The following is a 57,671-nucleotide window of genomic DNA, read 5'->3' as shown; positions in this document are numbered from 1 at the left end:
GAAGATACCATGCGTGAAGAGTGCCGGGACATCTTGAACCGGAAGGCCAAAAAGCTCGGCCTTACCGTGCTCGGTTATAGAAAAGTGCCTACCCTCAATAATACATTGGGAGAAGGTTCCTTATCCGTTGAGCCTTTCGTAGAACAGGTTTTCATCAAACGGCCGGATGACGTTACAGATGATATGGCTTTTGAAAGAAAGCTGTTCATCCTCCGCCAGGTTTCTACCCGGCTCATTAAAGACACCGTAAAAGGTGGCGCGAAAAGCTTCTATTATTCTTCGCTATCGTGCCGTACCATTTCATATAAAGGCCAGCTTACCACTGCGCAGCTTAAATATTACTTCCCGGACCTGGAAAACGAATCGGTGGTTTCTGCATTGGCAGTTGTCCATTCCCGATTTTCGACCAATACATTTCCTTCGTGGGAACTTGCCCAGCCATTCCGCTACATTGCGCACAATGGTGAGATCAATACTGTAAAAGGGAATGTAAACTGGATCCGTGCCGGCGAAAAATCGTTTGAATCGAATTTTTTCTCCAAAGAAGAAATGGATATGCTCCTGCCGATCTGCGACAGGAACCAGTCCGACTCGGCCAACCTCGACAATGCAATTGAATTGCTGCATCTTTCGGGCCGCTCATTGCCACACGTGATGATGATGTTGATCCCCGAAGCCTGGGACGGTAACGAACAAATGGACCCTGATCGTAAGGCATTTTACGAATACCACGCGGCGATTATGGAGCCTTGGGACGGACCTGCTTCCATTTCCTTCACCGATGGTAAAATGGTAGGTGCTACGCTTGACCGCAACGGTCTGCGCCCGTCCCGTTACTGGGTACTCGACGACGATACCATCATTATGGCCTCTGAGGCAGGTGTGTTGGAAGTAGATCAGGCAAGAGTAGTGACCAAAGGCCGCCTGCAACCAGGACGTATGTTCGTGGTGGATATGGAACAGGGCCGCATTATTCCTGATGAAGAAATTAAATCCCAGATTTGCAAAGCTCAGCCTTATCAGAAGTGGCTGGAAGACAATAAACTACATGTAGATGCACTGGATCACCCGATCCGTACATACCGTGCCTATGACGAAAATGCATTACTGAAACGTCAGGTAGCATTCGGTTATACGTCCGAAGACTTGCGTATGATCCTCGCACCGATGGCGCAAACGGGTTTGGAGGCGATCGGATCAATGGGCACGGACAGCCCGCTGGCGGTACTTTCCGAGCAAAGTCAGCATTTGTCTACCTATTTCAAACAGCTTTTCGCGCAGGTTACCAACCCGCCGATCGACTCGATCCGCGAGCGTGCGATTATGTCGCTGATCTCGTTTGTAGGAAGCACAGAAAACATTCTCACAGAAACACCAAAGCATTGCCGCCAGATCGCATTGCCGCACCCGATACTTTCCGTGCAGGAATTCGACAAGCTGCGTTTTGTTGACAAAGACGGTTTTCAGGCCAAAACCATCAACACCTATTTCCGTGCAGACCAGGAAGGAAAAGCATTGGAAAGAGCATTGGACAGAATCTGCCGTTACGCGGTAGATGCCATCGAGGACGGATTTGAGATCCTTATCCTCTCCGACCGCGCCATCGACTCCGACCACGCACCGATTCCTTCCTTGCTGGCAACCGCAACTATTCACCACCACCTGATCCGCGAAGGACTGAGAGGCAAAGTAGGCTTGCTGGTAGAAGCGGGTGATGTTTGGGAAACCCATCATGTAGCGACATTGATCGGCTACGGAGCGGCGGGGATCTGCCCTTACATGGCATTCGAAACGCTTTCACACATGAACCGAAAAGGCATGATCGATGGCGAGTTTACCGATGAAAAACTGCATTACAACTATATCAAGGCCGTTAACAAGGAGCTTTTGAAGATTTTCTCTAAAATGGGAATCTCGACCCTGCAATCTTACCAGGGAGCGCAGATCTTCGAATGTGTGGGCTTGAACAAGGATGTAATCGACAAATATTTCACAGGTACCATCTCGCGTATCAGCGGTATGGGCATTCCTGAGATCGCACGCGAAATTCTGGTGCGTCACAAAGTGGCCTATCATGAAAATCCCGAGCAAAAGCCAAGACTGGAAGTAGGTGGTGTTTACCAGTGGAAACAGCGCGGTGAAGCACACATTTTCAACCCGCAATCGGTGCATTTGCTGCAACAGTCCACCCGCACTGCGAGCTACGAGCAGTTTAAGAAATACTCCAAACTGATCGACGACCAGAGCCACAAGGCACTGACGCTCCGTGGATTATTAAGATTCAAAAAAGGCAATGCAATTCCTCTGGAAGAAGTAGAGCCGGTTGAGAATATCTTCAAACGCTTTGCTACCGGAGCCATGTCATTCGGCTCCATTTCATGGGAAGCGCATACTACGCTGGCGATTGCGATGAACCGCATTGGCGGAAAATCCAACTCGGGTGAAGGTGGTGAAGATGAGCTGCGTTACAACCGGATGCCTAATGGCGACTGGATGAATTCGCAGATCAAACAAGTTGCGTCCGGACGTTTCGGGGTAACGAGCCATTACCTGAGCAACGCAGGTGAATTACAGATTAAAACCGCACAAGGTGCAAAACCGGGTGAAGGCGGGCAGCTTCCGGGCTTCAAAGTCGATGACTGGATCGGTCGTACGCGCCACTCCACACCAGGTGTAGGGTTGATTTCTCCCCCGCCCCACCACGATATTTATTCGATCGAGGATTTGGCGCAGCTGATTTTTGACCTTAAAAATGCAAACCGTGCCGCGAGGATCAGTGTGAAACTGGTTTCAGAGGCCGGAGTCGGTACCGTAGCCTCCGGAGTTGCCAAAGCACATGCCGATCACATTCTGATCTCAGGCTACGATGGCGGGACCGGCGCATCTCCATTGAGTTCGATCCGCCACGCGGGCTTACCCTGGGAGCTTGGATTGGCCGAAACGCATCAGACTTTGGTAAAAAATAAACTGCGAGGACGTGTGACCGTTCAGGCGGATGGACAATTGCGTACCGGTCGCGACTTAGCGATTGCTGCATTGCTCGGCGCGGAAGAATGGGGCGTGGCCACTGCCGCATTGGTTGCGGCTGGTTGTATCATGATGCGTAAATGCCATTTGAATACATGTCCGGTTGGTGTTGCGACCCAACGTAAAGAACTTCGCGCATTATTCTCTGGAAAGCCGGAGCATGTGGTAAACATGTTCACATTCATGGCCGAGGAGTTGCGTGAGATCATGGCACAGCTTGGTTTCCGAACCGTAAATGAAATGGTAGGACAAGCTCAGTACCTCGAATTAAGAAACGATATCAAGCATTGGAAATACAAAAATCTGAATTTCGATGCGATCTTATATAAAGAAGGCGACCTGTCGGTAGCTCAGTTCAAGCAGGAAGAGCAGGATCATGGCATCGGTTCCATTTTGGATATTGATCTGATCAGGACTGCGAAAGCCGCTTTGGAGAATCAGGAAGAGGTTTATGGTGAATTTGCTGTAAACAACCTGAACCGGTCATTGGGAACCATGCTTTCGAATGAGATATCAAAAAAACACGGGGGTGCAGGTTTGCCAAAAGGCAATATCCATTTCAAATTCCGTGGTACAGCCGGACAAAGTTTCGGCGCATTCAATACCAACGGTGTTCGTTTGGAACTTGAAGGTGATGCGAATGATTATTTCGGAAAAGGGCTTTGCGGCGCTGAACTGATCGTTTATCCGGACCGGGATTCGAAATTTAAACCAGAAGAAAACATCATCATTGGAAACGTAGCGTTTTACGGCGCGACTTCCGGCGACGCGTACATTCGCGGAACTGCAGGCGAACGTTTTTGTGTGCGTAACTCAGGTGCGAAGGTGGTAGTAGAAGGTGTGGGAGATCACGGTCTTGAATATATGACCGGTGGCTTGGCTGTCATCCTGGGTGAAACAGGTCGCAACTTTGCGGCTGGTATGTCTGGCGGTGTTGCCTATGTTTTGGATAAAACCGGAACATTCAGAGAAAAAGTGAATATGGAAATGGTTACGCTCGATGCCTTGAACGAAGAAGATCAGAGTATCCTCCGCGAATACCTGGACAAACATTTCCAGTATACAACCAGTAATATTGCTTTCCAGCTGATCCAGAACTGGGGAGAATCCGTGAAGCAATTTGTGAAAGTGATGCCGACAGACTTCAAAAAAGCATTGGAAGGCCGCGGTATCACGCTCGCACAGCAGATTGCCGATAAAAATGTGGTTTACAAAGACATCGTCGTAGATGTTGTTCACCAGTAATACCACAACCATATTTAAAGTTACTTTCATTAGAAAAACGATTTAATAAGAAGTTTAGAATGGGAAAACCAACCGGATTTTTAGAGTTTGAAAGAGAGTTACCGAAGAAAAGAAGTGTTGACGAACGCCGTCAGGACTATCGTGAAATTGAAACCGCTCCAACTGACTCCAATTCCAAACAGCAGGCAGCCCGTTGCATGGACTGCGGAATCCCTTTTTGTCACAATGGTTGTCCGCTGGGAAACATTATACCGGAGTTCAATGATGCGGTTTACGATGAGAACTGGGCACTGGCTTACGAGATCCTGGCATCTACCAACAACTTCCCGGAATTTACCGGAAGGATTTGCCCGGCTCCCTGCGAAGCATCCTGTGTTTTGGGGATCAACAAACCCCCGGTCGCCATCGAGTACATTGAAAAAGCGATCATTGAAAAAGCATTTGAACTGAACCTTGTGAAACCTAAACTACCGAAAGTCCGTACGGGCAAAAAAGTAGCGGTTGTAGGTTCGGGGCCAGCAGGGTTAGCGGCTGCCTACCAGCTCAACCAGGCCGGCCATACGGTTACACTTTTGGAAAGAGCCGACAAGATCGGTGGCCTGGTACGTTATGGAATTCCCGATTTCAAGCTTGACAAAGGCATTATCGACCGTCGTCTTGCCGTAATGCAGGAAGAAGGCATTGAATTCCGTACCAATGTAAACGTAGGAGTGAATGTCAAAGCCGACGAGCTTTTAAATGAGTTTGACGCTGTGGTACTGACCATGGGATCTACGGTTCCGAGGGATGTAAAAATCCAGGGACGACACTTGAAAGGCGTTCACTTTGCGATGGAATTCCTGAGCCAGCAAAACAAACGCGTGGCCGGCATCAACCCGGAATTTGACCACCGCGGTGCGGCCTACGTAAACGGACAAATTATCGCAAAAGACAAGCACGTGGTGGTGATCGGCGGTGGAGATACAGGCTCCGACTGTGTAGGTACATCCGGCCGTCACGGCGCGGCATCCATCACACAGATCGAATTAATGCCCATCCCTCCAACGGAACGTGATGCGAGCACGCCATGGCCGAACTGGCCGATGATGCTCCGGACATCAACGTCTCACGAAGAAGGCTGCGACAGACATTGGTCAATCAATACGAAAGAATTTGTCGGTGACGAAAACGGCAATTTGAAAGAGCTGAAAATCGTTGATTTGGATTGGCAAAAAGATCCTGAAACGGGGCGTATGCAAATGCGGGAAGTGGAAGGAAGCGAAAGAAACATTCCGTGTGAGCTCGCATTCCTGGCTGCCGGATTTCTGCATCCGCAACAAGAAGGTCTGTTAAACGATCTTGAATTGGAATTTGACGAAAGAGGTAATATCAAAACGCATGGTTACCAGTCTACTACCAATGAAAAAGTGTTTGCTGCGGGAGATTGCCGCAGAGGACAATCCCTGGTAGTATGGGCGATCAGCGAAGGACGTGAGGCCGCGCGGGCGGTTGACGAGTATCTGATGGGCCAGTCGTTCCTGGAAGCGAAGGCACTTTCGATGTTTAATCCGGCTTTTGCGCACGCGTAACATTTGAATCGCGTTTAAGGCTGACCTCTATAAATTGTTATTGATCGAGAAGCTGCTCAAACCGGGCAGCTTCTTACTTTATATCGCTTTATATTTGCCCATGTTTTTGCACCACTCCCCTTTCTGGCTCAAAGCTTTTTTCCCGGGCTTCACCTGGCGTATCCCCACGCAGGAGAAACAGATCTTTCTAACTTTCGACGACGGACCGATTCCCGAAATTACTGAATGGGTGCTGGATACATTGAAACAGTTTAATGCGAAGGCGACTTTCTTTTGCATTGGTGATAATGTGAGAAAACATCCGGATGTTTTCCAAAAAGTGCTTCTCGACGGGCACGCGATTGGCAATCATACATTTAACCACATGAATGGATGGAAAACGGAGGACGAAATATACCTCGAAAACATTGACAAGTGCACAAAACAGCTCAATGTCAATACCAACCTTTTCCGTCCGCCATATGGCAGGATCAAAAAGAGCCAGTCCAGAATGGTCTTGCATGAGCGTAAAATCATCATGTGGGATGTACTGAGCGGCGACTTTTCCAAGAATATCACTCCGCAACTGTGTTTGGAGAAAACAATCCGGTACACACGTCCCGGCTCGATTATTTTGTTTCACGACAGCCTGAAAGCGTCGGAGAACATGCAGTATGCATTACCGAAATTTCTTGAACACTTTACGCAGGAAGGATTTTCTTTCGCAGCCCTGCCCATGAATTAACCGCGTAGTACATGCCCGATCCCAATCATCCCATTCTAATTAGTATCCTGGTAGCTGCGCGAAATGAGGAGCATAATATCGAAAGATGCCTGAGGTCGCTCGACGATGTTGATTTCCCAAAAGAAAAGCTTGAAATCATCATTGGAGACGATGATTCGGATGATGGTACCGCCGAACAAGTCCGGAATTTCATACACGATAAGCCTCATTTTAAATACATAAAAATAACAACGCAACTCGCCGGACTGAAAGGAAAAGCAAACGTGCTGGCCCATTTGGCGCATCGCGCGCGGGGAAATTACCTTTTTTACTGTGACGCTGATATTGCCGTAAAACCGACCTGGCTTTCAGAAATGTTACCTCATTTTAAACCGAAAACAGGTGTGGTGGTTGGCCTTACGAGGATGAAACATAGTCATTTACTGGCCGATCTGCTCTCTATGGAGTGGCTTTTCGCATTGACGGTAACACGTTTTTTTTCCCTGTTCAAAATCCCTATAACAGGCATGGGCAACAACATGGCGGTAACGCGTGAAGCCTATTTCAGAATGGGAGGATTTGAGAAAATCGGCTTTTCGATTGTTGAGGATTATTCTCTTTTCATGGGAATTATAGCTGAGGGATACGAATTTCAAATGGCATACAAACCGGAGATTTTGAGTATTTCAGAACCGGTAAACACATTTCCGGAATTACTAAGGCAGCGAAAAAGATGGATGCATGGCGTCATGCAGTCGTACTGGGCGACCCGGTTAAGCCTCTTCGTTTCGTCATTGATCATCCCAATATTGCTGCTCATTTCCATTTGGTACCCCATCCATGTATTGTCCAGCTTGATCCAATATTACGTACTTATAACAGCAATCTCCCTGACAGCCATCACCATGCTCAAACAACCCGATCTTTGGAAAGCAGCACTACTTTTCTGGTTCTATATGGTTAGTATCGGCTTGATTATGCTGGTAAATTACTACCTGCCGAGCAAGACGGTTTGGAAAGGGAGAGAGTATTGAATAAGCTGTTAGCTGTTTAATTTCAAAACTTTTGCTTTACGTTCTACACTAACAAAAAAAGCTAATTGCTAATCGCTAACAGCCATAAGTTTTCAAAAATGATCGAAACCCACGCACATATTTACAGCGACGACTACGCGGAAGACAGGGACGAAATGCTCGACCGGGCCTGGAAGGCTGGTATTGAACAAATCTGGATGCCCAATTGCGATTCGGGGACCATTACAGGGATGATGGAGCTGGCGAAAAAGTATCCGGAGAAATGTCTGCCGATGATCGGGCTGCATCCGACGTATGTCAAAGATGATTTTGAAAATGAGCTGGCCATTATGGAAGAATGGCTGGACATGTACCCATTTATTGCGGTTGGCGAGATTGGGATGGACCTTTTCTGGGATGTCACTTTCAAAGAGCAACAGGAAAAAGCATTTCTATATCAATGCAAATTAGCCCGGAAACATAATCTCTGGATCGACATTCACAGCAGAAGCGCGTTTTCGGAAACAGTCAGGCTGATCGAAGAATTTGCCGATCCCCGGTTAACGGGTATTTTCCATTGCTTTACCGGAACGCTGGAAGAAGCTGAAAAAGCTATTGAATTAGGTTTTAAACTAGGGATCGGGGGCGTGGCGACATTCAAAAATGGCGGTCTGGACAAAGTAATCCCATTTATCGGGCTTGACAATTTGGTATTGGAAACCGACAGCCCCTACCTCACACCTGTACCTTTCCGCGGCAAGCGAAATGAAGTTTCCTACATTGACCTGGTTGCCCAGCGCGTCGCTGATTTGAAACAGATCACAAAAGCCGAAGTCATTTCCGCGACCACAGAAACAGCACAAAAACTCCTCCATATCAAAGCCTCATGACCTATTCCAAGATCCGTATCAACCCGATTTCGCCCGAACCGGCCAACGGTTCCGTTCTGGTCATTTATACCGGGGGAACACTCGGAATGATTTACGAGCGAAAGGAAAATCAACTGGTACCATTTGATTTTCAGCAAATTATCGAACGTGTGCCCGAAATAAGCAGGCTCGATTTTGAGATCACATTTCTATCCCTTCCCGAGCCCATCGACTCCTCCAACATGAACCCGGAAATCTGGATCGAACTGGCAGAAATCATCGAAACCAACTATCATGAATTCGACAGCTTTGTGATTTTGCACGGGACAGATACCATGGCCTATACGGCTTCGGCACTGAGCTACCTTTTTGAAAACCTGAATAAACCCGTTATTCTGACGGGAGCACAGCTGCCCATTGGAGTAGCCAGATCGGATGCACGCGAAAATGTGATCACCGCCCTGGAACTGGCCGCAGCAAAAAACGGGCTCGGACATCCCATGATTAGCGAGGTGTGCATTTATTTCAATTCACAGCTTTTGCGTGGAAACCGATCGAAGAAAAAAGAAAGCTCCGATTTCAATGCATTTCACTCTGAAAATTATCCGCCGCTGGCAACCGCGGGTGTACGCATTGAATATAATTTGCCATATGTAAAACCCTTTGACGCCGACTCCGAATTCATCGTCCACAAAACGCTGAACACCCAGGTCGCATTCCTGAAAATGTTCCCGGGTATCACGCCACGGGTCGTCGAGGCCGTTTTTGGAATTAACGATCTGAAAGGCGTCGTTTTAGAAACCTACGGCTCGGGAAATGCCACCACCGACATCTGGTTCCTGAGCGCCATCAGCAAAGCCATTGAGCGCGGACTGATCATTTTTAACGTGTCACAGTGCGACGGCGGCCGGGTAACGCAGGGACAATACCAAACCAGCAAGTTTCTGGAACAGGCGGGAGTGATCAGCGGCTCGGACATCACAGCCGAAGCCGCGATCACGAAGTTGATGTACGTTTTCGCAAAAGAGACTGACAAAACGAAATGCATCGAAATGCTCGGCACACCATTACGAGGGGAAATGAGTATTTGATTTGCATTGCTGCCCGTCTTTATTATCTTTGCACCCCGTAACCACAAACAGAGAGGTGTCCGAGTGGTTGAAGGAGCTACCCTGGAAAGGTAGTATGTGGGTAACTGCATCGAGAGTTCGAATCTCTTCCTCTCTGCAAAGCAATTCCAAAGCTGACCAAACGTAAAACGACCATCCATTCGGGTGGTCGTTTTTACGTTGTAATGCGCCTCGAAACTTCATTTTAATCTCATTTTAATCTCACGAAACACGGTTACGTCTCAGGTTACGGCTATAAAGTGGCGGTTACGTCATAATATATTCTATAACCCTAAATAACTAGTTGTGTTTGTCAAACTCTCAAAAATGAAAGTATTGTTCTGGTTCAGGAAGTCCGAGGCGAAAGGTGAAGTGGGTGCAAAAGATCCCACAGGATCGATTCAGCTAAGAATCAACATAAACGGCGTCGATATGGAAATCGGGTCGACTTCAATATGTTGTAAAAAATCTCATTGGAGTGCCGAACATCAAAAATTAATAGGCAGGGCAAAGAATAGAGATGTAGGCAACCAGTTACTTAGCCGCATATTGACCACCGTTAATAATACCTTCAATATTCTTTCTACTAAATATGAATTTATCTATCCGCAGTTAGTAAAGGATTATTACCTGGGCAATAAAAAATTTGTCTATTCGGTACTAGAAATAAAAAACCAATATTTTCAGCATAGGCAGGTCGAAGTAAATAGCGGGCTGATCACTTCGACCACGTGTTCAGTTAATGAGAATTACGCCCGTCATATTTTGGAATATTGCAACGTTGAACGCATCAAAAAACCAATGCAAATCCCGGCCACTTTCTTTTCCGATCTGTTCACGTTTTTAATTGACGGACGCATGGGCGATCGTATGGCCCGGAAAGTATGCCGATTTGCAAAACAAATGCTTCGCTGGGCGAAGAAAAAGGGAATGTCCCCGGCGCTCAGTTGCTTAGAAGAAACCATGCCTGGGTCGGCAGAAACGGAAGAAGATCTGGACACAACACATTTAACTGTTACCCAATTGCTTCACCTATACCAGTATGATTTCAAATACGACATGTTGACTAAGATCACAGCAAAATCGGCGGAAACCCTGGAAAAAGAGCGAGACGCGTTCGTTTTTAACTGTTTTACCGGTATGCACCATTGCGACTACATTAAAAAGGAATTTCGGGTCGAACCTTACGGCGATAGCCTGTTTTTGCACGGTGTGCGCCTTAAAACCAGGATTAAGTTTTCAATAAAGCTTTTAGAACCTGCCGTCGAAATTCTCAAAAAATATAACAACTCGCTGGCTGATCTACCTATAAAAAGCAATCAGAAAAGAAATCAGAGTTTGAAAATGATTGCGGCTTTTACTGGTATTCCGCTTAATCTGAGTACGAAAATAGCCCGAAAGACATTTTGCGACCTGGCGCTAAATGAAATGTTAATGCCGCCTGACGATGTGGCTGCATGCCTGGGCCTGACCAGTACTAAGCATTTGAAGAATTACGGACGGATTCGGGAAAAGCGCTTGATTTCTATGATGAAATCTTGGGATGAATTAAAAAACGCCTCCTAAATAGGTGTATTTTTGAATAAAAAGCCTTCTCATGGAAAATTCTGAAAATGCATTTCAACCACATTTGGAAACATTTTTTACGTCAATTAATTCATTGAAAACAAAGTCTTCCCATGTAGAAGGTCTTCTTTCGCGTTCAATGAATGACTATGAAAAAAATTATAAAGACTTTCCAGTTAAAACATTGTCATTCACCGCTCTGATAATATCTGATTGGAGTGGAGAACATCCAGGTAATTGGGTCGTTCGAAAACATACGGGCATAATAGACTCTATCACACTTGACAATTATCGTGATGAAACGAAAAAGATAATTTCCTTTCATTGTTGTTCGACCTTTGCTCAATGTTTTGAACGATTATCCTCCTTTTTAAAGGACATTGCTATTGAAAATGGGAGAATACATCCAGAAACATTGAATTACAGTGACAAATCGACAAAGGAAATAAAGATTTACAACAGACAAACAATTCCGGGGGGTGACGCTATTTTTGATATAATTAAAGCATCGTCGGATGGATTGCTTATGAAATATTCAAAAGAGAATGTTTTTAAAATCAAATTTACTGAGTTCTGGAAGGTTATCTCAGTGTTTAGACACTCGATAACTCACTCTAGCTCCATATTCCCCGTAAATAAGATCCCACAATCAATTTATTATAATACTCTTTTACAGTACTTATTTCCAAATACCGAAATTCACCAAAGCAACATACACATTATTTTGGAATTCGGAGATTTGTCCAAATTAGTCAGTACGTTAGCAGAGTTTGCCTTCCAAATTTTCAAAATATACTCGATCAAGGAAAAAATGGAATGGGATATATACAAATAGATATTTACTGCTTTCGTGGCGCCCCTTTGTTTCCCTTAAAAGTGTCATAGAGCACAAATGCGCTGCTATAGAATAGATCTTCCGGCCGGGCGCAACTGATCTGAATTTAGTCACGTGTGGCGCATCGACCGCAAAAGATCCGGGCAATGTCACATCAAAAATGTGCTTGTCCGGATCTTTTAAAAGCTCGAATGTCACGCCAGGATCTGGCGCTATTTATAATCTGTTTTGATCGTGATCCAAATCCCGTCCTCATGTTTCCAGGCGGTCAGGATCTTTTCGTAAAGCTGCTCGAAAGCTGATTTGCTGGATCCCACGCAATATTCCTTATCCTCTTTAAAGTTGGTAAGGCCAGGAAGCAGACAACCTTCCGTATTGCGAATGTAATTCCCTGGGTGGATTAGAATCCCAGAATAACCAGGCACATCGACCAGGCGCGGCAGTAGCCGTTTAAACCTGGTCGAATGGCTTACAATGACTTTATAACGTCCGGTCGGGATCGCTGTTTCGCGTTTAATTTTGATATCAGCGATTTGCTGCAAAGTCATTTTCGAATCCAGGCCCCGGTCGGCATCTTCCAAAATGAAATGATGCACTTTCCCGTCAACTGACAATGTGCTTAATGTACTGGCGTTCCCTTGCCAGCGTCGGGTCACTACTAATTCCATTGGTCTTACCAGTTATACTTAGTTAAAAATCTACCCAGGCGATCGTCTGGGCGGCATGCTCTGTAAATGATCAGCCGTTCGGTGATCACCGCAAACAGCAATAGGATAAAGTCGCCAGCTGACGGCCCGTAAAGCACGCCACTAACGCCAACCAGGATCAAAAGCCAGCGGTATACAATCCGGCCCGTGGTATCGGTTCCGATCGTGCTGAACTCTGTTTTTAGAATAGACTCGTTATTCTTTTTGATCTGGACGTGTGCCCGCAAAGTGAGCACGATAATAAAAAGGGATAAAGCCACAACTACGATTGTGCTGATTAGGTTAATTGCTTCCATCAGTTTTGTCGATTTTGGTCATTAATTTACTTTTTGCCTTCTCCATGATCGGTTCAAAGCAGTACACCGATAGGCCCGTGATAACGGCGGCTAGGAAAGGATTTTGAACTTTGGCCCAGTAGACGACCAGGCCAGGAACTAACAGCGCACTGGAAAGGCCCATTATCACGACGCGGATCGTCTTCCGCTTGCTCAATGGTTCGTCTGGCTCGTAAACCCTATAAAAAACAATTAACACGGCGGCGAAAATGGATACAATCCAGTTTTCGATCGGTACGCCCAGGCGCTTCAAAATTTCTTCCATTAGCTTTTATTTGATTATAGCCCCGATGATCAGACCGCCAACGAATCCGGCGACAAACCATCTTTTATTTTTTTTGGGCTGATCGGCCAGCTGTAATTCAAATTTCTGGATCTGGGCCTGGTGCTGAAAGGACAAAAACCGCTGTTCGTTTTGGCTGGCCAGCTTCTCTTTTGCTAATTGCTCGTAACTTTTTTGAAGGCTGAACAGGCGGGGTTTGATTAGTTCGTATTTAATCGCACTGTCCTGGACGGCTTCAAAAAAACGATGGTCAATTTGCGTTCTTACGCTCCCATTCTGCGCGATACTGGGCACGCCGGATATCCATAGCCACGCTATCCAGGTTAGCCAGGCTATCGCTTTTTTTTGTGAGAAATTCATATTCTTCCAGGTAGATTTTTGCCGAATCGGCGTGTAATTCTCGTTTTTTGGAATACTTGCGCAGGCTGTCAGCAATTGCCTTACGGTTCGCAACCGGCGTTTTGTGGCTGCATGCGCGGTAAAAGAAGGCGACGCCAGCAATCAGCACAGCGACCGCGAAAGAAAGCGCGATCACTGGCATGATTGATTTGAACTTTTGAAAAATCAGCTTCATTGCAACCTGATTTTTACCTGCTTTTCGGTTCCGCCACCGCGCTTTTCCCATTCGTGCCGAAAGCCCTGTAAACCGGAATACCTGGTAATGGGAAAATCAAAAGATCCGCCGTCCACAATGCCCGTCATTCCTTTATCGCTCTTAATAAAGTCTTTCTGGATTCGGTACAAGGTTTCAGTCATTGCCAACAAAATGTGTTCTGGGTAAGACATCGCCAAATGAGAAATATCAGCGCCCCGACGGAAAGCCGAACTGGTATGAATCCACATTGCATTCGGGTTAAAACCTTCTTCTGGCGTCTTCCTATTTTCTGACACGTCGTTCCAATCGAATTCAATGGCCACGGCAGCGCCAGGGAACGTCCCCAGGTTTAGATCCACAGACATATCTTTCGTGATCAGCGTTTCCGCGCCGCCTTCGCTTGAATAAATGACGTCCGGCTGGTCGGGGGTACCCGCGCTGAAAATGGTGTTTAACTTCGTGCTGAAATCGAACACGCCGGAAGGCGCCCCAATCCCTGCGTAAAACCCGCAGGCCCTTACGCCCCCTTTTCTGGCGCCCCTGGTCAATGCTGCCTGTGATTCACGTAGCGCGTTCGTCTGGAATTCAAACCACATACGCCCGTCCGGCGTATCCATCAGGTAGTTTAATTGTTCTTCGGAATGTACGCTGGTAGGGACTGGTTTCCCGTTCGACCATCTGGCCCATTTTGCGATATCTACGGGCGCAAACCCGGTAATTTTCATAGGGCTTTCGCGGCGAACCAGCTGGAATTCTTCCGTTTGGGCCGTTGCCATGCTGATATAGTCGGAATGGTCGGGATACCTGGCCATAACTGACGCAATCCGCTGGGCGACACGTTCTAATTTTTCATGGAAACGGGTGCTGTTCATCGACGGGATGTAGTTTTTAGGAGTAGTGGGCAGATCCGGTAAATCTGTCCAGATCTCCCCGTCGATGTGGCGTGCCTTTTCGTCGTCGGTGAACATTTCGTCGCCTTCTGCCCGCCAGGGCACTAAGCATACCGACAGCCTGATATCACGCCGAACGCACCACTGCAAAGCCTTTTCCAGGATATCGTCACGGAATATGCCGTCTTTCGGCTCAAAATAGGCCCACTTCATGTTTATACGGACTCCGTCAATCCCTTTAAACTTTTCGCCGTTGTGTTCCAGGTTTAGCAGGATGTCTGCCGAATGCCGGTGCTTTGCAACGATCCCGTGCGGGTCGTGAATATCAAACCCGTCGCCGGTAGTATTCATGTATTGGTGACGGCCGTACAGTGATCCCGGTTTCGACGTTCCTGGATTAGGCTTATCAGGAACAGGAACTACGATACCCCCCTGATCAGACTTGATCAAAAACGATTTTTCAGAGTCTGCCGATTTGCACGATTTTCCCCGGATCTTCAACTGATAGGATCCGTTTGGCTGGGCTGGGAAATTGACCAAAAGCGTAGAACTTTTCGGGGCGACCGATCCGCTGATCACAAAGCCGCCGCCGCTCGAATAGATATCATACGCCAGGGTATCGACCCCCAGGCCATTAAAGCCGAATTTCAGCCCAGAGTTTGATTCGTCGGAAATGCTGGTCAGAACCGGCCCGAACGTGCAGGCTTTCTTCTCAACGGTTACGGGCGGGATCACTACTGGAGGAATAACGGGCGGCTTCACAGCCTGATCCTTAATAGCCTGTTTGACAAAGTTTTCAAGGTATTTTTTACCCACAATACTATCGGGCAAAGTCACCTTTACATTTAGTTCGATCTGGGCCAGTGCGCCAGGCTGGAAACTGGCCAGCAAAAACAATAAGCTTAATATGCGTTTCATTTGACAAAAATTTGAGGTTGAAAAAATTATTTTGGCACGATCAGCGGCCATTCTTACCCGCTTGCGCCTTGCGTCGTAATTCGTCGTTCTTCAATTCGATAAATGCCAGCACGTCCGCCAATGGCCTGGCCATAACCTGGTCGTAACCGCCATAAACCTGGCTTTCAGCCACGCGAACGATCTGTCGTTCCCAGTCCTGGACAAAAATCCCCTGGCTGATCGGCGCAGCTTCGGGATCCCCGCCATTCATGCCATAAGCGGCCAGCATTTTATTTGCTGCGTTGTTAAACCATTGCGCGGCTATGATCATCGTAACTAGGTCGGCTTTTTTAAACAGATCCGCCCGTTTGTCGGCCCTGGCGGTGCTTAGTTCCTCCCTGGGATCCTGATCACCGTCTGCCCGTTTGATGCGTTCCATAATCCCAGGTTTCGGCCTGGCGATCGTGGCCATGAACCGGGCCAGGCTCTCGATTGCGATAGCGTCCTTTTTAGCAGAATGGAAGCCGATCAAATGCGCAGTTGCGACCACGAATTCCGCCGTTTTCACCTGGGCCAGATCATTATCAGGCAAATGCATTTCCTGGCCACGGATCCGAATGCTGGCAACCGGCCGAAAGTCCGGGCCTTTCAGGATCCAGTCCAGCTGCTGGATAAGCCTCCAAAATTCGTCCCGGTTTTCCGGCCGGATCAGAACGGCCCAAACGTCTGGCGGGCAAATGAACAGTTTCTGCAAAAGTTCGATCTTTGATTCAAAGCTGTTCGGGTTCATATATGCCCCGCGCACAATGCTGATCAGATCTTTTTTGCGCAGATCCTGGTAAGAGTCTACCAGCTGGCAGGTCGCGTTCAATTCCTGGATAAATACCTTTTTCACATCCGAAAGTGTTTACGTCCTTCATTGTTTGGCATTGTCCATTTTTTACTATCGGGCGTCCGGTACAAATCACTAGCGTAATACTCTGGGAACACGGTCGGGCTGGCCTTACCGTTCAAGAATATACGCAGGGCTGTTTTGGTTTGATCCAGGCGTTTTTCCATAATACCCATCAGCCAGGCGGTCTGGTCGTCATTTACCGGCGTTTCGTCTGCCAGGTTATTTAAGACTGACGCGACGCGGATCCCGGTCGGCGAAAATTGGACACGCATCCAGGGCATTGCAGCCAGCAACGTTTCGGCAGCCGCGTATTCCTGGGCCAGCTCTAAAAGCGTGCTGTAATTTTCATCAAGTGCCTGGCCGCCCCGAACCTTCGTTTTAAGCGCCTGAAACAGGGCCGGGCCAGTGACGGTTTTCACGGTTGTCCGCTCTGCCCGCTCCATGTACGCCCGTAGCGCCCAGTACATTCGGTAGCTTTTGGAAACCTCCGGCAAAGCCTTTTGTAGAGCGGTCGGGGTGCTGATCAGGTACGCGTAATTCTGGGTAAAAGCGGCAGATCCTTTATAGATCGGGAAGTCTGCCAGATTTGCTTCCAGGAACATCATCAGGGCTTCGATCGATTCGTCGGCCTTTTTGACGATATCCTTTTGCACGGCTTCTTCCTGATAGCGGAAAAGCGACGCCGTGTCTTTTAAATCCTGCTTCTTTACCCCGCTGCCCGTGAATTCATAAAGTGCCTGGGAAAAGGCTTCTTGATAGCCATTCCAGACAATGGCCGAACAAACCAGCTTTTTTAATCTGGCCTTTTTGCCTTCCAGGTTTTCGCCGACCAGATCCGCCAGCTGGTCGGCGCCGATCAAAGAAGTGATCAAACCTTCTTCGGTTTTGTCCAGGTACGGCCTTAAAATATCCAGCGTGTTTTCCTTTCGGACGGCGGCCCCGATCACTTCCCGGACTTGATTGATACTACTGATTAGAGTCATTTGCTAAACTTTGGATATTGGCCCGCTCTGCGGCGGCCTTCGTTTTTGCTTCTTGATACAATGCCACGTACATCGCGTGTTTTTGCTCGGCTTCCGGGTAGCGCTCCGACCCTACGCGGGCCTTCCAGGTTGATACGTTCTTGGAAAGGTTCCGCAGGGCCAGGCCCAGTTCTACGCCAGCCGTCGGGATGTGGTAATCCTTTCGAAACTCTTTTACCGGCTCGTCTGTCGGCAGCATTCTGAATTCCTGGATATACTTTCGCCTGGCCAGTTCCTTGCGGTAAAGATCATCCCAGCGCAACACGTCGGCGACTTCTTTGGCACATGCTATTTCTTCCGGGATCTCTTGAAGCTGGTCGGCCAGGTCGGCCGCCTTCCGGTTGTATTCATCGCACAGCTGGCAGGATTTTGCAAACTCGACTTTGAATTCCGTCGGGGATAGCGGCCGACCTAGTTCTACTGGGCCGCTTTTGGCTTCTCCGCCCGCGTCCTTTTTGGCGTTTGCGCCCTGGCCGTCTCTACCAAGTTTTGAACTAGTGCGGCTATGGCTTCCGGCGTTGCTTGCTGGGGATCCGGCTTTGGCGCTGGCGGATATCGGTCTGACAGCGCGTCTAGGAACTTTCCCAGCTCCTGGCCCTCCTGATCGTCGTCTGCTGGCTGTTCGTCTGGCTCCCGGCCAGTAATTTTTTTGAATTCTTCGCGGCCTTTTTCTTCCGAAATAATTCCACGGCTAACACGCTGGGCCAGCTGTTTAAGCGCAATTTTTTGTTTGATATTCATTGGATAAAAAGTGATCTGTACAAAAAAAGAAGTCTGTTTCAGGACTCCTTTGTGGTGATTGTTTTAGGTTTGGCGGCGCGTTTTTTGTTGTAAACCTGCTCGATCCATCCCGGAAACTGGGCGATAATTTTTTCAGCGTAATGCTGCTCAATGGCTGTAAGGCCGGACGGGGCAATGGTGATATTGACTTCACCGAATCGGAAATTGACTGGCTTATCAGATTGATAAGCCAGTCTAACTTTTACGCGTTTCATTCTTCTTCCAGCATTCCAGGCAGCGCCAGGGTATCAGGATAGAAAGGCGGTTCAATCACAAAATTGTCATTGTCGCCGCTAAGTGCATAGCCACGCTTGTCGCCTCCTTTTTTGCCTGAATCGCCTTTTGATTTTAGAACGATCGGCGAAAGCTTCGACCCGATCACACGGATATCGCCGTCGTTTGATTCAACAAAGAAAATGGCGCCGGTATTAAGGAATTTGCGAAGCTCGACTGACTGTGCTTTCGTTAAGCCAGCAATGTCGAAACTAAGTGCATGCTTATAGCTCTGATAGTAGCGGTCTCCCTGGTTTTCGAAGCTGTAAGCGGCCGAATTATCGGCTGGTATGATTACAGAAACCGTCTTACCCACAGACACAGGAAGCGCGGTTGTAACTAACATTGTCAGTTTGTCAACGTCAGGCGCCACGCCGACCGCTTTGGGCCAGTCGATCACGGCCGGATCCAAATCAGCCACGGCAATCACACCAATTCGGCGAATACCGGCAGGGTTAGCCATTTGTTCTTCGATATTGCGCAGACCGGCAAACGAAAGAATTACGGCCCCGATAAATTCAGGATCTGCAAGCCCGGATAGTGCCAGGATATCGGGGACTATGTGAGCGGCCACAATGGCCAATAAACCTACAAAAGCAAAATTCAAAAGCTTTTTCATACTTGGTTGGTTTGTGGCAGTGCCGCCAGGTAGGGACGGCACTGCTGAAAGTTTAATTACGGTTGAAAGAAAAATTTAACCTGGGCGGGATTATACGCCAGCTTCCACAGGACGCACGCGCAAATCGTTGGTCACGATCAGATCCGCACGGAAGTAGTTCGGGGCAAAATGCCAGTCGGCCATCATTGCCACAGAGCGGTCACGCTTGTTATAATCGCTGTCCAGCGATACTTTCTTCGCGTCGCGGTCAGTCAGGTACAACAAATTCCCGTCCGGCGTAATGGCCATGAAGTCAGTTCCAGCCAGGTCGATAACCGCTTCGATCTTGATGTTTTTTGCGAAATACAAAATCATCTGACTGAAAGAGTTATACGTATTAACCTGGCCGTTCAGCGCTTCCAGGGCGAATTCGTATTCGGACGCGCGTTCTGGCGCCATGAATAGCGTCGCAGGGCCGTAAGCATATGCAGGCAGCTGCGAACGGAAAAGTTTCACCAGTGCCTTTATTTCAGCAATGATATTATCTTCCTCGATGAAAAAATCGGGATCCGCATGCGCCAAAATAGCAGTTTCCGGGATATCGTCGCTAGCGATATCAGCATCGATCAGCGTCACAATACCGTCGCAGATATCGACCGCATTTGTTCCCGCTGGGTTCAAATCTCCGCGCCATACCGCCTTCAAAGTGTCTACGCCAGCCTGTTCAACGACATGCTCGTAAATGTGATCGGCAAACATGAAGTTTTCAGGATCCCGGCCGTTCGTTCCTTCCACTTCCGCGAAATAAGTAGCTTCCAATTGCAGGCGCTCAACTTCGGTGATTAAAAGATCAATCTTTGCCGGCCGAACTTTACCGATCCTTGCGGCCACTTTCAAAGCGTTCGCCTTTGGGTTGAATGCACCCTTTGCGCCAGGCTGGGCCAGGCTCGCAAACGTCATGCTGCCCAGTACGATCGAATCAATTACGCGAAGCTTTTTAAAGCCTTCGACCTTGCCCCAGCCGTCTGTCATTTTTTTGACCATCAGCCCTTCGCCCTTTTCTTTGCGGGTTTTCAGGGATGCGTCCAATGCGCTTAAATCAACACTTGCCATTTGAAATAAAATTAGAGTTAGAAAAAATTTTGTGTCAGCTTTTTAAATGCAGCCCTACTTCGCGGCCGATCGCTTTCAGGCTGCATACATCCCGTTTTTTAGTGGCCTACGCCTTGGGATTGTTTTTCTTGTATGCCTCGCGGGCCTGGATATCAGCCTGTGTTAAGCCGTTGTTTTCCGAACCTTTGTTTACCAGATCTTCGTCAGATAGCGGGTTCACAGCCTGGCGCAGCTTCTCTTTTTGCGCCTCGGACGCAGTTAGTTTTCCCTCGGTTTCGACAAGCTTGGCAGACGTGGATTCGTGGGCTTTTTTTTCGCCTTCCAGGGCTGTGTTTGCCGCAGTCAGCTGCGCTTCCAGATTGGTCACTTTGCCTTCCAGTGCTTTAATTGCCGTAGCGTCGGCGTCCTTATTTTCCAGCTGCTTTTCGGCTTCCGAATCTTCGGCCCCTTCGCCGGTCAGATCGTCAGCGGCTACCTTTTCGGCTTCACCGACAAACTGGGAATACTGTTCGGCTGATAGGCTTTCGCTGATCGCCTTGTGACTTATGCCAAACTTTTCACTTAGCCAGGCAGTGACCGATTTCGTTTTTTTGCTCATTGTCGTATAGAAAAATAGTTGTTAGTACTTGGTTATGCAGCCAGTTCCAGGACTCGTTTCACAGCCTGCGGCAGGTCGCCTTTTCGGTCAGCCAATCCTAGTTTTATCGCCAGGTCAGCCCCGTACATTTTGCCGGTGAAAACTTCTTCCGACGTGATCTTCCCAGCCCGGCCACGCTTCACAGCGCCTTCGAATTCCCGCTGGCATTCGTCTAGCATGGTTTGAAGTAGCGCCAGGGCTTCTTCCGGCGTTGGCTCGATCCAGTTTACCAGGGCTTTATCCTTGCTTTTGGTAGCCCGCATGATCTCGATTTCAATCCCGGCCATTTTGAGGTATTCCGCGTAGTTTTCGCGGATCAACAGGGTACCGATCGAACCGACAGAGCTGGCGGCCTGGTTTTCGATGTGGATTTCATTCGCCTGGGAAGCGACGTAAATCCCGGCGCTGGCGCAGTAGGCCGTCTGCACGATAATGGGTTTTGACTTGCGGAAGTCTGCGACAGCCTGGGCGAATGCTGGCGTACTGTCAGCGGTGCCGCCTGGCGTATTCATTTGAAGTACGGCGCCTTTGAAATCGGCGTCGCTGGCTGCGGATTTGAGCGCCCGGATATAAAAGTCGTTTCCGAAATTATCCCAACTGTAACGGCTCATTTCGCCAGATAAAGGAAGAACCAAAACCGAACGGTCTGTGGAAAAGCGATCTGTTAACCACATATTCCAGGATTTAGCCACGCCATTGGCTTGGATTTTGGCCTCGTAAGCGGCCGGTAGCTTTGCCTGAAAAGGCGCCAGGCTTTTGTCTTTTAGCCTGGCCTGGATCTGGGGAACATACGACCCGTCAATGTGCCAGATAAAATTTGTCAGTCGTGAATCCATGCAACCAGTTTCTAATCGTTCGATTATTTTGTCGTTACAAGGTTATTGCCCTTTAATGCGAAGGGAAAGGACACAAAAAAGGCGTCCGAGACCTGGATCGCGGACGCCTTTTTTGTGTGTAGTGACTACGGGGCCAGGACTGGGTCGTTAATAATATTTATAGTCCCTGGACTGGTCGTTTTGTGTTTCAACGAATCGGTATGACTTGATAAGCAGTTGTATGCGTTAATCACGGCCCCCGCCGCCGTCGCCCGGAAGTTCATGACCGTAGATTGCCTGGCTACACAATTCCGCAATTCCATGATAGCCCCCGATTCAGAATTATTCTGAAAGCCTGCCACATTGTTTACAGCGGTACAGTTCACCGCTAAAAGGGTTGTATGGTTCCGGCCGGTTCCGGCTGAACTGTTCGCCATACTAAACCCGATTGAGTTGTTGCGGGCTAATGCATCATAGACCGTATAGGATCCGCCATTGGCTGGCGTAAAGCCGCCCCCGCCAGGATTGTATTCAGCAAGCCCGCCATATACCGTCACCTCACTGCGAATGTGACCTGACATTCCATCGTCTCCATTGTCATGCGCCCAGGGGTTGTAATAAATGGAAATGCCGACACTTCTACGCAGGTCGTTTCCTGGCTGGCTCCCGTTGTACAGATCGTAATGCTGGTTAAACCCATCGTTCGAGCATCCCCCCGCTTCATCCCGGTAACTGATCACATGCGCCCCATCGTCGCGAAAGCCGCCGTTTGTAGAAACAACGCCCAGGGCCACGCAATTGATCCGCGTAACGGTAGCGAAACCCGACGAAATCAGCCCGGAAGTTGAGAACATGAACCGCAGGTTTTCGTAAGCGACCCGCCCCAATGCTGCCGTGTTCGAAAACGACGGCACAGTATTAGTTACCCGGACTGGAATATGGTAATCAAATCCGTTCGAGGTTGGATTTGTGCTTCCAGAGGCATTTAAATAAAGTTTCCCGGCTGATAGGTAATATTTGCCAGGCGACGCATCCAAAGAAGTCAGCGTGGCTGCCAGGTCAGCGCCAGCCGCAATTTGGGCTATTTCCGTGTAAGGCAACCGATATACTAATCCGCGCTGTAATGGATGCACTTCCGCGTCAGTAATTAATTTAGAAGGGTTTTTATCTTCAAAAATGCGCGGCAACCCGTCGGTAGTGTGCGCCCAGGCTGGTATCGTCCCGGCGAAGTCCGCTTCGTAAATGTTTGTCCTTCCCGTGGTCTTAATCCAGCCAGTCAGTTTTTGGCTGCCTAGTACGCGAACGACGGCATTATTTTTACTCGTAAGCCGAATACTTTCTGATAGGATCATGGTCATATCCAGGGCTTCGTAATAATCCCCGCCTGAAATGATTATAGTGGCCCCTGTCCTACCTGCACAGGAAAGGATCGCTTTATTGATTGTCTTGAATGCGGCAGCGTCTGATAGCCCATTGTTTAGGTCTGAACCTAATGCATCAGAGACATAGAAGGTCGCCTGCTTTATGGTGGAAATGTCCGTGGCGTTCTGAACGACTAGATCTTTTACTGAACTGGTCGTGGCCAGATCGGCGCGATATTGAAGATCGTAAAGCGAGGTAGTTGACGCCACAGAGGTCACATCCCCGATTATACTGCGGCTTAGGCTAGTAGACCCCACCACGTCGGAAAACTGCATGGTGCCAGTTCCTTCGAAGGCAATAAACCAGCCTGACGATAAGTTCCAGGAAGCGAATAAAGTCCCTGGCAGGGTGTTTTCTCCGACTACAAACGTATGCGACAATGAATATTGTTCAGCATAAAATGAGCCATTGGGTGAAAGTATCTTCACTTTCCCAACGCCCGCAACGGCTACCCTGACTTTTAGTTCACTGATTTTGATTGTACCACTTAAAACCGGGATAGCCTGCAAACTAAACCGCGTCCTTGTCGTGCCGCTGGCTACCCCATCAACTGGCGTAACCTTGCCCATCATTGCCGTAGCCGAAATAATTACTTTTGAATCAAGGCTGGTTAAATGATCATTGACGCTAGTAAGTTGTGTGTCAGTATAGGATTTAGCAGTAGAAAGCGCCGCCGGGATTCCTGAATTCTGGTCTGTACTGAGCGAATAAACCAGGCTCATACTGCCGCGCGCTCCGATAATTATATCGCCAGTTGGTAGCGACGATGAATTTATAGTAGCAACCTGGCTTCCTTCAATAATCAGATTAATAGTCGTTGCCGACACGCCCGGAATCAGGTCTATGCGCACATGCTGGCCAGTTGTATAGTCGCGCGACAAGTCCGCCGCCATAATGGTAGTAATGGTGCTGGTTCCGGCTTTTACAAATGAAAGCTGCCCTGTATTCCTCCAAACGAAAATAACCCTGTCCGCGCCGGACACAAAACCCACCCCGAAACTCGGATCCGCAGTTACAAAAGAAGTAGGCGTATAGTCGAGTGAAATTTTTGTCAAACCAGCGGAAGGGACGCCCGTTTGCATATCTGTAATCATCGACGTGTTAACGACATCGCTAAACCCAGTCACAGCCACGCTACGATCCAAGTTTTCAACCTGGCCCATGTTTCCGGGGGTAGTGGCAACGCCAGTTAAAAGGCTCCTTGTGAATGTTAGCGGAACCGGTAGGTTCCTGACTAATCGCCCAGTGGTGCTTTTATACAGGTCGTCAATGTTTGCGTCAAGCGCAATAGTTCTTTGAAAAGCGGCGTCTGACGGCGGTATATATGACCAAACCGTACCACGGACAATAATTTTGGCGCCTGGCACCATATTGATCGCCGTTCCCGTGATCGACCTGGTGCCCCCCTTTACAACATCGAAGTATTTCCCGTCAGCAAATACCGGGATCGTGTCGGGCGTACTCGTGCTGCCAGTTGCCTTAACTGTGGCTATTCCGGTACTCGCGTCATATTCGCCAATGCCTGACCCCAGGGAAAAGGTGTTAAAAATGGCTGATACAGTACTTGATACGGAATCGATCGCTTTCGCTGACGAAAGAAAAACGGCCCGCAGCTTTTCAGCGCTTATTTGCCTGGCGTTGTTTGTGGCCAGATCATTAATGATTTGATTGCGCAAATCCCTGGTAGGGGAAGTTTGTCCGATCGCGGGCTGAATCCCTGCAAGTGCAATGAGGAAGGAAAACAGGGCGACTTTTAGCCGTGATTTGAGTAACATGCTACTACTGGTTTGGTTATGTAAAAGAGAAATCGAAACTGAAATCAAATTCTGAGTCGGGGAACAGCGCTTCGTTCTCATACTCCGGCAGGGTTACGAATGGGAAGATTTGTTCGGCCGAAAATGAAAATACCATCGGGTTTTGGGCGCCTGGCCCCGCCCCTGTCGTGCTTTGGAACTCCATTATTAATCCGGTCGGATCTCCGCCAATGACCCGGACGTGACCGTTATAATCTTCGGCAATCAGTAGCCATTCCGTAGTCGGATTGTTGGCAACCCAGCTAATGATCTGGTTATTGATATGAGGAAGTGTAAATGAAACCGACGCAACCCAGTAGGCCGCCCCGGATCCGCTAAATCGCCGCTGGAAACTAGCAATGCAAGCCAGGTCATTTGGGAAAATAAATTCATAAAATACCAGATCGGCCACTGGGATCAGCTCGATATCCGGGCGCAGGATTGAAACACGATCCGAATTGACGATTTTCAGCCGACGGATTCCGGACTGATTTAAGGGAATGGGCTCCCAGGGAAGGAAAGATGTTATAGCTGCCATATTCGCCAAAATTATTGCAGCTGTAACCCTTCGAAAAGGACGAAAAAACACGGCGATTTATAACGCAAAAACGCCACTTCTGTATCAGAAATGGCGTTTTTGGCTCCTACAAAAAGGTTTAAAGCCCGACAATAACAACCTAAACCCTACAAACTAGTTCAGACACCGACAAAAGTGGCTTCGAAAGTTTGCGATTTCTTGAATTTTTTTTCCCGATACGCTCCAAATGATCCCGGTAAATCTTGCGGGCTGTTTCAATGTCGATATCCTTATCCAGGGCGTCACTGGTTACGATCCCCCGCCTGTCTAAAAAAGATTTGACCATCCATCCGTATTCCGGTTCAGGATGCACGGAATGTATGGCCGCAATCTCACGAATAAAAGCCGCCCTGAACTGTTCAGTAAGCAGTGTGACCAGATCGCCATAACGCTCCACGGGCACGTCAAAAGCTTTCTTTTTGCACTTGTATTGAATCGTCAGGATCTCGGTGTTTTTCCCTGCTACCACAGGCTGATAAATCTGGGTGTGCGGGATATGGCGCGACACCACAAAAATCAGGTGCCCCAGCTCTGAAATCCTGGGGACTTTAATTGTGTCACGGGTCAATAATTCATAGTCCGGCTCTGATAAAAGAAACTTTTTAACATACTTAGGCACGCACAAAGTGATTTCTTTATCCATTTTTTGACAACTGTTTTAGATGGGTTACGAAGTAGAAATATTATAATTACGCTTGTAGTGTTATTTTGCTATTTTCTATAACAAATATACTAAAAACGCAATATTTTACTACTACTTCAAATTACTAATTCTATCTAAAATACCATAAAGCACCCCGTTTGCATTGGCGTTATTTACTGCGCTTTCTACGCCCCTGGTAGCTCCTACATTTTCGTTCACTGCATTTTTAACGCTGTCGATCCGGCTACCCAAAGCGTTCACCTCATTACCCATTTCTTTCAGTGCCCCTGCCGTACTGTCAGCGCTGGCCCCGATCGCCTTTTCTACCCCCGCCAGGGCGTCCGCCGTTCCTTCCGCCGTGGCTTCCAGGGTATCAATTATTTCCTGTAATAATTTCAGCTGCGTTTCCCCTTGTTTTTGGCTGGCCTCAAATGCAGCCTGGCTTTCGGCCGTCGATGGGTTTGGCTCTGTCCCGTCGATGCCGTCAAAGGCGCCGGTGTCGGCGGAAGGCATTTCTGACGTGTAAGCGTCGGCCTCTTTTTGAGCATTGGCCGCCTCGATCTCCGCGGCGGTCGCTGCCTCTTTCGCTTTGCGCTTTTTAGACCCAAACAAATACATTTCCTTTTTCCAGTACGGCGATTCAAACAGCGTCCCGCCATCGCGGAAGCTGCTTTGCAGGCCCCGTTCGCTGGAAACGGCTTTGTTGCGCATGCCTGGCGTACGGGCGTTTTTGAACATTTCGGTAATCAGCGGCATATTCGCAGCCGTCTGATCCGCGCTGATAATGGCTTCATCCCCTTCCATTTCGCCCACTTCCCGGCCAGATCCGCGATCGATTAAAGCAATCCCACCGGTGCCGTAGCTATTGCCATGCTTGCCGCCCTGGGCCACAAAGCCGCCGTGCGCAAATGTGGGTTCTGGCTGGTTTTTGATCTTTGCGATCTGGACGCCAGTCACTACGGCCGCAGTCGCCGCCAGGATAATATTCAGCGGGAAAAAGTTCGCCAGGGCTTTGAGCACTGCCAGGGCGCCGGTGATAAGGGCCGTAGCGATATCGGCCTTTTTCTGGGCGCGGAATGCCTTTTGCTTTTCGGCCATTTCAGTGGCGCGGGCTTTACGGTTTTCGGCCGCGATCGTTTCTTCCAGATCTGCTTTAAAATCCGCTTTCTGTTCGGCTTCGTCGCTGGCTAACTGGATCTGTTTTTCGCTGGAAGTTGCCGCATCAGTTAGCAGTGTTTCGCTGCTTTCGATCGTGAATTCCTGCAAGGCGTCGATCATTTCCGCTTTGGCTTCCGCTTCCTCTGTGGCCAGGCGGATTTTTTCTTCACTCTCCTTTTCAGCCAGGCGGATTTTCTCTTCGATCGCCCGCTTTTCATCTTCCGTTTTGGCCAGGTTCGCCAGGCGCTGCAACTCCTTTATTTTTTCTTCTTCCGCAGCTTTCATTTGCTGCAACTGCTCACTGTAGTATTTTTTCAGCGCCGCCCGCTTGTCTTCTTCGCTAGTAGTTTCGCTGGTCAGTATACGTTCGAGTTCTGCCAGCCGCTGGGTTTCCGCAGATTTAAGCGCTGTGATGAAATTGGAACTGGCCGTGATCATTGATTCGGTCACTTGTAATTCGGCGGTCAGGATCCCGATTTTAGCGTCGCGCTCCCGGTTGGCTTCGGCGATCGCCTTTTCAGCCTTACGCTGGGCCAAATCATTCAGGAAACTGACGGCAGCCTGGGCCGCCTGGGCGCCTGACTCATAATTTGACATATCCGCAGAAATACGTTCCTGCCACGCCGCCTTATGGGTATTGACCATCTGCGACATTCCGGCCGCGAAAGTTGAAATGTCGCCGCGCAATAAGGCCGAAAACATATCTGAATAATTTTTCAGATTCGCCTGTTTTTTATCCCTCAGATCATCGTCAATGGCTTTTTTCGCGGCCGCTGTCTGCGCTTCGGCCGTGATCGCTTCCTGGTGGTAGCGCTTTTCCACGGCCAGGATCGCCGCTTCCGCCTGGTCAGTGTCAGCAATGTCGGCGGCAATCCGCGCCTTTTCTGCGGCTTCTTCTTGCGCCAGCTGCTCTTTCAAATACCGCAGTTCCAGGTCGGCACGTTCTTTGGCGATCGCCGCCAGCTGGGTAGCATTGCCTTTGGCCTGGGTAACTTTAAAATCTAACAGGGACTGTTCCGCCTCTTTTTGCTGGGCCGTGATGAATAGCGCATTTTCAGCCCGTTTTACGGCATGTTCTTTTTCGACTTCCAGGGCTTTTTTCCTGTATTCCGTGGCGGTTTTCTCGATTTCAGCTTCGGCGTTCCTGTTAATGGAAGCCCTGGCGGTTTCTTTTGTGGCTTCGTCGGCCAGCGAATCGTTAATTTCCTTTAACCGCTTCCGGCTCTTTTCCTCGATCTTAGCCGTGTCGGAAGCCAGCGAGTTTTTCGCCACAGTCGCGTCGTGCTCAGATTCCAGCTGCGCGATCAGCTCCAAAGCTTTCGCGCGGTCGTTCTTTACCTTTTCATCGTATTTAGCTTCTGCGTCGGCAAAAGCTTTCATTTCCTTTTCCTTCTCTTTGGCTCGTTTTTCAGCCTCCTTTACCTGGGCGGCGGTCAGCTCCTTTTGATGGGCTTCGCCTTGTTTTTTTCCGGCCAGTTTGGCTTCCACTTCCCCTTCTGGGTTTTTCCAGATCCCCACAATTTCCTTGCTGGTTTTCTTCCCAGATTCTCCCAGGGAAAACAGGGCTTTTTTCCCGTAGTCGCTGGCTTCATTAATCGCCGTTTTTGCGCCGGACAAATTACCCTTTGCAGCTTCCAGCGCCGCTTCTCCCAGTTTAAAAATGACCATACCGGCGTTATTGACCGTATCCACAATGCCGACTACGACCGCTTTAACGACCAGGGCGGCAGACGCGAACGCTTTTCCAAAAAGGCTTAATGCCGGGATGCAGGCCAGGATCAGATCCATGATCGCGATAAAAACAGGCTTTAAGCCCGTTCCGACCTCGTTGGTTAGCTCGTCGAAACTATCGCCCAGGTTGGACGCCTTTCCGCCCAGGGTTTCCATCATTTTGGCATTGGATCCGGCCACGCCTTCCATATCGCCAAACGCGATAATCGCCGCGTTGATAGCTTCCGGCGTATTGGCGACGGTCTGCTGCATTCCCTTAAATGAGAATGTGACCTGGTCGCCCGATTTCTTGGCACTGATCCCGAATTCCTTCAAACGTTCGTTTTCGCCGGTTGCCGCATCCAGGGCGGCTTCTACCAGCTGATCGAACGTTTTGCCCTGGGACGCTGCCAGGTCGGCCATTGCGATCATTTCCTTTTGGGATGGTCGCAGCCCGCGATTGACCATTTTTACGTACCCTTCCGTGAGTTCGGCGACGCTATAAGAAGTATTGGCGGCCATGACTTTGATCGCTTCCAGCGACTGGCGGGCTTCTTTCTGGCTCCCCAACGCAGTGGTCAGGACTTTATCGTACTTCTCGAACTGCGCCGTAGTATCGAAAATCTTTTTTCCCAGCTCGAAAATGTACTGCACGACGGCCAGGGCCAGGAACGCATTAAAAGCACCTTTTACAGTGTTAACCCCTGAAACCATTTTGCCCCAAAGGCCCTGTTTGTTAGGTTGATCCAGCCCATCGCTGAGTCCGCGCATTTCTTTACCGACCTGTTTAAACCGGTCTTCGACTTCTTTCAGCTGCTTTGATTTTGCGATAAAATCAGCCGTGCCAGGCGTCATTTTTTTTAGCTCACCGGTCAGGTTCCTGACCTCCGTTTGTAGCTGCTTGTAGGTCATTGCGCTGACCCCGACTTCCGCACGTAACTTTTGCTGCTGAACCAGGTTAGCATTCAGTTCCTTGTTCAGGGTTTGCCATTCTGCCGAACCTTCGGGCACCTCTTTAAGCGCCTTTTCAAGGCTGCGGGATTCCTTTTCTAGCAGGGCCAATTTGTTACGCGCTTCGTCCCCTTCGATTTTCAGGGTAATACTTACCGTTTCATTAGGCTGGAAAGACATTTTTTGACTTATTACGATTTGTAGGATCCGGCCCGGATCCAATCCAATCGCAATAAAAAAAGCCTCAATACAGGCCAAAAGGACACAAAAAAAGCGCCGCTAGGGCGCTTCTCTCAACAAAAGTTATTGCCGGTTCTGAAAATTTTCAAACCTAAAAAGGGACGTTATAAAGACCATGCACCCAACTTAATCATGCGATATGATTTGTACATTTGGTAGTAATATTTATCCAAAATTGTTATCAATGGATCATTTAAAGGAGGTCGTAAGGAAGTTAAAATCCCAATCAGATTTACTATATGAAGCTGTGTTCAATGACGAAAAATCAGCAATTAAGATTCTGGTTAACTCATATGAGACGGAACTGAGCACTACCATTCCTTATTCATTCGACGGTTTTGAACGATTAATTTCCGATTCGAATATGTGGGCAACAGTCGCGAAAAACTTTGAAGACAAAGTTTGCGAACTAACCTACAAATTAATAAGGATTGAGCTAATAATGATCCTAAAAGCAAGCAAGTTGTATAGAGAAAAGTACTATATAAACTTTGCCCCTCCCGATCTCTCGAAAAAATGTGACGATTATGATTTGGAAAGGCAATGCGTTCAACTTTTTATTACCAGATTCGGATTCAATTGTCTTGCGGTAAAAGAGTTAATGAACGAAGGTTTGGCAAAGTTCGAAGCTTTTGAACTGTCAATCGGCATTCTTCTACGATCCTGTCTACTCGACGTTTCTCTAATTGCTTGCTGGAATAACAAACCAGAATTTCTTTATCACATGGCTTCCGAATCACTTCTTCCTCGAAATTTGCCAGGACATATTAACCAGAAAGATTTAAATGGGTTTGAACGGCTCCACAACTTTTACAATCCTGAAAAAGTCCGATTTGAGCCAAAGGAAGTAAAAAAGATGCTGGCAGCTCTTGCACCCCAGTTAAAAAAGGAATTTGACGAATTGTATTTATACTATTCCAAGTATGATCATTTTAGCCTTATACCTATACTTTCCCGTCATAGTGTCAGAAATCAATTGCGACTTACACAACGCTCTATTGACCTCGTTAGACAATTTTTCTTTATGCTGATTTCTCGAAACTCCATCTTACCAAAAGAAGAATTTTCAGATATTTTAGGTATGAGAGAAGAAGTGAATGACGAAACCGGGCACTACAAACTAATAACCGTACCAGCATTAGATTTACTATCAGGAACTTACAAAGTGATTTAATTAATACTTATAGTTTAATTTTCGCGCTAAATTTTTACTAAAAGACAAACAAATGGCGCAGTTATAGGAAGTTCGCCAGCTATATGGGCGACTAAATAATTTAGCCCGTTGTAATGGATCGGTTCGCTAAAATCCAGCTGGGCCAAATCCAGTTCGTTGAGCGAAAATTTCTTTTTCAAATAGAACATTTCACGCCGCATCTGCTCAGTTCTGGCCCAACTGGTCGCCGCTATACCATGCGGGCCATTCATGTATAAGCTTATCCCGTCTAAGTTCGGAAAGGCAGCCGGTACCCCATCAATAAGGCCATGCCAAAAAAGCAGGCGGGGCATTGTATTGACATTCAACTGATTAAATTCCATGGTAACGCCAGTTTGCCTGGCGATCGGCAGCCCGGTTTCGTCGTCGATCAGGAACGTGGAAAGTTTCATGGGCACTTTAACCAGCCCGACCGCATCGCCGCCCAGGCTGCCGGTTACTGGCGTAAAATAGTCGGCCAGATCTTCCGGTTTGTCCTTCACTAGGCTATCCCCGCCGTCCAGATCAAAAGCAAGCTGCAACCGCCGATTAAATTCTGGGATTTTCTCGTGCCCTGGCGTGGCTCTTAGTGTCCAATCCTTGCGCGGCACCTGGTCGATCAGGGGTTCCCAGAAATCGATCGTAAGCGATTTATTGATCGTGTCAAACCGCAGCCGTAAGTTCGGGATCTTGCGCAGCTCAATCAATAGTGTGGCAATAGTCCAGGCCGGAACATGCCGGTTTACAGTGATAACCGGATCCAGATCCAGCGACCGCCAGTTGGTAATAACTAATTTGCTCCATGTTGGATGCGTCAGAAAATCGCCCGAAACCGTGACGCCGGTAAGCTCGGCTATGCGACCTAAAAGAAACCCGACAAACAACTGCGGGACCTTCGGGCCGGTCGTCGTGTAAACTTCTTCGTCGCATTCGTTCACAAAACCCGTGTAGCTGATCAGTGCGCCATTGGTCCCGTAATAATCAGGGTTTACAATCGTAGGAAAACAAACTGCCAATGCTTCCCCTACCTCAATGGTTGGGGTGAGCACTTCCGGGATTTCAACCGTGCCCAGGTTTAGTTCTGTTAAAGGAATTCCGCCGTAAAGCCCGAAAAACCGGCCCAGATCGTCACCGGCTGAAAGCTGATAGCCAGATATCGGATTTGAAACTTTCACGTAGGCTTTACCCCGATAAATTAGGGCGCCATTGTAAAACATTTCGCAGTCGTAGCTATACAAATCGTTTCCCGCCTGCGGCATCTCGCAATATTCAAAGATCCGCTGATTTTTTGCAGAAAATGGGATACTGGGAACATTCGCCACTGAATTAGGAATCGTTTCGTAGCTCAAATGAGGGTTTATAAGATCCAGCGGCACTTTCAAAACCGGCCCCAGATCCAGGCTTTCACCATCTATTCTAATATCAGTATACATAATTAAAGCGGATTGATTTCGATGGTCAGCGGCTCATCGCTGCTATTTACCTGGATGTTTTCGGCAACGTAAAAACCCGGCCCCGTCACGGTAATTTCCCGATTTTTGCCAACTATTTTAAGCTTGCAGGGACTGAACGGGTTCTGGACAAAAGAAACCTGGAAAAGCAAGTTTTTTATCCCCGTGGCTGTGGTCGCATCCGACGTTCGAATAGCTGGGATAGGCTGCCCGATCGTGTTAGATATCAATATTGACCCGTTTACCCGCAAATCAACGACTGGGCCGTATTTGGTTGACCCGACTACTTTCAGGGTTCCGCCATCCATCGGGATTTTATGGAACAAGGCGAAATGCACCGGGACATTGTTCACCTCGCAGGCCCCGTTTTCGTTCGCGTAAGCCTGATTATTGAATGTCTCGAATTTACTTTCCGCCAAACTATCGCCGTCCCCCGGAAGCTCACCGCCGTACGTTCCGGCTGCTATTACAACCGTCGGCGCTGTTCCTAAAAGATTTGCCCCGCAATTGTTTTTCTTATAATCGATCGGGCGGGATATTAAAACGCTTGGGTAAGGGGTACTGCCTGGCACGATCGAAGCTTCGTTCATTGCCGGAATGTAGTCAGGGTCGCCCGGAATATTGGGTTTAACAGCATAAGGGATTACTTTACTATCATCATCCTGGTAAACTTTTTGAAGCCGTTCCCAGGCAAGCTTTCCAGTCCTTTTTCCGAATGCATTCAGCACCGCTTTTGCAGAAACGCCTACCCATTTCACCGGACGCGCCGGGATCGGATCGGCTGCATCCATACGACTGTAATTTTTATCAGAATATGTTCTTTCCAGCTCAAAAGTGCGTTCAATTAAACCAGGGCGATCTTTTGCGTATTCAAGGTTTGTAGTCACCAAATTGAGCGACTCGAAGCCGTGTTCTGTGTCCATCAGGATCACTTCCGCCAGCATTAATTCACGCAAATAATCGCTGTAAGTGACCGCGTCCCGCTCGAAAAATCCCGTCGAAACTTGTATCCCCGAATTTTCTGATACTCCTATCACTTCCAGTTCTGAAAAGTCCAGACCTTTACCTGCCGGGCGCTCTTTCCTGGAAATTGTTTTCACAACGTCCGTTTCGTGGGACGCCTGCCCCAGCAAACGCAACGTGTCGAAGCCGCCCAGCGAATTGGAAAAAACCAAAAAGCGTTCAAAAACACGCGCCTGGCGGTCAATTACAAATGTCCTGACCTCCGAAAAGCGTTCATTTGCACCATCTGAAAGCCATATTTCGTACCGGCTAACGTATGCGCCCAAATCCAATGCAGATACGCCCACCGGGCAACATATTACCTGAAACGGGCGAAAGCCTTCTGTTTCTGAGATTGTCAAAACCTGCTGACTGCCGTCATATTTCGTTACGCGCATCCTTAACCGGATCCGGTCGGGGAATGGTGACATATTCAGCAAAAAGTAAAGGAATTCTTTCTGTGCCGTGCTAACCTGCTTATTATTTGGCTGCCAGGTTAAGAATTGTTTTTTCTCAGCCTGGTACCTGGAAAAGAAAGCATGTTGATAGCCCGCAAAATCACGAAAAGCGATTCCCGCCCGCATTGCGTACCGGATCGGCTGGGACTTATCCCACAAACCAGGTTCTATTTTTTCCCGGATCACATACGGCGTGGTTAGGCTGGCGACGGCGGTCATTTTGTCCAGATCCTTCGCTGGTAGTGTGATACTAAGCTGGCCAGCCAGGATTTCTTCCAGGCGGAAAGCACAGCCTTCGTATACCTGGGTTCCGGCGCTGATCAATGGCGGCTTTTCCCTTCCTTCCAGGGTGATCATTGTTTCAAAAACCGCAGAAAGTGGGAATTCTGGCAGGCTCAGATCCAGGTAATAGCGCATGCCAGCCCGATCAGGATAAAGTTCAGGATCCAGGGCCGGGACAATGTGCTGCAATTCGTTCCTAACCAGATCCACGTCTGACCAGGCTAGCCCCTCTTTAATTAAGTCAATGTCCATAATTTGAAATATAATTTTGATTTAACAGCTGCTGCCGGGCTCGAAAACCGAATATTATTTGTTAGCGATTTTTTAGCGCTTTTGTGACCGTATTCATTACCGCTTGTGCTGCGGCCGCCTGGATATTCACTTCGATTTCGCCGTAGATCTCGCGCATGTAGTTTTTAATATACCAGCCCCGGCCCTTACGCGTGACGATCGGCTGGTATAACCTGGATCTGGCAATGGCCCAGGCAAGCTGGCGGGTTGCCTGCTCTTTATCGACGGGAAAGCTGCCGTTTTTGCGGCCAGAAATAAAATTAAAAGGCGTTTTCCCCCTTTTACCTTCCATGACGTCTTCCACCCATTGCAGCAAGCCTTCCCGGACTGGCATTTGCTGGGAATAAGTCATTTCCTTAATGTCCTTGAATCGGCCATACGCTTCAAATTGCATAGCCAGTTCAGTCATCCAGGATTGATTATTTTGGCGAACTTCCCGGAAAAGCGAACTTTTTAGGGCGCCCGTCATTACCAGCCCTTCTTCTTCCAGCTTATCTTCCAGCTGCTGAATGCCACGGCCCGAAATTTGGTTTGTGATCTGTTGAACCACAAACCAAATCGTGTCATAATCAATATCGGGCGACCAGGTTACTACCTCGCTCATACTCCTATCAGCGCGTTTGTATTGGTGATCAGGGTCAGCACCACGTAAACGCCCACCGAATTATCTGAACCGTATTCAAACGGGGCCATTTTGTAAGACATTTTATCGAAGCGAAAGCGGCCAGCTTTTGCATCCCGGCGCAGGTACCGGATAAAACGCCAGGCGGCCAGCTGGGCCAGCTTGTATTTCGGAAGCTTGTCGGCGTGGCTGTTATCTGTCGGGTACAAAATCGAAAAAGCGACTTCCTGCTTTGCTTCGAAATCGTGCATACCATTATCGTCGCCGGTGATAATCGGCATCAGCATTGCCATAGCCGGATAACTGAATCCGTCGGCTTTACTTTCAGAGTCGAACCGCTCCATTTCAAATGGATTGTTTGAAGTCTCCAAAACGATCGAATTAATTTCAGGATCCTGCGCGACCAGGTCGGCGAAGTAGCTTTCAAGGCTCATTATGTCAGAACTTAATAAGATAATTGCCATGATCAGTTCCAGTAATCGTTAAAATACCATCTTAAAAGCTGCCAGCCGCCCGCCAGGGATCTGGTTAAAATGGCCCGCCTGACGGACATAATGAGGCAATACGGGCTTAAAATCAGAAATACTAGCAGTTTTACCAGGGTCATAAAATAGAGGATCGCAAAATCGATAAAGCTGATAAGGATCCTGAAAAGTTGTTTTTTCATTGGATGTTTGAGGTTGCGGCCTGCTGGCCAGTGGGATTTTGGTCAAGTGTAGTCATTTCTATATCGGTGAAATGGTACTCCATTTCGTCTAGGTCGTAGCCCATAACTTCCAGGGCATCGTCCAGCACTCCTTTTAAAAGCCTGCGATACGATGGCGTTAAAAACCGCACGTGGTACATGACCGAATGCATTAATTCAGACCCAGAACCGCCCAGCTTGTTACCTTCCGATATTCCGGCCAGGCTGGGCAAAATGCCATGTCCCTGGGCTTGTTTGACGCCTGCCTGCTCAATCAGGGCCATATAGGCGTCGTCAGTCATTTTATTTTCGATCGGCGTAATTCGGATCAGCTTTTTGTCTCCTTTTCCAGCATCGCCCATGATATCACCAATCAAAACCAAAGCCTTATCCGTATTTTTGACGCCAGACAAATAATCGTCCATTCGGCCCATAAATTCTTCTTTCCTGGCCTCGATCTTCTCCATCGTTGGTTCGTCGTTGGTATCTTCTCCTTCCTGGACAAAATAGCTTTCGTCGATCTCAATCAAGAGCTTAACATTATAGCCGTTTGTAAGCCCTGAAAGGTGATATTCTGGGGTCATATTATCGACCATTGTCCAGGTTTTAGTCCCCCACCAAAGGCCCTGCGTGTAGAAATCTGCGCCGATCTGGGCTTTTCTGAGCACCACCACGGATTCCGGCCAGCGCTCCGGGTTCTTTTTGTCGAAAATGGGAACAGACACGGTGTCTTCTTTTCGGATCGGCTTACCAGTTCCAAAATATGGGTTTATTACCACGCGTTCGTTTTTCCCGTTAGTGGATTTTGCAAACCTGACCTTATTGGGCTGGATCGTTTCCAGGGAAACCAGGCCATTATCCTGGATAGAAAAACGCACAAAAGCGATTTCAGCGAATGTTAGACTGAGCGCTGCCAGCTCCAAATATCTGGAGTATATTTCTTCCCGGCGAAACCATTGGCGCAGGCCCGGATCCTTTACCAGCTTTCGGACTTCTTTCCCTTCCGGGTCGATATCCACCGACATTAATTTCGCCCCGGCGCCCAGGATAAATTCCTTTGCCGTGTCCATCAGTCTGGGTTTAGATGGCGATTCCCAGCACATGCGCAACATTTCAACCGCTTGATTGTCTGTCTTGCCCCATTTCACCCACTCTACACCGCCCGTACTGCCTTCGTTGGACTGATTAACGCCGGTTGTCACAACGTCGATTGTTGGCGTAAATGTCGCGACAGCGTTGTGTCTTGCCAGGTGATATAAATTCTTATCAATTTTCTTTATCATCTTAGTAGTTTTTGTGTACGATTTTATACCATGTTTCAGTCCGTGGCAGCCTGACGGCCATTAATAGGCGATTTCTTAGCGCAAACGGTCGGCCCAGTCCGTCGATATCTTCCAGTAGCACCACTCCTTTTTCAATCACATCATAGCGCAGCTTCCCTTTTGTGCCCTTTCCCTCGAAGCGCTTCCCAGATTTGCCCAGGTTTCGTTTCATCCCGAATGTGCCGTCGGAAGCTTTGCGATATTTGATATCAAAGCCCCGGTTCGATGGGTCGTGCAATAGCTTCCAAAAAGTGTCAATACTGATCTGTTCCATAGTTCAAAAGTATCGGGCTGAAATGCTGGGCAAAAAGACAGAAAAACGCTTCCAATTTTCCAAAATCGCTTTAATCTGAACGTCAGGCACATAATCCAAAAATCAGCCTGATTAAGGCTTATTTTTTCCACTTCTCTCCCAGGGTAGGCGCCACCCTTTCCATTTGCGGTAATTACCGCTACCAAAAAAATGGGATATCTGAAAGGTCGCGGCATGGTCGGCCGGACTCCGACGGCTTCCGGCCTATCGGCTTCCCAGAAATCGCATCTTGGTTCCTGTTGACTTGCCTTTCGAGGTCGAACTCGAATACTTGTAATACAAAATGTAGTCGAAGCAATCACTGAGGTGAGTTGCATACTCTTGCTGTATCGATGTTCCTTCACTTGACTTGTCTTTCTTCATGTCAGACGTTACTGGAGAATTCTGGATCGATATCATCAACGCTTTGCAGGTGTTCTGATTGATCCTTACGCGCGGCAGCTGCGTGCTACCTTCGGCCAGTATCCTATCGATCAGGGCGAAGCGGTCGCGGTGTTCCGGGTTGGTCTTCAATACACGCAGTGTAACTTTCCACCCCCGCGTCCGCAGCTCTGCCACTACCTGCGAAAAGAATGTGGTCTTAGATCCCGCGCTTTTACTACTCGCTGACGCGTCACCATATACGATCATATCCTTTTTAATCTGCTCTGAATAGGCTTCATCCAGGGCAATGGCCAGCGACTCGGCTAGGGTTTTCTTTTCGCGGGACTGCTTCACATAAACCGTGTTGATCACCTTCAATTTGCCGGGCACTTCCTGACACACGATAGAGCTGCATATATAATTATTAAAGTCCATGCTAACTTCCAGCGGCCGGTTCGGGTCATAGTCCACAAAGATGGGCAACCAAATGCCGTCGGCGTTTTGGTCATAGGTGAACGTATTGCTGGTACAATGTTTCTCCGCCTCAAATGATGGGTAGTAACTATTTGGAAGTTTGGCAAGGCGTTTGTTCAGAACCTCAATCTGGAAAACCAGCGGCTCTGTCGTGTCCTCCATGTTCTTAATAAAGTCCGGGTGTAACGTCGGGTTATCGTGCGCCGTGCCTTCCATGAACAGATACTTTGCAGGATCCTGCCGCATTAATTCTTCGGTATTGAATACCCACTGCCCCGCCTGCGTCCAGGGGTTTGATGTGAAATCATAAAAGGAATTATGCAGGTGCGAATCTTTAAAGCGCCAGGTATTGGCCCGGTAAAGCATCGCCATTAATATTTTGGTAACCCATTCCGATTTAAACAGGGCCGATTCATCTACGAACCCCCCGTCATAATTGCCCCCCCTATTAGAATCGGGCTTCTCAAAACTGAGTAGCTGCAAACAAAATCCCGAATCAAAACAGATACAGCGCTCCCAGGATTTCGGGGATTTATAAGCTTTCGGCCAGTCTGCTGGCGGCTCTTTAAATAGGACGTAATTCCCGAACGGGTTCACTTTCTCATGGTATTCATACCAGCCCATCGACGCCCAGGTATCAGCCGAATCGGTCAGTACAATGTCCAGCAACTGTTTGAAAGTACGCCCCGCCAGGTAAAATTTCGCCCTGGGTAGCATCTTTGCAATGTAGCCGATACAGGTCAGCATCAGGAAGGTTTTCCCAAAGGCTCGACCCGCTAACATGGTTTTGCGCTTTGCCGTGCTTTGCAGGAAAAGGCGCTGTTTTGTAGCCAGGAAAACTATATTAGCTTTCTGCGCCAGCTGCCGCATCCGGGCTTTGTCCAGCCTCTGTTTCGTTTCCTGTAACATCTTCGTAGTTTGAATCTTCGATTTCTCTGTACATTTCCAGCGCCCCGATATCGTCGGTAAAAATGATATTTGGCGACACTTTGAATTTGTTGGGGTTTTCGACCTTGTCCTTTTCTAACAGGCCCTGCAACTTGGCAGCCTTCATTCGGACGTTTGCCGATTTTTCCAGCATTGTCGCGACTTGTTCCTGTATATCTGGATCGATATTATAGCCAGCGGGTTCGCCGTCTTCATAGAAAACCGGCGCTTTGTGGCGCTTAATGATATCATTGGCCATTGTCTCCATTGTGTGGGCCATTTCTTCCAGTCGGACGGCGTAGATATGCCGCTGGGCGACTTTCTTGGCATTGCCGAAATCCAGCGCCCCAAAAATCTGCTGGCAGCCGTTCACAATATTGTAAGCATGCGACTGGCTTAGATTGCCGATCGGCGCGGGCGAAAACATCAGGGTTTCGACTACCTTACGTTCAGATAGGCCGTCCAGTAGTAGGGAAAAAGCAAAAAAGTACCGTTCGAACAGCTCTTTATCTTTGCCGGTCAGTTCAGCGCCGGTTTGAATGTGATCGCGGTATTTTTGCAGCTTGTCGTCTTTTACGATTAATTGCATTGGTTTGCAGCTTATTTTCTTGCAAGCTGCGCCGGGATCTGGAAACAGGGAAGGACATAAAAATCAATAACTTTGCGGAACAATAAACCATTGTGAATCTCCTTCTTGGAGCAACAAGTCTTATTGTAAGATTAATTGCATTAATCTGGTTTACAGCTTTTTAATTAAGATTCATCAGAAGTTGGAGACATGGGATGACCTCAAAGACACCTTAAAAACTACCGGATAGTAAAGTATGAGATCACTGGGACTTTTTGAAAGAACAATTTGTAACAAACTTTTGACATCTGATAATAAAAATCTGATAGTGGGAGAACTTCTTGACTTCTCTGATATACCACTTGGAATGGAATGTGACTTCCACACGAATTCGGCATTGTTGTTTAATTTGGATAACAACAATACATCCTTTGAGAATTTCGGGTATGGGCATGACCAGGTAACAATGTATGTCCGAAAAGTCATAACAGTAATCAGTTTAATAAGCCTTCTTGAAAAGGAGGGATACATAATCACCTTTTCCTTTGGACATTTCAGCCCAAAGAAAATTTGCACAAGACTCTATCAAAAAGTTAGTGAAAAACCAAAGTTCAAATATGCTTTCCCCGATCCAACTATTGAAAAGCTTATTTTACAGAACTTCCAAAAGCAGATAATTATAACGCAGGAGTTTAGAGACTTCATCACATCCAGTTTCGTGACCAGGGACGAGAACAGATTCAGGGAGACTCGCCAAATATCTATTTGGGCGTTAATAATCGCAATATTAACCGCGGTTATTAGTATCTTTTCTAAGTAGGAGTATACAGTCGCGCCGAAATCCTGATTTCTAGTCCAATAAATAGCATTGCCGTAGCTTCGACCGACATCCGAAAACAGGGAAGAACATAAAAAAACCGGCGGCTGGCCGGTTTTTTTATGCCTTATTTAAATGAGTTAAAATTGTATGCTGAATCCGAATCCATTTGGGGGAAGTGCATCTGGAAATGCAGTTCTCTCCCAAATCGCCCACCCTCCGGTACATTCGTAAACTTTCCCGTCTTCATACCTAGCACTGACATTTCCTCTCCTAACTGCAAATAGCGCATCTCCTTCAACCTTAAAGCCGGTCTTATGTCGGTCAATAAATAACGCCTTATTTACTTTTAACCTTTGATTGTTTAGATTCAGGTCAGTAACGACCTGAGAATCATTGGATTTTATAACCAGATTGTCTCCTATATAAGTATAATCAAAAATCTTTGTAGCAACCTTGATCTCTCCTTTCTCGACTGAAAGCAACGTATTGCCATTTATGTCAGTGATCGCCATTGACAGAGAAAGCCAACCATTTTCTGAAACAATTTTTAAATAGGAATAGCCATTTACATAAACTGCGCAGAACTCCCCATCAGCCCTCAAAGGGCTAATCGCGTGGTTTGTGCCCAAAATAATTTCAATCGATCTATTATCAACCAATTTATGTCCAGCTGTTGCTAAACGATCCTTATTATATGGATTTTCTCTAGCCTCCTTCACACGCTCCGAACTTAATTTTTTCGTCGATTTATCATTGTGATGAGAAGCGCATAGCAAAGCTAGATTTTCAACTTTGTGCTCTTTTACCACTGCATATTCTTCAATATGATCGTAATGAAACACTGGTGAGCCACAAAGCACACACCCAAAATAGCATTCTTGGCGAACTTGCCTAGCGACATCAGTAGGGATGGGGGGCCTATTGGGTTTAACTTTCACAGCTTTCTTTTTAGCAGATCTATTTCTCGGTTTCCTCTTTGCCACGTTGTATTAAGGTTTTGAGACAAAGCTATTTACAGAAACGATATACCCAAATTAGGATAACATAAGAGCCTTTGATGTTTGAAGGGTAAGTTCCGGGCCGGATCGTGTCGCAACATTTGGTAGATTCAGGCATGCACCCTGGCCATTCATTGACCGACCAACCCACCGCCTTCAAGTCTCACATGAACAGGTTTGCAGGAAAGGTCATATGTTAGATCAAACCGTCACTGAATGTGCAAACCCGCTTGGTGGAACTCCTTCGGGATACTTCGCTTTTTCACATATTGATATCGCTCCAATTGTTGATCCAAACGTCGAGCCTTCAACCTGAGCCACCACATTCCCAAAAGCAACATAGTGCAAAATTTCATTATCAATAACAAACCCACTCCCATCATGGATAAACTGCCCTTTGTTTAGTTTTAACATGGTATTACTGAAGTTCAGATCGACGATTGGAGCGCCATCTATTTCACTAATGATAAGCCGATCTCCAACATAAGTGTAGTCAAAAATATTTAGAGCTACTTGTATGTTTCCCCTATCCACTGCAAGTAAAATTTTACCGTCATCATTTGTCACGGCCATTGATAGAGAAAGCCATCCATTCTCTAACGTAATCGATATATAGGCTATTCCATTTACGCACATCACATAAAATTCTCTATCTTCCGTAAGATTCGCGAGAATCTTTATATTGCCCAAAGTGACATCAATGTTTCGGCTTTCAAAAATTGGATGCCCCGCAGTTAGGGCCTTATTCTTATTAAACGGATTTAGACGTGCCTCTTTAATCGTGGCCGCATCGATTTTTTTAGTCGTTTTGTCATTATGGTGAGACGCACATAATAAAGCGAGATTATCAGCTTTGTGTTCCTTAACTACTGAATATTCCTCAATATGGTCATAGTGAAATACAGGTGATCCACATAGCACGCATCCAAAATAACATTCCTGCCTTACTTGCCTGGCGACGGAAAGTGGGATTGCAGTCCTTTTTTTACGATCAACTGCTAGCTTTTTTTTCTTGCGCGGTTTCTTTTTCCCCATTAGATTAAGGAGTGAAATTTCGGAATGTATGAAGGTAGTGCAATTTTATATTAAAAATTATTCAACATCTTCCGACCTGTTAAGGATTAGAAGTTTGCTCTACTGGCACAATTGACATTATCACAGACCTTTGATCGATCCCAAAATGGGTTCCCGACAAAATATATGTAACCCTGCACATCATACTGTTTCCAGAATATTCCTCAGTTCCTGGATCCCATTCCCGCAGGTGTAAAATGTCCCCATCCTGAAAATCCCTATCATTCACCCTGATTTCAAACGTTTTCAATCCTGAATAAACTGCCTCGAATGGTCGGGGCCATGTTTTTAAGTCGTGAATAAGATCCGAAGATCTGGCGACCGGCTCCCCTTCCGCTCGTATTCTTCCACGGGGTGGGGGTGGCGGGGGCGGGGTATTAAGCGCCCCTACCCTTTTTAATTCTGATTCCCGGAAATCTTCCCAGGCCCGCCAGGCTTCATAAGATCCATGCAGCTTTATTTCGTCGGCAATTTTTGATACAATTGATCCCATTTTTAAAGAGGTATTGCCCAGCTGGGCGGTGATCGTGGAACAGGCATTTATACCCGTTCCACGGAATAATTTTAGTGGATCCTGTGGCTACCGCCCGGCGTCCAGATCCTTGTCCAGGACAATGGCCACCATTTTATCCACGTTCGATTCGGCAGCCTTTGAGGCGCGTAAAACCGCCTGCTTTTCTTCTTTGTTTTCGCGCGGGATCCTGAAATACTTGTTTTGATTGTTGCGCATGATCCGCACCTGGGCGGCCAGCGTTTCGACTGTTACAGAATTTTCCAAAATGATTTGATCGATTAAGTTATAACTACTTTCAAGGGAATTTTTAAGTACTAATGCCTGGATTGACATTTCAAAGGCGAACGCCGAATCAGTCCGACTATTACGCTTTTCCAGCCTGGTTTCTACCCTTGCCATAAAAGCGGATAGATTGGCCACAATTTCAGTTTTATTGTAAGTTGCAGTTGCAGGTGTCATTAGCTGATTCGTTTAATAAGATCCTTTGAATGATTTGTATTGTCGTCCCAAAATCGGCCGTTCAGCTGCCAGAATTCTATCCCTGATTTCACTGGCGTACTGCCGTTATCTTCCAGGATTTCGTCAATGGTGACATTTTGTAAATTGCGTTGCTGCCAGACCTGGCCAGCGGCGATTTGTTCAGTGGCTTCCATATCCCGGCCGGTTAAAATGGTAGATCGTCGCTTTCATCGCCAGGTATAGGCCCGCTGGCTGCTGGCTGGCCCTGGGCCGTTGATTGGTCGCGGTTCTGTGCAGATAAAAGCTCGATCGTAAGTGAATTAATCGACAGATCCGCTTCGTGCTGCTGGCTTTGTTCATTGCGGCGAATGGCCAGATTTAGTTTTCCCAGTACAAAAACCTTTGTTCCCTTTTTCAGATACGGCACTAATGATTTTTGGGAAGTGAATACAGAAAACCAGTCTGTTTTTTCCTTTGTTTCGCCATTGGTTTTGTACTTCTCAGTAACTGCGACCGCAAAGCGTACGGTTTCATTTCCATTCTGGGAATAAATTTTGGCATCACTGCCGATGTGCCCGGTAATTTGGATAAGCTTCATTTGAAAATGGTTTGATAAAAGTTGATTAATAATGACTTATGCGGCTTTTTGGGCCATTTCTTCCAGTGGTTTTTCGGGTTGGACTTTCTTCCAGGGTTGGATCTTGCCATTGATCACGAAATAGATAAACCTGTGAATGTCCATGTATTCCACCCGTTCTTCTTCCACGATCAACAGATCCAGCCCGACACGCTGGGGATAGGCAGAATAAGGCTGCCTGGGATCCGTTCCGTGATAAAAACCGGCCACTACCATCAGCCGCCCTTTGTTGTCTGTCCAGCGGCTTAATTTGTGGATATCGAACCGATCGGCGTTAAATACCGGAATGCTTTCTGTTGTACTTTCCTGTGATTCTTCCATGATCGAAAAAAAAAGTTTTTAGCAGTTTTCGGGGGGTGTGTTTTTACTACACTACGCTATTTGGCTAACTATCTGAATATCAATTACGTATATTCTACGAAACTGTAGTAGCGTCCGTACTACACCTACTACAAATACTACAATACTACACTTATACTACACTTTTACTACGCATTTACTACACCTTATATATTGATTATCAATTAGTTATCTTCCTTTGTAGTGTTGTAGTGCGAAAGCCTTCCTGTTTTTCACAAAAACACATCTTTTTTTTATTAAATATTTGATTGTCTGTTAACCAAGTCAATGCCAAAATTCTGTTGTAACTGCTTATAATTCAGTTCACACGATCCCGTTTGTGGCATGGTCGAAGACTTCGAATTTGCGTCTGATTCTGTCATAAACCGGACGGTCTTCGAAATGGCGTCCCATTCGGTTTCGCCGGAAAGTGTAGTAAGTTCTGACTGTATTGTGTCCCGATCAGGCGGGGACTTATAAAATATCTGTCGATACTTCTGTGCAAACAAATTGTACAATTTCCGGAAATTGATCATCATCTTATCGCCATTGAAGCGAAAGTGAAATCCTTCGTGTATTTGGTTGCTTTCAAACAGTCCCTGGATGATTTCGAAGAATTCAGCGATTGCCTTACTGTCGTTCTGGATCCTGAACTGGCGCATAATGAAGTTTTCGGCGACTTCCACAAAATCGGCCAGAATTTCTTCCTCGCTGTCGCGCTGCTGTGGTAACATATTGATTTTACCCAGGCAGTGAAGCGCGTACGGGGCGGCCAGGATCTGGGACATATTAGCGAAAAGCCTTTCTGGGATGTTTTGCCCCTTAAACCTGGTTTTCAGCGAGTTATAAAGGCGATTGTAACTAACTGCATAGTTGTCGTTCGCTTCCAACAATTGGCGATACTTCAAAAGCTCGATTGTCATACAGCCCAGACCGCCTTCCTGGATGTTTTCCAGCTGGTCGTATGCCTTTCGCTGGGCGTCGCTTTTTTGCTGGGCCGTGATCGGGATAAACACACACCTGGAAAAGAAAATCGGGTTTTCAGGAATGTAATTACTGGTCAGGGCCAAAGCGCTGTGGATCTCGACGGCGGCCGTATCAATACTATTAAAATCGGTCGTTGACTTGTGATAACCATCGTTATCGTATGCCGCCTGCAAAAGCCCTTCATTCGTTAATTCATTGTGAAATTCATCAAACCAGATTATCTGGTTACTGCTCTGGCTCATAAGCTTAACCAGTGATGCGTCTGTATTTTTTGATTTTAAATTGACGCCTTCCTGCTTGCGGCCAAAACCTGCGGTTAGGATCCTTACCATCGATGATTTTCCCGTGCCTGCGCCGCCCTTCAAAAACAGGATGGGCGAAAAGTTTTTGTATTGCAGTCCCATATCCCGGAACAGGGAAAAAATGTAAAAACAAACAGGAACAAAGCCATTTTCTGGAAGGTGCGCTATTGCGTATAAATCCCAAAAGTCACCAAAGGTTACATTCTGATTTGTTAGCGTGTGCCGTAGTTGCCGGGCCTTCGGCGGCTGCGGCGCGGAAAGGTGTTTTTTGTTGGCTTCCACGATCCCGAATTCATCCGGTGATAGTAGTTCATTTGTGACCAGGTTCAGGGCCTTATTCGCAAAGAAATACACTTTACTGTCAGTGTGATATCCGTATCGATTCACTTTTACCGCACTGGAAAAATCGGTCTGAGTAAACAAATAACTGTGAAGTTCGTCCAGGTGATTATCCTTTATCTTAAAGCCCAGGCGCCTGGTTGCCAGCATACTTTTCAATTTGCGGGCACTGCAAAAATCATCGTGCAACACTTCGATAAATTCAGATTTCCCATCTGCTTTTCTAATTTCCAGTACCCAGGTGACGTTTTCCTGCTCGTCTTCCGTCCGGTATTTGATGTATATCTGAAAGTTTTGGGCTACATGGTCAAAATACCGGCCGCCTTTAATTTTCATTCCCCCGCCCCTTGTGTACCAAACGGTGAATGGCAGATCGTCTTCGTTTTCGTCGTCTTCGTAGTCTGACTGCTTTTTCTTCTTCTTTTTGGCCGGTTGGCCGAAAGGTTCTTCGCTCGTTTTTACCGTTTTGTTCTCAGGATCCGGTTTTGGGAAATCCCCTTCAGACAGATATTTGTCCAATATTTCAGGATCTGTAAACGCAATTAATCGCGGTTCGTTTTCAATGGACGGGCGGACAATTCCGATACTTTCCAGCTGCTTCATAATTCGGCCAGCCCGGTTATATCCTAGTTTTAGTGTCCGTTGAATGATTGACGTGCTGGCATTTTGCGTATTCACCACTAGCCTGGCGGCATCAAACAATAGATCATCCATTTCACTGGCTGATTCCTCCTTCTTTGCTGGATCCTTCGGGGCCTTTTCAGCCTTCGGGCGGCTAACGTCCAGGCCGTAGTCCTTACAAATGCTGAAAAACTTGGCGGCAGTGGTAAACCGGGACGTTTTTACGGCATTATCGAACTTCTCGTCGGCGTCCTTTTCGCTGTACTTGGCATTCTGGCCGCTGATCCTGTGGAAGTACTGGCGGCCATTTTCGCCCAGTGTCGCCATGCTAAAAGCGATCAGTAGCCATTCCGTGCCGTAGTCGTTGCATATGTCCATTGTGTGCGTTTCGATGCGCTCCACAACGGCGGCCACATGCTTTTCCACGTCGGTCGCATCCTGCAAAATTTGGGTTTCCGATTTCGGCTTCGGCGGGATCAGGTTCTGGATCGCGTACGGCTTCGAATCGGGATTATAATACACATCAGGATCGTGCGAAATAAAACAGGCCCTGGTCGTATCACTGCCTGATAAATCTACTTTTTCCTTGTCCGTAAGTCTATATACGTTATTGAAATAGTAGGCAACATCAGCATGCGTTTCCTTGTGCCTGGCGGAATCTTTAACTTTAATTACCGCCTTTACTCCTTTGCCCGACGGCGACAAAAACACGGCTGTAACATAAGGATCCGTTTGCAGCTGTAATTTCAACATAACCGGATCCGGGTTATTATCGAAATCAATGGCCATAAGCCCGGAATGTGAAACCAGGCTGGCTTCTAACCTGGACGGCGAAAATATCCCGCTAAACGTGACGAAATCCAACTGCTTTTTATAAAACTCCGCTTCCTTTTTGCTTCCGGCTTTGCGAACGTCAGCGACCTGCTGGGAATATTGCCCGTCCCTGATCCAGTCGATCACCTGCGGCAGGGTCATTTTGCCGGACGGATACGTGGCAAACGTAGCCTTAGAACCTGGCGGCACTGCTTTAAAAAAACTAAATTCTGGTAATGTCGGGCCTGGCCCGTTTTGATCTTTCATTGAAATGAATGCTGGAAGGCTGCGGACTGAACTATGGCTTTGCGGCGGTTATGGGCCTTATTGGAAATGGCTTTTTGCATTCCCTGGATATGCTTTAAAATCTTTTCGTAGCGGATTTGCTCGGCTTCCAGCATTTTGGCCGTTACCGGGTTTGATGTGGTGCGCCAGCTGGCGAATGCTAGGTCGTTGGCATGTTCCAGCACTTCCGCGCAGGATCTCAAAACGGCAGGGTTCGCGGGTAACTGTCCGCTTTTATAAAGCGTAATTATCTGGATCAGATTCATCGGATCGGAATTAAAAATGGTCAAACTGATTCTTAAAGAAGGTCTTAGGCTATTGAACAGAATCCCAGTCTGATTCTGTGATAGTGTGGGTGCATTGTACGCATTCGTGTATGTAGGTGTGCCAGGGCCAGGTTTCCAGGATTCTAGCGGATTGGATTTTCCCGCATTCCGGGCATCTGATATGATCTATCCTGATTGGGGCCTGTTCCAAATCGGGAATTACGACCGTTTGCCTACGGCTTACCTTTGCCATTTTTCAGGGGATTACGGGTTGGCATATCGTAGTCGTCTGGGAACGTCGGGGCGGTAACAAATTCGGAAATCATCAGGCCCAGGCATACGCCAATCATAGCCGCCAGTAAGTCGGTTATATCAAATAAATCAATGTAGCTCATTTTTCGAAGCGAAAAGGATGGAACAGACAACAACAAAAATTACAATTACTAAACACGCAGTGGCCCAGGAATTGGGGGTTTGAAAGAACTGATTCACTGTTTCCATGATGAAAGAAAAATGTAAGGTGATCGCTTAATTGAATGAAAAGGAAGCTTTTAGATTGGCCAGGGTTGGATCCTGAAAGCAGTCGGCAGCTTGTGGCAATGTGCGCAGGATCAGATCCTTTAATTTGGCATTCATGCGGCTGGCTGGGGTGCTGACCATGTAGGCACGAATTGAATGGCGTTTTACTCCCAGTTCTTTCAATGCTTCCGTTTCGATCTTCATCCGTTGCCACTGCTCAGCCTCCTTATAATAGATTTTTCCCAGGGGGGTAAACACTTCGCGCTTTACCCGTCCTGTCGCGTCTTGTAGGGAATTGGTGTTACTCATTAGGTGAACCATTAGTCGTTATGCTTAAAGCGTGAATTACGCTTCAAATATAAAACAACTGTCTATACATTTTATAGCATTTGCAAACATATATTTTTTGACAATGCTATACGGCCAATTTTTGCCTAGCAATTGCTACTCATTTTTTAATAAAAATGCTTTGCAAAACACCATCCTTTACCCCCGATTAATCATATTATGCCACAAAAAACCTTTACAACTTGGATTATTAGCTTTGATATTTAATATTTGCGCTTGAAGCATAAAAGTAAATTTCAAGACTAAACACTATAAGAAATGGTTAAACTACCTATCGGGGCGGTTATTAAAGAACTTGTGCTCGATCGCCGTATAAAAGCAGTTGACATAGCCCAAAAACTGGGGTTGAGCAGGGCGGCTATTTACCAGAGCTATGCGAAATTTGATATGTCCAACAGTGAAATAGAACGCTGGGCGTCAGTACTCGGCGTGACGTCAGATTACATATTAGAGCGTAGGGCCACTGCTTTGCAGGAAATTGGGGGTCGAGTGCCTGAGGGTGATAATTACTTACTCGAACACTTGACTAGGCTGGAAGAAAGTTTTAAGGAAGTATTTAAAGAGCTTCGCGCTGAACTTGATCACAAAAACCGGGAACTGGAAGTGAAAAACCAGCAAATGGCAGGGCTTCAAAAAACCGTGGACGTCCTACTGGGAAAGTCTGAGGACGTAATGATTTTAATGACCTCCCTAGCCCAGTCGAAACAGCCGCTTTCAGCGGTTGCAACGGCCTAGCGGTTACGGGCGCGATTACGTCCCCGTTTTGCAAGTGCAAAACACGGTCAGCCTCAATTTGTTAGCAGATAAGGTTCGAGTCTCTTCCTCTCTGCAAGTAAGAATACAAAAAGCATCAAAAGCCTGTAAATCATACATTTACAGGCTTTTTTGTTTTTTAGATTTAGTCAAAATATGCAAATATTCGCAATATTTAGGTGAGCATCGGGTGATTGACCTCCCCCCGGCAAACGAGACAGCTGAAAACTAAAGATTTTCGGTGGCAAAAACGGACCAAAAACGTAATTTGTCACAATGAAAAAGTCAAAATTTACCGAGGCGCAGATCGCTTTTGCGCTTAGACAGTCAGAGACCGGGACCCGGGTGGAAGAGATCTGCCGTCAACATTACAACCGGGCAGGGTTTCGCGTAATAGCAAGTTGTACTTAAAAAGCTTATATGAAGGACAATAACGTTGCACTGCTTGTGCATACCTGTGACAAATACCAGTTGCTTTTTAGAGGGTTTGAACAGTTTTTTAATAAGTATTGGGATTTCGGAATAAAATGTAATTACTATTTCGCCACTGAAGAATTGGATGTGGAAATCGAAGGCTTCAAAAATATCAAATCTGGAAAAGGGGAGTGGTCAGATCGCTTAAAGCACCTTTTAGCTAACGAGATCAAAGAAGATTATGTGATTTATATACAGGAGGACGTTTGGTTGAATGAACCGGTAAGTGCCGATTTTTTCAATGGACTGTTTGAGATAGCATTCAAAAACCACTACAAGCAAATAAAGCTTCATAGCGTAAATGTGTATCACACATATGAAACCGATCAATATCTAGAAGGCTTTAATATTGCCAAAGTGGAGAATCGCCATTCGAGGTACCTAATGTCCCATCAGGTAACGTTGTGGGATCGACAATTTTTCATCAGTAATTTAAAGCCCAACGAAAATCCATGGAGGAACGAACGCAGGGGCACAAAAAGGATGAAAAGAACAAACCCTGAGATTTATCACATTGATTACTTTGCTCAAAATTTTTCACATGAAATAAATAAAAACTTGCCTGAGCGGAAGCGAAGTGGTTTCCTTCCTGTATCTCAAAACAGTATGCTTGACGACCTGTTCAAACACTTTATTGACCGGTTTCAAATTGAAAAGCCAGGGGACAAAGAATATTGGGAAAAACTCCTATTCCATTTTGAGAATGCCCTAACGCATGATGGCAAACCTAAGCCCCGCAAAGATGATATCTTTAAAAGGGCAAAAAAATTCATTTTACGACTATTGCCCGGCTGATCATTCCATAGCTTGTGAAACCAGCACCCGTCTTAAAAAACGTCCGCGGCTGTTTCACAACTATCCCGGATTGTTAAATATTGATCTTCCGACGATTGAGGCAATCTATTAGAATTTTGGATCTAGCTCGGTTAATAACCTGAAAATTAGACGATTCAAGCTATTTCATCTCCAAACTCTGTTGTCCAAGATTCGTTAGTTCCATATTTGTCTTCCAAAATGACTGATGTATAGCTTGTCCACTTCCAACTTAAATAATATACAAATTCGCCCACCGAGGGGTGTTTAGTTATAAATTTCTCACGTTTAATCTCTGTATCTTGCTTATTTGACAGAATCCAATAGAGTTCAAAAATATCTAAATCCCAATTACACCAGAAACCAATCTTATAAATTCTGTTTGGTGAAGACTTTGGCCTACCGACGCTAAATTGGTATTTAAGATCCTTTTCTAAACATTGGTTGTAGGCATCTAGCAATGAGTCTGTGTTCCAACCTTCTTTCCATGCAACCTGCATCATGCCTGCATGGACTGCTTCTAATTGCATTAGCTTCTTTTCTCGCTTATTCAACGTTGAATAACTTCCAAAGTCAAAATGATTTCTAATCGTGACGACACTAGCGTGATTTTGATAGTATCCTAAAAAGTCTCCCCATTCATCCCTGATATTAACATTAACCTTCTCAACTTTCCCTGTATCAAAACTTTTCAGCATTGAGCAGTACAGTTCAGAAACCGCCCAAGTGTCGGAGTTTATAAATTGATTTGCATGGCCTTGCGCATAGCACGCCAGTGTAATTTGTTTCAGCATATTGATATTTAGGCATGTCGAGTTGGTGTGAATAACAATGTCTAGATAGGCCCTAAGCATCAGTAATATAGGGTTTTGTTCGACAAGCATTTTGAATTTATGTCACTGATGTGTAACTTAGTCGGCAAGTGTAACTACATAGTCAGCTATCGTCAACGCATAAATATCTACATTCGCTAGACTATATCCTTCGAGGGTTGGCTGCAATCTACGTGTACCTCTTTCACTTACAGGTAAGGCTGACTTTCTATCTATTACTAAAGCGCTTAAAGCACCTTTTCAGCATGGTATTACTGAGCGGACATCTTTCATGACATTTCCGGCCTCCTGATTCCGTATGCGATGCCGAAAGACTCCAACTCATTAATGCATGTTGAGCAGTTTCACCAGCAGTATATCTGGTAAATGGAAAAACCCTATTACTTTACAACAATTGGCAAAATGCTAAAAAAATTTAAAACACAGCTTAATCACCTTCCAATTCAATGAAAAAAATTTACACTTATTTACCTCTGCTTTTAGTTTCTTTATTTCCCTTATCATGCACCATGGTTGATCATGTAATACCTGATCAGGAGCCAATTGTATATGTCGCAGGATATGAAATATCAACGGCCGGTTACGAGGCAAAATACTGGAAGAATGGTATAGCAGTGGAACTAATGAAGTCTGTAATCGCGGTAGAGCCCACGTCTATTGCTGTATCTGGAAATGATGTGCACGTGGTAGGCTTCGAGGCTAATGAGCAAAATGTATCCATAGGTAGATATTGGAAAAACGGCATATTAACGCAGCTCGGAGGCGAGTTTGTGCCCTCGGTATTGCACGACGTTGTGACATCAGGAAATGACGTCTACATTGCTGGTATTGGAATAATCCCTTCTGATTCAAGTCACTATAACGCAACTTACTGGAAAAACGGAATAGCGGTTAGACTTAACGATGCGATAAATGGCTGGGCACAAGCCATTGCCGTGTCTGACAACGACGTTTACATAGGAGGTAACACTTTTAACGGAACACATACTGTCGCTAGGTATTGGAAGAACGGAACAGCCGTAGATTTAGGCGATGGTTCTAAAAACACGCGAGTCAGTGCCATTGCGATATCTGGCAATGATGTTCATGTTGTGGGCTATGAGCAAGATTCCACAAAAGCCATTGCCAAATACTGGAAGAATGGCGTTGATATTCCTTTGACTGATGGAGTCGATATGTCATTTGGACTTGATTTGAAAGTTTCAGGTAGTGATGTGTACATTTCAGGTAATGAAATTAATGGCGGAATAAGCATAGCAAAATATTGGAAAAATGGTGCACCAATTATACTCGAAGGCGGGTTAAATGCTACTAGTATTTCAATCATGAATAACGATGTGTATGTGGGGGGAGTAGGTGTGAATGGTTCAAATGGAATTGCCAAGTACTGGAAAAACGGCATTTCTAGGAACTTATCAGATGGCACTAAAAATGCTGCCGCGACATCCATTTTTGTTGTTAAACCGTAGTCTTTTGAGATTTCATAAAAAGGTCATGAGTAACCAACAACAGTTTATTCATGACCTTTTTTGCTCTCAACCCCAGGTGCCAGTCCAGGATTGTTAGTCAATAGAAACGCCGATAGTGGACATGTAAGATCTAATATCAACCAATGGGATTTTTGAATTATATTGGATGTTAATTGCCTTAATGACTTCATTAGCGATAACAGCCTGTCCGAGCGTAGTGGGGTAAATCCCATCTGACGAAAAGAAATTGCCAGATAATCCACCGGTTATTTTCAAGCCTTGTTCGGTTGTATACCGACCGTTATTAATATCGGAATATAGATTTTCAAGATCAACGAGCGCCAAATCATGCTCCGCCGCCCACTTTCGAAAATGGCCGTTGTTTATTTCAACGGCGGTATCATACATTTGACTCTCATTGGTGTTTAAAACAGTAACATTCCAATCCGTAATGCCCAGATCACGGAGGCGAGGGACCGTCATGATAACGCCTTTCTGCCCCGCGTACGACAGCATTTTTATCAGCCGAAGTGTATGATATTCGCCTTCCTTCATATCGTACAGCAACGCCCCCTGGCTGATTGGTCGTTTCATACGGATTGCGTTGAGGAAATAATCGCCCCGGTCCTCCAATAAATAGAAGTTGTAACTCTGGGTTTTTCGTATGTGCTGATAAAATGTACCCTGCTCAAAATGTGCTCTTGGAACAAAACGCCATGCATAAGGAAGAAATGGCGCCCACGAAACGCCAAAGGCATTAACCCCTTTTCCTATTCTAGTTGAATCCCAGGTCGCGGCGAAGATGTCCCATGTCGTTAACCATGGAACTGAAAAATTGCTGACGTTTGGCCCTTTAAAAGGCCGAAGCACGGGCGGGTTGCCGTGTGCTTCGGCCTGTAAAATAGCCAGATCATTATTGACTCTGTTAAAAAAAAGTTCACTGCGGTTCATTCTTATATCAAATCCAGTCCCGTTAGAATATGGCTCTTCGAAGACCGGGGTGACAAAATCAATCATTCCAAGTTGAGTAGCTACCAGATTTGAATAACAGCCAAGCTGACCTTCCCTGGACAATCCTCCATCCTTTACCCCGGCCGATAAGGACCCTCCGATAACAATCATTTCTATTGAGGTTCCTGCCGCTACTATTCTGCCATATTCTGGTTTATTCGTTGGTCTTTCAAGCCATTTATCAAATCGGAGGGGTGACGAGTATACGCTAAATCCCGATTGAAGGTTTCTAGCATAAGGTGTAATCCGAAGTTCTCCAATGTCTCCAAGGAATTTGTCGGTGACAATAGGCGTAACTGGAACTTCCGTTACATCTTGATTGGGCTCCGTTGGATCATGCGACATTTTCTCCTTTGTGCAACCTACTAATACTAATGTAATCCCTATGAACAAGACCATGATTCGTGCACACATAGTTTTAAATTTTTTTAAATTTTTTGAAATTTTTGGATAGTGCCATTAGAAAAATGGTTCAATATTAAAGGTAGGAATCTCGAAAATGAATGCCGGTGGAAGCTCAATTGCCAGACTACAAAAGTATCTTAGTATACGTCGCTTGGAATATTGCCAATAACGTAGAGATAAATTTATTTAGAAAATACCATAAAATCAGATTTTATGCCAGGTAGCAGCGAGTATAGTAGTCTCGCGATCAAGCGTTTTTGTGAGAAGAGAGAGGATTAAATTGGCAAGCGCAAAAGCCCCATATTGATTATTGTTTGGCTTCATTGTTTGATGAATTGGTAGTTTATCGTAGTCGTTTTGCCCCATGCAGACCTGGAAATATCATAAGGAGAGGCTGATAAGTGATATTGTCCGTCTGCAAACACGTATACTTTATAGTGCTGATTATCAATTTTGATTTGCGAAGTGCTCCTGCTGGCAATACTAATCTGTTCGGTGTCCTCCGGGGCGACCTGAGACAATTGGTACATGCCATTTCTGTCACTTTCAGCCGTGATACTGAAGGTGTCATAGCCTGAAAAGCCCTTGAGGTTGGAACCCGATAACCTCAATCCCGCTCCTTCCAGTGGATCACCATTTTCATCGATGATTCTACCTGTAACGATAGTAGGTGTAGAAGGTAGTCTGTCCTTGCAGGAAACCAGCACAGTTATTAGGATCAAGCTTAAAATTTTGAGGAATGGACGCCTTTCCATATCTATTGTATCAGTTTTTTTAACCTGGCACTTCATTTATATAACAGCCAACGAGCTAATGCTACTTATGCCGCTACTAATTGATGTTAATCCGTTTTGCCTCCGCTTCACGAATAAAAGCACTCGATAGTTTGTTATTACTATCATCATACAAGGTACCTGGCCCATGTTTCAGTTTACCGCATAAACTACTCTCACAAAACCTCCGAACGGTGCGACTGGTTTATGTGCCCATTTTAGGTGGGATTGTCAATGTAAGTGGAGGAGCGGTTAAGAAGAACAATACGCAGATAGTGACGGGGATGGCATCTATTATTTTGGATGCATTGCCAGTGGGAAAGTCGCTAAGGGGGGATCATCCTTAGTTCAAGCGAATAGAACAGCAGGTAATTTGTTTAGAGATGAATTAGCAACAGCATTGAGAGCAGAAGGGCGTACGGTAAATACAGAAGTTTTCAAAAGGACACCATTTGGTAAGCGTTATATGGATTTAGACGTTTGGCATAATGGGGTTAATTTGGGAGGTATAGAAACTAAAGCAGGTGGTTCTCGTTACCTTTCTTTTGCAAAAATTAAAAGATGCTTGGCTTGAGGCAAATGGCTATCCTGTACAATTAGTTAGAAAACCTACAAAATTGGTAAAATAAAATGGAGATATTTAAAGAACTTATTAAAGCATTAACCCCCATATTGAAGCCAATGGGGTTTAGTAAAAAAGAAAATAGTTTTTACTTAGAAGCGGGTAAGAATTATGGGGTTGTAAACTTTCAAAAAAGCAGGGAAAGCACGAATGAAGTAGTCAAATTTACAATCAATTTTGGCATCTATTCCGATGTTTTAGGGAAATTACAATATGACTATAATAGTTCAGCAAAACCAGAAGTTGAACAGTGTCATTGGGAAGCAAGGGTCGGGAGTTTTATGCCAGGTAGCCCTGATTATTGGTGGAATGTCAGTACATCAGACAACTTGAGCGGCATTACTTCTAATGTAAAGGAAACTGTTCAAAGTATTATAGTGCCTGAAATAAATAAACGCTTGTCTGATGAAGGCTTAATAAACGGTTGGATGAATGAGAGCTATGCCGGCACTACGGAAATAGGCAGGTTTAAATATCTAACCACACTCTTAAAGTCAAAAGGGAATTTTGATACTTTAAACCAAGTCGTTGAAACATTTATGCAGCAATCAAAGGGAAAGCCAAATGCCAGCAGGGCAATAGAACATCTAAAGGAAATAGAATAATCCCGAGTTAAGGCTTCCGCCTCTGGGAGGCCCAATTCAGATTACAAATATCAAAAAGATGTAACTATTGGTCTCATAAAACGTCCAAAATCTGATACAGTCGGAATGCTAGCGCGAACAAACGACACAAAACTTTAAGAATGGAGAGTTTAGTGATACATTACCACGGCGTGGACTACTATTGCATTTACAATACCAAAAAGCTTTCTTTGGCAGTAATAAGCATCGATATTTGTCATTCCGGATCCTATGAATGGACACTATCTCAAAATCTGTGTAAAGTTTAAATCGGGGTTTGTAACTCCGATTTTTTACTTTTAACAAAACACAGTTTATGAGACCAGAAGATTTGTTGACTGATGAGTTTTTAAAG

Annotated in this window: 57 protein-coding genes, 1 tRNA gene and 1 pseudogene (1 of these 59 running past the window's edge); 17 read left to right on the top strand and 42 right to left on the bottom strand. The window is 46.5% G+C overall.

Features of this window, described 5'->3' with window-relative positions:
• The 9 genes from gltB to LZG72_RS00255 all read left to right on the top strand — a co-directional run.
• On the top strand, positions 1–4,272 hold the 3' portion of the coding sequence (gltB, locus tag LZG72_RS00295) for a glutamate synthase large subunit (protein WP_233866111.1). 312 nt of this gene lie to the left of the window's left edge; the window shows 4,272 of its 4,584 coding nt (coding positions 313–4,584); its start codon lies off the left edge, out of view; the stop codon is at positions 4,270–4,272.
• A gap of 59 nt (positions 4,273–4,331) precedes the next feature.
• Positions 4,332–5,840, top strand: a complete 1,509-nt coding sequence (locus tag LZG72_RS00290) for a glutamate synthase subunit beta (protein ID WP_233866110.1) — start codon at positions 4,332–4,334, stop codon at positions 5,838–5,840.
• Between the two features lie 100 nt (positions 5,841–5,940).
• On the top strand, positions 5,941–6,564 hold the full coding sequence (locus LZG72_RS00285; RefSeq protein WP_233866109.1) for a polysaccharide deacetylase family protein: 624 nt from the start codon (positions 5,941–5,943) through the stop codon (positions 6,562–6,564).
• A gap of 11 nt (positions 6,565–6,575) precedes the next feature.
• A complete protein-coding gene (locus LZG72_RS00280) occupies positions 6,576–7,577 on the top strand; it encodes a glycosyltransferase (RefSeq protein ID WP_233866107.1) in 1,002 nt (333 codons plus the stop codon).
• A 98-nt stretch (positions 7,578–7,675) separates the two neighbouring features.
• Positions 7,676–8,446 (top strand): TatD family hydrolase, encoded by a 771-nt coding sequence (locus LZG72_RS00275; RefSeq protein WP_233866106.1) that lies wholly within the window; start codon positions 7,676–7,678, stop codon positions 8,444–8,446.
• The gene (locus tag LZG72_RS00270) at positions 8,443–9,516 is read left to right on the top strand and encodes an asparaginase (RefSeq protein WP_233866105.1); all 1,074 of its coding nucleotides are present in this window, start codon (positions 8,443–8,445) and stop codon (positions 9,514–9,516) included. Before LZG72_RS00275 ends, LZG72_RS00270 begins: the two co-directional genes overlap by 4 nt.
• A gap of 49 nt (positions 9,517–9,565) precedes the next feature.
• Positions 9,566–9,652, top strand: a tRNA-Ser gene (locus LZG72_RS00265).
• 254 nt (positions 9,653–9,906) lie between these two features.
• On the top strand, positions 9,907–11,100 hold the full coding sequence (locus LZG72_RS00260; protein WP_233866103.1) for a hypothetical protein: 1,194 nt from the start codon (positions 9,907–9,909) through the stop codon (positions 11,098–11,100).
• Between the two features lie 31 nt (positions 11,101–11,131).
• Positions 11,132–11,935, top strand: a complete 804-nt coding sequence (locus LZG72_RS00255; RefSeq protein ID WP_233866102.1) for a hypothetical protein — start codon at positions 11,132–11,134, stop codon at positions 11,933–11,935.
• A gap of 212 nt (positions 11,936–12,147) precedes the next feature.
• Here the strand turns inward: LZG72_RS00255 and LZG72_RS00250 are convergent, their stop codons facing one another.
• The 19 genes from LZG72_RS00250 to LZG72_RS00160 form a co-directional block, all read right to left on the bottom strand.
• Positions 12,148–12,603, bottom strand: a complete 456-nt coding sequence (locus LZG72_RS00250) for a DUF5675 family protein (protein WP_233866101.1) — start codon at positions 12,601–12,603, stop codon at positions 12,148–12,150.
• Positions 12,604–12,608: 5 nt separating this feature from the next.
• Positions 12,609–12,938: a hypothetical protein gene (locus LZG72_RS00245; protein ID WP_233866100.1), complete on the bottom strand. Its 330-nt coding sequence runs from the start codon at positions 12,936–12,938 to the stop codon at positions 12,609–12,611.
• Positions 12,925–13,242 (bottom strand): hypothetical protein, encoded by a 318-nt coding sequence (locus LZG72_RS00240; protein ID WP_233866099.1) that lies wholly within the window; start codon positions 13,240–13,242, stop codon positions 12,925–12,927. The genes LZG72_RS00245 and LZG72_RS00240 overlap by 14 nt, the downstream gene beginning before the upstream one ends.
• Before the next feature lie 6 nt (positions 13,243–13,248).
• Positions 13,249–13,620, bottom strand: a complete 372-nt coding sequence (locus LZG72_RS00235; RefSeq protein WP_233866097.1) for a hypothetical protein — start codon at positions 13,618–13,620, stop codon at positions 13,249–13,251.
• Positions 13,511–13,834 carry a hypothetical protein gene (locus LZG72_RS00230; RefSeq protein WP_233866096.1) on the bottom strand — a complete coding sequence of 108 codons (324 nt, stop codon included), beginning with the start codon at positions 13,832–13,834 and terminating at the stop codon, positions 13,511–13,513. Before LZG72_RS00230 ends, LZG72_RS00235 begins: the two co-directional genes overlap by 110 nt.
• Complete coding sequence (locus LZG72_RS00225; RefSeq protein WP_233866095.1) at positions 13,831–15,663, bottom strand: hypothetical protein; 1,833 nt, start codon at positions 15,661–15,663, stop codon at positions 13,831–13,833. The genes LZG72_RS00230 and LZG72_RS00225 overlap by 4 nt, the downstream gene beginning before the upstream one ends.
• Positions 15,664–15,703: 40 nt before the next feature.
• Entirely contained in the window at positions 15,704–16,537 is an 834-nt protein-coding gene (locus tag LZG72_RS00220) for a hypothetical protein (RefSeq protein ID WP_233866093.1), read from the bottom strand.
• Positions 16,534–17,520, bottom strand: coding sequence for a DUF6712 family protein (locus tag LZG72_RS00215; RefSeq protein ID WP_233866090.1), 987 nt, complete (start codon positions 17,518–17,520; stop codon positions 16,534–16,536). Before LZG72_RS00215 ends, LZG72_RS00220 begins: the two co-directional genes overlap by 4 nt.
• Complete coding sequence (locus LZG72_RS00210) at positions 17,504–17,824, bottom strand: hypothetical protein (protein ID WP_233866088.1); 321 nt, start codon at positions 17,822–17,824, stop codon at positions 17,504–17,506. The genes LZG72_RS00215 and LZG72_RS00210 overlap by 17 nt, the downstream gene beginning before the upstream one ends.
• A gap of 152 nt (positions 17,825–17,976) precedes the next feature.
• A complete protein-coding gene (locus tag LZG72_RS00205) occupies positions 17,977–18,300 on the bottom strand; it encodes a hypothetical protein (RefSeq protein WP_233866086.1) in 324 nt (107 codons plus the stop codon).
• Between the two features lie 38 nt (positions 18,301–18,338).
• A complete protein-coding gene (locus LZG72_RS00200; RefSeq protein ID WP_233866084.1) occupies positions 18,339–18,554 on the bottom strand; it encodes a hypothetical protein in 216 nt (71 codons plus the stop codon).
• The gene (locus LZG72_RS00195) at positions 18,551–19,231 is read right to left on the bottom strand and encodes a hypothetical protein (RefSeq protein ID WP_233866082.1); all 681 of its coding nucleotides are present in this window, start codon (positions 19,229–19,231) and stop codon (positions 18,551–18,553) included. The genes LZG72_RS00200 and LZG72_RS00195 overlap by 4 nt, the downstream gene beginning before the upstream one ends.
• Before the next feature lie 90 nt (positions 19,232–19,321).
• Positions 19,322–20,323, bottom strand: a complete 1,002-nt coding sequence (locus LZG72_RS00190) for a hypothetical protein (RefSeq protein ID WP_233866079.1) — start codon at positions 20,321–20,323, stop codon at positions 19,322–19,324.
• A gap of 106 nt (positions 20,324–20,429) precedes the next feature.
• Positions 20,430–20,921, bottom strand: a complete 492-nt coding sequence (locus LZG72_RS00185) for a hypothetical protein (RefSeq protein WP_233866076.1) — start codon at positions 20,919–20,921, stop codon at positions 20,430–20,432.
• A gap of 32 nt (positions 20,922–20,953) precedes the next feature.
• Complete coding sequence (locus tag LZG72_RS00180; RefSeq protein WP_233866074.1) at positions 20,954–21,796, bottom strand: S49 family peptidase; 843 nt, start codon at positions 21,794–21,796, stop codon at positions 20,954–20,956.
• Between the two features lie 125 nt (positions 21,797–21,921).
• A complete protein-coding gene (locus tag LZG72_RS00175; protein ID WP_233866071.1) occupies positions 21,922–24,972 on the bottom strand; it encodes a hypothetical protein in 3,051 nt (1,016 codons plus the stop codon).
• Between the two features lie 16 nt (positions 24,973–24,988).
• Positions 24,989–25,528 carry a hypothetical protein gene (locus tag LZG72_RS00170; protein ID WP_233866068.1) on the bottom strand — a complete coding sequence of 180 codons (540 nt, stop codon included), beginning with the start codon at positions 25,526–25,528 and terminating at the stop codon, positions 24,989–24,991.
• 139 nt (positions 25,529–25,667) lie between these two features.
• Positions 25,668–26,210, bottom strand: coding sequence for a hypothetical protein (locus LZG72_RS00165; protein ID WP_233866065.1), 543 nt, complete (start codon positions 26,208–26,210; stop codon positions 25,668–25,670).
• Positions 26,211–26,321: 111 nt separating this feature from the next.
• Positions 26,322–30,209 (bottom strand): hypothetical protein, encoded by a 3,888-nt coding sequence (locus LZG72_RS00160; RefSeq protein WP_233866063.1) that lies wholly within the window; start codon positions 30,207–30,209, stop codon positions 26,322–26,324.
• Positions 30,210–30,453: 244 nt separating this feature from the next.
• Between LZG72_RS00160 and LZG72_RS00155 the strand changes: the two genes are divergently transcribed.
• Entirely contained in the window at positions 30,454–31,443 is a 990-nt protein-coding gene (locus tag LZG72_RS00155; protein ID WP_233866061.1) for a hypothetical protein, read from the top strand.
• Positions 31,444–31,469: 26 nt separating this feature from the next.
• On the opposite strand, the gene LZG72_RS00150 is transcribed toward LZG72_RS00155, so the two are convergent.
• The 9 genes from LZG72_RS00150 to LZG72_RS00110 form a co-directional block, all read right to left on the bottom strand.
• Positions 31,470–32,894, bottom strand: a complete 1,425-nt coding sequence (locus LZG72_RS00150) for a hypothetical protein (RefSeq protein ID WP_233866059.1) — start codon at positions 32,892–32,894, stop codon at positions 31,470–31,472.
• A 2-nt stretch (positions 32,895–32,896) separates the two neighbouring features.
• On the bottom strand, positions 32,897–34,906 hold the full coding sequence (locus LZG72_RS00145) for a DUF5977 domain-containing protein (RefSeq protein WP_233866057.1): 2,010 nt from the start codon (positions 34,904–34,906) through the stop codon (positions 32,897–32,899).
• 61 nt (positions 34,907–34,967) lie between these two features.
• Positions 34,968–35,549 (bottom strand): hypothetical protein, encoded by a 582-nt coding sequence (locus LZG72_RS00140; protein WP_233866055.1) that lies wholly within the window; start codon positions 35,547–35,549, stop codon positions 34,968–34,970.
• Positions 35,546–36,031, bottom strand: a complete 486-nt coding sequence (locus tag LZG72_RS00135) for a hypothetical protein (protein ID WP_233866053.1) — start codon at positions 36,029–36,031, stop codon at positions 35,546–35,548. Before LZG72_RS00135 ends, LZG72_RS00140 begins: the two co-directional genes overlap by 4 nt.
• Before the next feature lie 2 nt (positions 36,032–36,033).
• Positions 36,034–36,234 (bottom strand): hypothetical protein, encoded by a 201-nt coding sequence (locus LZG72_RS00130; protein ID WP_233866051.1) that lies wholly within the window; start codon positions 36,232–36,234, stop codon positions 36,034–36,036.
• On the bottom strand, positions 36,231–37,535 hold the full coding sequence (locus LZG72_RS00125; RefSeq protein WP_233866049.1) for a hypothetical protein: 1,305 nt from the start codon (positions 37,533–37,535) through the stop codon (positions 36,231–36,233). The genes LZG72_RS00130 and LZG72_RS00125 overlap by 4 nt, the downstream gene beginning before the upstream one ends.
• A gap of 1 nt (position 37,536) precedes the next feature.
• Positions 37,537–37,848, bottom strand: a complete 312-nt coding sequence (locus LZG72_RS00120; protein ID WP_233866047.1) for a hypothetical protein — start codon at positions 37,846–37,848, stop codon at positions 37,537–37,539.
• Between the two features lie 243 nt (positions 37,849–38,091).
• Entirely contained in the window at positions 38,092–39,633 is a 1,542-nt protein-coding gene (locus tag LZG72_RS00115) for a terminase large subunit domain-containing protein (protein ID WP_233866045.1), read from the bottom strand.
• On the bottom strand, positions 39,569–40,240 hold the full coding sequence (locus tag LZG72_RS00110; protein ID WP_233866043.1) for a hypothetical protein: 672 nt from the start codon (positions 40,238–40,240) through the stop codon (positions 39,569–39,571). Before LZG72_RS00110 ends, LZG72_RS00115 begins: the two co-directional genes overlap by 65 nt.
• Before the next feature lie 235 nt (positions 40,241–40,475).
• On the opposite strand from LZG72_RS00110, the gene LZG72_RS00105 reads away from it, so the two are divergent.
• Complete coding sequence (locus tag LZG72_RS00105; RefSeq protein ID WP_233866041.1) at positions 40,476–41,039, top strand: hypothetical protein; 564 nt, start codon at positions 40,476–40,478, stop codon at positions 41,037–41,039.
• Positions 41,040–41,176: 137 nt separating this feature from the next.
• Here the strand turns inward: LZG72_RS00105 and LZG72_RS00100 are convergent, their stop codons facing one another.
• The 11 genes from LZG72_RS00100 to LZG72_RS00050 form a co-directional block, all read right to left on the bottom strand.
• The gene (locus tag LZG72_RS00100; RefSeq protein ID WP_233866039.1) at positions 41,177–42,022 is read right to left on the bottom strand and encodes an HNH endonuclease; all 846 of its coding nucleotides are present in this window, start codon (positions 42,020–42,022) and stop codon (positions 41,177–41,179) included.
• Between the two features lie 216 nt (positions 42,023–42,238).
• Complete coding sequence (locus LZG72_RS00095) at positions 42,239–43,072, bottom strand: HNH endonuclease (protein ID WP_233866037.1); 834 nt, start codon at positions 43,070–43,072, stop codon at positions 42,239–42,241.
• Positions 43,073–43,151: 79 nt separating this feature from the next.
• A complete protein-coding gene (locus tag LZG72_RS00090) occupies positions 43,152–43,604 on the bottom strand; it encodes an ASCH/PUA domain-containing protein (RefSeq protein WP_233866035.1) in 453 nt (150 codons plus the stop codon).
• An 87-nt stretch (positions 43,605–43,691) separates the two neighbouring features.
• Complete coding sequence (locus tag LZG72_RS00085; protein ID WP_233866033.1) at positions 43,692–44,084, bottom strand: hypothetical protein; 393 nt, start codon at positions 44,082–44,084, stop codon at positions 43,692–43,694.
• The gene (locus LZG72_RS00080; protein WP_233866031.1) at positions 44,084–44,278 is read right to left on the bottom strand and encodes a hypothetical protein; all 195 of its coding nucleotides are present in this window, start codon (positions 44,276–44,278) and stop codon (positions 44,084–44,086) included. Before LZG72_RS00080 ends, LZG72_RS00085 begins: the two co-directional genes overlap by 1 nt.
• Positions 44,279–44,289: 11 nt before the next feature.
• A complete protein-coding gene (locus LZG72_RS00075; protein WP_233866029.1) occupies positions 44,290–44,682 on the bottom strand; it encodes a single-stranded DNA-binding protein in 393 nt (130 codons plus the stop codon).
• Between the two features lie 36 nt (positions 44,683–44,718).
• Positions 44,719–45,042 carry a hypothetical protein gene (locus tag LZG72_RS00070; protein ID WP_233866028.1) on the bottom strand — a complete coding sequence of 108 codons (324 nt, stop codon included), beginning with the start codon at positions 45,040–45,042 and terminating at the stop codon, positions 44,719–44,721.
• 275 nt (positions 45,043–45,317) lie between these two features.
• Positions 45,318–48,389 carry a BT4734/BF3469 family protein gene (locus LZG72_RS00065; RefSeq protein ID WP_233866027.1) on the bottom strand — a complete coding sequence of 1,024 codons (3,072 nt, stop codon included), beginning with the start codon at positions 48,387–48,389 and terminating at the stop codon, positions 45,318–45,320.
• Positions 48,386–48,673, bottom strand: coding sequence for a hypothetical protein (locus LZG72_RS00060; RefSeq protein ID WP_233866026.1), 288 nt, complete (start codon positions 48,671–48,673; stop codon positions 48,386–48,388). The genes LZG72_RS00065 and LZG72_RS00060 overlap by 4 nt, the downstream gene beginning before the upstream one ends.
• Before the next feature lie 233 nt (positions 48,674–48,906).
• Positions 48,907–49,068: a hypothetical protein gene (locus tag LZG72_RS00055; RefSeq protein WP_233866025.1), complete on the bottom strand. Its 162-nt coding sequence runs from the start codon at positions 49,066–49,068 to the stop codon at positions 48,907–48,909.
• A gap of 133 nt (positions 49,069–49,201) precedes the next feature.
• On the bottom strand, positions 49,202–49,501 hold the full coding sequence (locus LZG72_RS00050) for a hypothetical protein (protein WP_233866024.1): 300 nt from the start codon (positions 49,499–49,501) through the stop codon (positions 49,202–49,204).
• Between the two features lie 297 nt (positions 49,502–49,798).
• Here LZG72_RS00050 and LZG72_RS00045 point away from each other — a divergent pair, with 297 nt between their 5' ends.
• From LZG72_RS00045 to LZG72_RS00035, 3 genes and pseudogenes are all read left to right on the top strand, one after another.
• Positions 49,799–50,275 carry a hypothetical protein gene (locus LZG72_RS00045; RefSeq protein ID WP_233866023.1) on the top strand — a complete coding sequence of 159 codons (477 nt, stop codon included), beginning with the start codon at positions 49,799–49,801 and terminating at the stop codon, positions 50,273–50,275.
• A gap of 294 nt (positions 50,276–50,569) precedes the next feature.
• Positions 50,570–50,659: pseudogene (locus LZG72_RS00040) on the top strand (transposase); the annotation flags it as partial.
• A 54-nt stretch (positions 50,660–50,713) separates the two neighbouring features.
• Entirely contained in the window at positions 50,714–51,562 is an 849-nt protein-coding gene (locus LZG72_RS00035; RefSeq protein WP_233866022.1) for a hypothetical protein, read from the top strand.
• 155 nt (positions 51,563–51,717) lie between these two features.
• Here the strand turns inward: LZG72_RS00035 and LZG72_RS00030 are convergent, their stop codons facing one another.
• A complete protein-coding gene (locus LZG72_RS00030; protein WP_233866020.1) occupies positions 51,718–52,374 on the bottom strand; it encodes a hypothetical protein in 657 nt (218 codons plus the stop codon).
• 485 nt (positions 52,375–52,859) lie between these two features.
• Between LZG72_RS00030 and LZG72_RS00025 the strand changes: the two genes are divergently transcribed.
• Positions 52,860–53,882, top strand: a complete 1,023-nt coding sequence (locus LZG72_RS00025) for a hypothetical protein (RefSeq protein ID WP_233866018.1) — start codon at positions 52,860–52,862, stop codon at positions 53,880–53,882.
• 93 nt (positions 53,883–53,975) lie between these two features.
• Here the strand turns inward: LZG72_RS00025 and LZG72_RS00020 are convergent, their stop codons facing one another.
• Both LZG72_RS00020 and LZG72_RS00015 read right to left on the bottom strand, forming a co-directional pair.
• On the bottom strand, positions 53,976–55,307 hold the full coding sequence (locus tag LZG72_RS00020; protein ID WP_233866016.1) for a hypothetical protein: 1,332 nt from the start codon (positions 55,305–55,307) through the stop codon (positions 53,976–53,978).
• 311 nt (positions 55,308–55,618) lie between these two features.
• Entirely contained in the window at positions 55,619–56,020 is a 402-nt protein-coding gene (locus LZG72_RS00015; protein WP_233866014.1) for a hypothetical protein, read from the bottom strand.
• A gap of 424 nt (positions 56,021–56,444) precedes the next feature.
• Between LZG72_RS00015 and LZG72_RS00010 the strand changes: the two genes are divergently transcribed.
• Entirely contained in the window at positions 56,445–56,645 is a 201-nt protein-coding gene (locus LZG72_RS00010; RefSeq protein WP_233866012.1) for a hypothetical protein, read from the top strand.
• Between the two features lie 56 nt (positions 56,646–56,701).
• The gene (locus LZG72_RS00005) at positions 56,702–57,298 is read left to right on the top strand and encodes a DUF4304 domain-containing protein (RefSeq protein WP_233866010.1); all 597 of its coding nucleotides are present in this window, start codon (positions 56,702–56,704) and stop codon (positions 57,296–57,298) included.
• Positions 57,299–57,671 lie beyond the last annotated feature (373 nt).

It is taken from the genome of Dyadobacter sp. CY323 (assembly GCF_021390245.1).
GTDB lineage: Bacteria > Bacteroidota > Bacteroidia > Cytophagales > Spirosomataceae > Dyadobacter.
This window is presented reverse-complemented; position numbering and strand designations above follow the sequence as displayed.

Coding starts and splice junctions, on each gene's coding strand:
- LZG72_RS00290 (WP_233866110.1), top strand. CDS start 4,332: ATGGGAAAACCAACCGGATTTTTAGAGTTTGAAAGAGAGTTACCGAAG.
- LZG72_RS00285 (WP_233866109.1), top strand. CDS start 5,941: ATGTTTTTGCACCACTCCCCTTTCTGGCTCAAAGCTTTTTTCCCGGGC.
- LZG72_RS00280 (WP_233866107.1), top strand. CDS start 6,576: ATGCCCGATCCCAATCATCCCATTCTAATTAGTATCCTGGTAGCTGCG.
- LZG72_RS00275 (WP_233866106.1), top strand. CDS start 7,676: ATGATCGAAACCCACGCACATATTTACAGCGACGACTACGCGGAAGAC.
- LZG72_RS00270 (WP_233866105.1), top strand. CDS start 8,443: ATGACCTATTCCAAGATCCGTATCAACCCGATTTCGCCCGAACCGGCC.
- LZG72_RS00255 (WP_233866102.1), top strand. CDS start 11,132: ATGGAAAATTCTGAAAATGCATTTCAACCACATTTGGAAACATTTTTT.
- LZG72_RS00250 (WP_233866101.1), bottom strand. CDS start 12,603: ATGGAATTAGTAGTGACCCGACGCTGGCAAGGGAACGCCAGTACATTA.
- LZG72_RS00245 (WP_233866100.1), bottom strand. CDS start 12,938: ATGGAAGCAATTAACCTAATCAGCACAATCGTAGTTGTGGCTTTATCC.
- LZG72_RS00240 (WP_233866099.1), bottom strand. CDS start 13,242: ATGGAAGAAATTTTGAAGCGCCTGGGCGTACCGATCGAAAACTGGATT.
- LZG72_RS00235 (WP_233866097.1), bottom strand. CDS start 13,620: ATGAATTTCTCACAAAAAAAAGCGATAGCCTGGCTAACCTGGATAGCG.
- LZG72_RS00230 (WP_233866096.1), bottom strand. CDS start 13,834: ATGAAGCTGATTTTTCAAAAGTTCAAATCAATCATGCCAGTGATCGCG.
- LZG72_RS00225 (WP_233866095.1), bottom strand. CDS start 15,663: ATGAAACGCATATTAAGCTTATTGTTTTTGCTGGCCAGTTTCCAGCCT.
- LZG72_RS00215 (WP_233866090.1), bottom strand. CDS start 17,520: ATGACTCTAATCAGTAGTATCAATCAAGTCCGGGAAGTGATCGGGGCC.
- LZG72_RS00205 (WP_233866086.1), bottom strand. CDS start 18,300: ATGAATATCAAACAAAAAATTGCGCTTAAACAGCTGGCCCAGCGTGTT.
- LZG72_RS00200 (WP_233866084.1), bottom strand. CDS start 18,554: ATGAAACGCGTAAAAGTTAGACTGGCTTATCAATCTGATAAGCCAGTC.
- LZG72_RS00195 (WP_233866082.1), bottom strand. CDS start 19,231: ATGAAAAAGCTTTTGAATTTTGCTTTTGTAGGTTTATTGGCCATTGTG.
- LZG72_RS00190 (WP_233866079.1), bottom strand. CDS start 20,323: ATGGCAAGTGTTGATTTAAGCGCATTGGACGCATCCCTGAAAACCCGC.
- LZG72_RS00185 (WP_233866076.1), bottom strand. CDS start 20,921: ATGAGCAAAAAAACGAAATCGGTCACTGCCTGGCTAAGTGAAAAGTTT.
- LZG72_RS00180 (WP_233866074.1), bottom strand. CDS start 21,796: ATGGATTCACGACTGACAAATTTTATCTGGCACATTGACGGGTCGTAT.
- LZG72_RS00175 (WP_233866071.1), bottom strand. CDS start 24,972: ATGTTACTCAAATCACGGCTAAAAGTCGCCCTGTTTTCCTTCCTCATT.
- LZG72_RS00170 (WP_233866068.1), bottom strand. CDS start 25,528: ATGGCAGCTATAACATCTTTCCTTCCCTGGGAGCCCATTCCCTTAAAT.
- LZG72_RS00165 (WP_233866065.1), bottom strand. CDS start 26,210: ATGGATAAAGAAATCACTTTGTGCGTGCCTAAGTATGTTAAAAAGTTT.
- LZG72_RS00160 (WP_233866063.1), bottom strand. CDS start 30,209: ATGTCTTTCCAGCCTAATGAAACGGTAAGTATTACCCTGAAAATCGAA.
- LZG72_RS00155 (WP_233866061.1), top strand. CDS start 30,454: ATGGATCATTTAAAGGAGGTCGTAAGGAAGTTAAAATCCCAATCAGAT.
- LZG72_RS00150 (WP_233866059.1), bottom strand. CDS start 32,894: ATGTATACTGATATTAGAATAGATGGTGAAAGCCTGGATCTGGGGCCG.
- LZG72_RS00145 (WP_233866057.1), bottom strand. CDS start 34,906: ATGGACATTGACTTAATTAAAGAGGGGCTAGCCTGGTCAGACGTGGAT.
- LZG72_RS00140 (WP_233866055.1), bottom strand. CDS start 35,549: ATGAGCGAGGTAGTAACCTGGTCGCCCGATATTGATTATGACACGATT.
- LZG72_RS00135 (WP_233866053.1), bottom strand. CDS start 36,031: ATGGCAATTATCTTATTAAGTTCTGACATAATGAGCCTTGAAAGCTAC.
- LZG72_RS00130 (WP_233866051.1), bottom strand. CDS start 36,234: ATGAAAAAACAACTTTTCAGGATCCTTATCAGCTTTATCGATTTTGCG.
- LZG72_RS00125 (WP_233866049.1), bottom strand. CDS start 37,535: ATGATAAAGAAAATTGATAAGAATTTATATCACCTGGCAAGACACAAC.
- LZG72_RS00120 (WP_233866047.1), bottom strand. CDS start 37,848: ATGGAACAGATCAGTATTGACACTTTTTGGAAGCTATTGCACGACCCA.
- LZG72_RS00115 (WP_233866045.1), bottom strand. CDS start 39,633: ATGTTACAGGAAACGAAACAGAGGCTGGACAAAGCCCGGATGCGGCAG.
- LZG72_RS00110 (WP_233866043.1), bottom strand. CDS start 40,240: ATGCAATTAATCGTAAAAGACGACAAGCTGCAAAAATACCGCGATCAC.
- LZG72_RS00105 (WP_233866041.1), top strand. CDS start 40,476: ATGAGATCACTGGGACTTTTTGAAAGAACAATTTGTAACAAACTTTTG.
- LZG72_RS00095 (WP_233866037.1), bottom strand. CDS start 43,072: ATGGGGAAAAAGAAACCGCGCAAGAAAAAAAAGCTAGCAGTTGATCGT.
- LZG72_RS00090 (WP_233866035.1), bottom strand. CDS start 43,604: ATGGGATCAATTGTATCAAAAATTGCCGACGAAATAAAGCTGCATGGA.
- LZG72_RS00085 (WP_233866033.1), bottom strand. CDS start 44,084: ATGACACCTGCAACTGCAACTTACAATAAAACTGAAATTGTGGCCAAT.
- LZG72_RS00080 (WP_233866031.1), bottom strand. CDS start 44,278: ATGGAAGCCACTGAACAAATCGCCGCTGGCCAGGTCTGGCAGCAACGC.
- LZG72_RS00075 (WP_233866029.1), bottom strand. CDS start 44,682: ATGAAGCTTATCCAAATTACCGGGCACATCGGCAGTGATGCCAAAATT.
- LZG72_RS00070 (WP_233866028.1), bottom strand. CDS start 45,042: ATGGAAGAATCACAGGAAAGTACAACAGAAAGCATTCCGGTATTTAAC.
- LZG72_RS00065 (WP_233866027.1), bottom strand. CDS start 48,389: ATGAAAGATCAAAACGGGCCAGGCCCGACATTACCAGAATTTAGTTTT.
- LZG72_RS00060 (WP_233866026.1), bottom strand. CDS start 48,673: ATGAATCTGATCCAGATAATTACGCTTTATAAAAGCGGACAGTTACCC.
- LZG72_RS00055 (WP_233866025.1), bottom strand. CDS start 49,068: ATGAGCTACATTGATTTATTTGATATAACCGACTTACTGGCGGCTATG.
- LZG72_RS00050 (WP_233866024.1), bottom strand. CDS start 49,501: ATGAGTAACACCAATTCCCTACAAGACGCGACAGGACGGGTAAAGCGC.
- LZG72_RS00045 (WP_233866023.1), top strand. CDS start 49,799: ATGGTTAAACTACCTATCGGGGCGGTTATTAAAGAACTTGTGCTCGAT.
- LZG72_RS00035 (WP_233866022.1), top strand. CDS start 50,714: ATGAAGGACAATAACGTTGCACTGCTTGTGCATACCTGTGACAAATAC.
- LZG72_RS00030 (WP_233866020.1), bottom strand. CDS start 52,374: ATGCTGAAACAAATTACACTGGCGTGCTATGCGCAAGGCCATGCAAAT.
- LZG72_RS00025 (WP_233866018.1), top strand. CDS start 52,860: ATGAAAAAAATTTACACTTATTTACCTCTGCTTTTAGTTTCTTTATTT.
- LZG72_RS00020 (WP_233866016.1), bottom strand. CDS start 55,307: ATGTGTGCACGAATCATGGTCTTGTTCATAGGGATTACATTAGTATTA.
- LZG72_RS00005 (WP_233866010.1), top strand. CDS start 56,702: ATGGAGATATTTAAAGAACTTATTAAAGCATTAACCCCCATATTGAAG.